Genomic DNA, 55,237 nt, shown 5'->3' on the forward strand with positions numbered 1-55,237 from the left:
ATGCCGATTCCTTTTCGCCGGGGCAGGAGCCCCGTCGAAAAGCCCGGAACCCGCACGCGTACCTGGAGGGCGAAGCCCGGAAGGCGCTTCATCCGGGGTGCCCTTTCTTTGGGTTACTTTTCTTTGGGCAAGCAAAGAAAAGTGACTCGGCCTCCGGCAGGAGGTCGAAACGCCCGCTGCGTAGGCGGCCAGATCGCGGTAAGGCATGAGGCGATAACCGTACCCACGGCTACTGGATCCCTGCCTCCGCAGGGATGACGGCATCAATGAAACGATGAGGCGAGCACCCACCCCTCACCCCAACCCTCTCCCCGAAAGGGAGAGGGAGCAACACCGCGCGCGACAAACCCCCATCGCGAATCCCGCGACAACCCCCCGTCAACCGCCATCCCCCCGTCACGCCCAATCTCCGACAGGCGTCAATAAAGCGCCGCCGCCCCGCGTCACCCCGCGAAAACCCAGTCACACCAACACCTCCCATTGATGGCACGCCGCTTGCTATCAACAGGCCATAGGGCGCCCGCGAGCGGGTAGCCAACGTCTGGACACTGATAGGGAAAGAGATTCGCATGGCTCAGAACGAGCAAGCAGAAAGCACGGCAGCGGCGCCGAAGAAAGGAACGAACAAGGTCGTCATCTTCATGGGCGTGGCCATGCTCGCCATGGCCGGCGTCACCGGTTATCTGGTGATGAATTCACGTAACGGCGGCCACGCCGCTGCGCAGGAAGAGCCCAAGGTGGTGCTGTCCAAGCAGGAGCAGTACCTCACGATGGATCCGCCGTTTGTCGTCAACTTCAAGGACGACCAGTCCATGCGCTTCCTGCAGGTGGGTGTGAGCCTGATGTCGCATGACGCTGCTGCGCTGGCCGCCGCCAAGGACGCCGATCCGGTCATTCGCAATGCGCTGGTCATGCTGTTCAGCAGCCAGGACTACACCATCCTCAGCGACGCGGCTGGCAAGCAGAAGTTGCAGGCGCAGGCGTTGGACGCGGTGCGCAAGATTCTCGAGAAGCGCCTGGGCCGTCCGGGCGTGGAAGCGTTGTACTTCACCAGCTTCGTGATGCAGTAACGGAACCACGCCGATGAGCGACCTGCTTTCACAAGAAGAAATCGATGCCTTGCTGGACGGCGTGGAAGGTGGTGCCGTCGAAACGGGTAACGACGAGCCGTTGCCTCCCGATGCGGTGATTACGTACGACTTCACGCAGCAGGATCGCATCGTTCGTGGTCGCCTGCCGACGCTGGAGATGGTCAATGACCGTTTCGCGCGTTTCTTCCGCAGTGCGCTGTTCGGCGTGTTGCGCAAGACCTGTGAGGTATCGGTGCTCGGCGTGAAGATGGTCAAGTTCGCCGAGTACGTGCACGCACTCACTGTGCCGAGCAACCTCAACCTGGTGCGCATCAAGCCGCTGCGCGGCACGGCGCTGGTGGTGATGGAGCCGCGTCTGGTCTTCACTGTTATCGATAATTTCTTTGGCGGCGATGGTCGCTTCCATGCGCGTATCGAAGGTCGTGATTTCACGCCGACCGAGAACCGCGTGATCCAGATCGTGCTGACCGAGCTGTTCGCTTCCATGGTGGAAGCCTGGGCGCCTGTGTTGCCGTTGAACTTCGAGTACCTCAATTCGGAGATCAACCCGCAGTTCGCCAACATCGTCAGCCCCACCGAAACGGTGGTGGTGTCGAAGTTCCATATCGAGTTGGACGGCGGTGGTGGCGAAATACACCTCACCCTGCCGTACGCGATGGTCGAGCCGATCCGTACGCTGCTCGATGCCGGCGTGCAGAGCGACCGCGTTGACCGTGATCACCGCTGGGCCGAAACGCTACAGGACGAAGTGATCGATGCCGAGGTGGAGCTGAGTTCGCTCCTGCTTGAAACCCGCTTGAGCATCGGCGAGTTCCTGCGCCTTCGTCCGGGCGATGTGATTCCCATCCAACTGCCGGAGTTCAGCACGGTCTTCGCCGAGGACGTGCCGATCTTCCGCGGCATCTATGGCCAGAACAACGGCCGCACTGCTGTTCGCTTCCATGCACAGACCGGCCGCCGCGAAGTGCGCCTGTCGACTGAAACCACCCTGGAGATTGACCCCGCATGATCCCGCCCAATGACGCCGTCTTGGCCACCCAGCGCGTCGAGTTCGACCAGCTCAACGCCCCCGTAGGCGATGGTGCCGAAGTCAATCTCGACATGATCCTCGATGTACCGGTCACGCTTGCCATGGAAGTGGGCCGTACGCGCATCAGCATTCGCAACCTGCTGCAGCTCAACCAGGGCTCGGTGGTGGAACTGGACCGTTCCGCCGGCGAACCGTTGGACGTGTTCGTCAACGGCACGCTGGTGGCACACGGTGAAGTGGTGGTGATCAACGAACGTTTCGGTATCCGCCTCACCGACGTGATCAGCCCGGCCGAACGCGTTCGCAAGCTGCGGTGAGCCTGATGTTCCTTGCCATGGTCGTTCCTGTCGCCGCACCGGAGATCAACGTCGGCGGTGAATTGGTACGCGTGCTGGTGAGCCTGGTCGGCATCATCGCGCTCATCTTTGTGGCCGGCTGGTTCAGTCGCCGGCTGCAGGCGCGCGCGACGCCGGGTGGTCGCCGCATGCGCTGCGTGGAAACCATGGCGGTGGGCGCACGCGATCGCCTGATGCTGGTCGAAGCGGACGGTAAGCGTTTGCTGATCGGCATGGGTCAGGGCGGCATGCGCACGTTGCACGTGTATGAGGGTGCGGCGCCTGCGCCGGAAGCCAATCCGCAACCGCCGATCACGCCGTTCGGCGATGTACTGGCCCGTTGGAAGCGCAAGTGATGAAGTCGTTCCGCTGGATTCTCGTGGCCATCCTGCTGATGAGCCCGCTGTTGGCCTGGGCTGCGCCGGCCATGCCCACCATGCCTTCCATGCCGCAGATGCCCGCATCGGGCGCCGGCATTCCGGTGTTGACGGTGCAGAACGCGCCGGGCGGCGCGCAGAACTGGACGCTGTCGCTGCAGCTGCTGGCGCTGATGACGGTGCTCACGTTCTTGCCGGCCGTGTTGCTGATGATGACGTCGTTCACGCGCATCATGATCGTGCTCAGCTTTCTGCGTCAGGCACTTGGCACGCAGTCCACGCCGTCGAACCAGATCCTGCTTGGCCTGTCGCTGTTCCTGACGTTGTTCGTGATGTCGCCGGTGCTTAACCACGCCTATGCCGACGGCGTGAAGCCTTACATGGATGGCCAGATGTCCGCCGAGCAGGCTGTGCCGGCTGCGGCCGCGCCGTTCAAGCGCTTCATGCTGGACCAGACGCGCGAGGCGGATCTGCAGTTGTTCACGCATCTAGCGAATGAACAGCCCTATGCCAGCAAGGACGACGTGCCATTCCGCGTGGCGATGCCCGCGTTCGTCACCAGTGAGCTGAAGACCGCGTTCCAGATGGGCTTTCTGCTGTTTATCCCGTTTCTGATCATCGACATGGTGGTGGCCAGCGTGCTGATGTCGATGGGCATGATGATGGTGTCGCCCACCATCATCTCGTTGCCGTTCAAGATCATGTTGTTTGTGCTGGTCGACGGCTGGACGTTGCTGTTGGGCACGTTGGCGGGGAGCTTCTACACATGACGCCTGAATCCGTCATCGAGTTCGGCCAGCACGCGCTTTACGTCGCCATGATGGTGGCTGCGCCGTTGCTGCTTACGGCATTGGCGGTGGGCTTGATCATTGGCGTGGTGCAGGCCGCCACGCAGATCAACGAAATGACGCTCAGCTTCATCCCGAAAGTGATCGCCATGGCGGCGGTCGCGCTGATCGCAGGTCCGTGGATGCTGCGCACGCTGGTGCAGTTCACCCGGCAGTTGATCGAAAGCCTGCCCGGGGCGGTGAAATGACCACGGTGCAACTCGCCGAAATACAGGGGTTGATCGGCTCGCTGCTGTGGGCGATGGCCCGCGTCAGTGGCCTGTTCTTGATGGCCCCCGTGTTTGGCGACGCGGTGCTGCCGCAGCGTATTCGTCTCGCGTTGATGGTGATGCTCGCGTTTGTGCTGGCACCGTTGGCGCCGACCAGCATCAACCCGATGACGGCGGATGGCATCGCCACCTTGGTGAGCCAACTGCTGATGGGTGCCGCCATCGGCTTTGTATTGAAACTCGCTTTCGAGGGCGTGTCGCTGGGCGGCCAGTTGGTGGGGCAGAGCATGAGCCTGGGTTTCGCTGAAACGGTGGACCCACGCGGCGGCGGCAGCTCGCCGGTGCTCAGCCAGTTCTACCTGCTGATGGTGACGCTGTTGTTCCTGGCCATGAATGGCCACCTGCAACTGATCTCGCTGTTGGCGGACAGCTTCCACACCTTGCCGCCGGGTCAGCCCGTGATCGGCACCAACGGCCTCTATGCCGTGGCGGCGTTCGCCACGCATCTGTTCGGTGGCGCCGTGCGCGTGGCCTTGCCGGCCATGACCGCGCTGCTGATGGTGAATATCGGTTTTGCCGCGATCAGTCGCGCGGCGCCGTCCATGAATCTGTTCGCGGTGGGCTTCCCCATCACGGTGACGCTGGGGTTCGTCGCGTTGTGGTTGTCGATGCACAGCGTTCCGGGCGCATTTGAGTCGTTGCAGAACAGCGCGTGGACGCTGATGCACGAGCTGGCCGGCGGTTGAGGACGACGCCATGGCCGAGAAGGACGACGATCAGGAACGCACTGAACAACCCTCCGAAAAACGCCTGAAGGAATCGCGGGAGAAGGGCGACGTTCCCCGATCGAGGGATCTGTCTGGCGCCGTGGTGGTGCTGGCGGGTGTGGCCGCGTTGATGAACGGCGGCGAGAGCTCGATGCTGCACGTGCGCCGCATCTACAGCCTAGGCCTTAGTTACGGGCGCGACGCGCTGTTCAGTGATCAATTGCCCAGCCGTGTTCTGTCGATGGCCATGCACGAAGCGCTCTCGCTGTTCGCGCCGATGGCGGTGGCGACAATGCTGGCCGCGCTGGCCGCGCCGCTGCTGCTGGGTGGCCTCAATTTCAGCGGTGAGGCATTGCAACCGAAGTTCGAGCGGCTTGACCCTATCGCCGGTCTTGGCCGCATTTTTGCCATGCGCGGCCTGGTGGAGCTGGCGAAATCATTGTTGAAGCTGCTGCTGATCGGGGCCGTGTTGGTGATGGTGCTCAAGGGTTGGCAGACCGACCTGATGTCCACCGGTCGCGGCGAAGTGGGCGCGGGCACGCTGAAGGCGATGAGCCTGCTTGGCCACGGTGCGCTGTTGTTCGGTTCCATCCTGGCGCTGATCGGCGGCGCAGATGCGCTGTACCAGAAGTTCGATCACACCAAGCGCTTGCGTATGACGCGCCAGGAGCTGAAGGACGAGTCGAAGGAAAGCGAGGGTAACCCCGAGCTCAAGGCCCGTGTTCGCCAGATGCAGTTCCAGATGGCGCGCAAGCGCATGATGCAGGAGCTCCCCAAGGCGGATGTGCTGGTGACTAACCCCAGCCACTTTGCCGTGGCGCTGCGCTATGACGACAGCCGCATGGGTGCGCCGCGCGTGATCGCCAAGGGCATGGACGAGCTGGCGCTGCAGATCCGCCTGGTCGCCGCCAGCCATCGCATTCCCGTGGTGGAGGCGCCGCCGTTGGCACGCGCTTTGTATGCCACCACTCAGCTCGACCGCGAGATTCCCTCCGTGCTCTACGTCGCCGTGGCGCAGGTGCTCGCGTACGTGTTCCAGCTCAAGCAGGCGATGTCGCGCGGTGAGCAGCCGCCGATGGCGCCGCAACCCGATGTCGATCCGGACCTGATGGGTCCCTACAAGCTCTGATGGACTAGTGATGGCAAACGCTACCGCCCTTGGCACTCTCAAGACGCTCGGACGCCGCGGCCTTGGCGCGCCGGTGATCATGCTCGCCGCGCTGGCGATGATGATGCTGCCGCTGCCGCCCTTCATCCTCGACATGCTTTTCAGCTTCAACATCGCGTTGTCGTTGGTGATCCTGCTGGCGGTGATCTACGTGATGCGTCCGTTGGAGTTCGCGGCGTTTCCGACCGTGGTGCTGATGGCGACGCTGTTGCGCCTGGCACTCAATATCGCCTCTACCCGTGTGGTGCTGCTGCATGGCCACGACGGCCCCGGCGCAGCGGGCAAGGTGATCGAGGCGTTTGGTGAGTTCGTGATCGGCGGTAATTTCGCGGTGGGCCTGGTGGTGTTCGCCATCCTCACCATCATCAACTTCGTGGTGGTGACCAAGGGTGCCACGCGTGTGTCCGAAGTGACCGCGCGCTTCACCTTGGATGCCATGCCCGGCAAGCAGATGGCCATCGACGCCGATCTCAATGCCGGTTTGCTCAACCAGGAGCAGGCACGCGAGCGTCGCCAGGAAGTGCGCGAGGAAGCGGATTTCTACGGCTCGATGGATGGCGCGTCGAAATTCGTGCGCGGCGATGCCACCGCCGGCATCCTGATCCTGATCATCAACATCGTGGGCGGTTTTTTCGTCGGCGTGCTGCAGCACGGGTTGTCGGCAGGCGAAGCGGCCAAGACGTACACGTTGCTCACCATCGGTGACGGTCTGGTGGCGCAGGTGCCGTCGCTGATGCTGTCGATCGCGACGGCTGTCATCGTGACGCGCGTATCCAAGTCCACCGACATGGGCAAGCAGCTCGTCGGCCAGTTGTTCGGCCAGCCGCGCGCGCTTGCTGTGGCCGGTGTGGTGCTGGGTGTGATGGGCATGATCCCGGGCATGCCCAACATCGCCTTTCTGTTGCTGGGTGGCACCTGCGGTGGTGCGGCCTGGTTGATGGTGAAGCGGGACCGTGAGGCGCAAGAGCGCGTGACCAAGGCCGCCACGGAAGTGGCTGCGCCGGCCGCCGCGCCGACCGAACGCCTCGAGCTGGGTTGGGAAGACGTGGCCAGCGTCGATCCGCTGGGCCTGGAAGTCGGCTACCGCCTGATTCCGCTGGTGGATACGCACCAGGGTGGCGAGCTGATGGGGCGCATCAAATCGGTGCGTCGCAAGCTGTCGCAGGAGCTTGGCTTTCTGGTGCCGGCGGTGCATATCCGCGACAACCTGGACCTGGGCCCCAACACGTATCGCATCACCCTGATGGGCGTGCCGATGGGTGAGTCGGAAGTGCACAACGATCGCCTGCTGGCGATCAACCCGGGCCGTGTGCAGGAAGGCCTGCAGGGCATCGCCACGCGCGATCCGGCATTTGGCCTGGAAGCCTTGTGGATCGAGTCCGGTCAGCGCGAGTTGGCGCAGAGCCTGGGCTACACCGTGGTTGATCCGGCGACGGTGATCGCCACGCATCTGTCGCACATCCTGCAGAGCCACGCGCACGAACTGCTCAGCCACCAGGACGTGCAGCAGTTGTTGGACCGTCTCGCCCAGACCGCGCCGAAGCTGGTGGAAGACCTGGTGCCCAAGCGCCTGTCGCTGGGCGTGGTGGTCAAGGTCATGCAGAACCTGCTGGCCGAGCGGGTGCCGATCCGCAACATGCGCTCCATTGTCGAATCCTTGGCGGAGCACGCGGGCCAGAGTCAGGATCCCGGCGCGCTCAGCGCAGCGGTACGCGTGGCGCTGGGTCGACAGATCGTGCAGGAGATCTCGGGCCTGGGCACGGAGATCCCGGTTATTACGCTGGCGCCGGAGCTGGAGCAGATCCTACTGGGGTCGCTCGCAAATGGCGGCGTGGCGGGCGCCGCGGTGGAACCGGGCCTTGCCGACCGCCTGCAACAGGGCGTTGCCGACGCCGCGCGCAAGCAGGAAATGAGCGGCGAACCGGCGGTTTTGCTGGTTGCGCCGCAGCTCCGTCCGTGGCTCGCGCGCTTCACCCGCCATGTGGCACAGAACCTGCACGTACTGGCCTACAACGAGGTGCCCGACAACCGCCGCGTGCGATTGGTGCAGGCACTGGGCCGTTAATTTCGAACAGATGAGCGAGGGACGAAGGATGCGTAGCGAGGGTGCAAAGACCGGGCTTTTGATGAGCGCAGCGAGCGTGACGCAAGGCTTGGCCATGCGGTCCCGTCATGCGCACCTCGCCCGCGTCTCGTGGAGCCAGAAGGCATGAAGATCAAGCGTTTCGTGGCCCCGGATATGCGTCAGGCCATGCGCGAAGTACGCGAAGACCAGGGCCCGGATGCGGTGATCCTGTCTACGCGCCGGATGGACGAGGGTATCGAGATCATCGCCGCCGTCGATTACGACGAGGCACTGGTACGCGAGGCCGCACGCCACGGCGCGCCGTTGGAAGTGGAGAACCGTGCGCCTGCCGTTGCGCCGGCGCCCGAAGCCCGTGCCGCTGCTACGCGACGTTCCGACGTCGCGCCGCCGCCGCTGCCGACGGCGAACCGTCGCGATGACGAAGGCGTGACGGTGTCGCTCTCTCGCCGTGCTGCTGCAGCGCGCGTGGAGCCGGTGCTGAGCAGCCGTGTCGCTGATGTTTCCGACTTGCCGGTAGTCAAAGCCGTCGCGGAGATGTCCGCGTCTGTGGACGCTGCCGTGCCCGCAGCGGCCACCGATGTGCCGGCCACGCTGCATCCACTGCTCGAACGCGCCATGCAGGACACCGCGCGCGTCCGCGCCGAGCTGGGCAGCCTGCGCGACCTGCTGGAGACGCAGTTGTCCAGCCTGATCTGGAACGATATGGAGCGCCGTCAGCCGATGCGCGCTCGCGTGTTGCGCGAAATGACCCGCCTCGGCATCGAGCCGGACGTGGCGCGCCAGTTGGTCGACGAACTGCCGGCGGATATCAATGCCGAACAGGCGCGTTACCTGCCGCTGGGCGTGTTGAGTCGCAGCTTGGCCATTGGTCCGCGGGACCATGCAGAGCGTCGCGGTGTCACCGCGCTGGTCGGCTCGACCGGCGTGGGCAAGACCACCACCATCGCCAAGCTAGCCGCACGCGCGGTGATGCGTCACGGCGCATCGCAAGTCGCGCTGGTCAGCACGGATCACTACCGCATCGGCGCGGCGGCGCAGTTGGAGCACTACGGCTGCCTGCTCGGCGTGCGTGTGTATCCCGCCTATGACGCCGACAGCCTACGCCACGTGCTGGAACTGTTGCGTGGCCATCACACCGTATTGGTGGATACCGCCGGCCTGGCCGGTGGCGATCCGCGACTGGCCGAACAACTGGACGTGCTGCGCAATGGCGGCGACCTGCGCGCCTGCCTGGTACTCGCGGCGAACGCGCATGCATCGTCACTGGACGAGGCCGTACGCGCCTACCTGCCGGTGCAGCCCAATGCCTGCATCCTGACCAAGCTCGATGAGGCGCCGAGCCTCGGCGGTGCGCTGTCGGTGCTGATCCGGCATCGGCTGGCGCTGGACTATGTAACGGATGGCCAGCGTGTGCCGGAGGACATCGCCACGGCCGACGCGCGCGTGCTGGTGTGCCGTGCCGCGCAAGCACTCAAGGGTAACGCCCCCGCGGATGACGCGGTGATGGCGGATCGTTTCGGACTGGCGGTGGCGAGCGCATGAACGGTGTTTTCGCAATGAATCAGGCGATGGGGCTGGAGAGCATGCTGCGTGCGCTGACCGAACGACAAGGACGACAGATGCCGGTGCAGGATCAGGCGTACGGACTCAGTGGCGCCGCGCCGCGCAAGCGCTGCCGCGCTATCGCAGTGGCCGGGGGCAAGGGTGGCGTGGGCAAGACCACGGTGTCAGTGAATCTGGGCATGGCGCTGGCGAAGGAGGGTCACAAGGTGATCCTGCTCGACGCGGACATGAGCCTGGCCAACATCGACGTGTTGCTGGGCCTTACGCCCACGCGCCACGTCGGCCACCTACTCGATGGCACGTGCAGCATCGAAGACCTGCTGATGAACGCGCCGCACGGCTTGAAGGTGGTGCCGGCCGGTTCGGGCACGCGCCGCCTTGCGCAGTTGGGCTCGGGCGAGCACGCCGCGGTGATCCGCGCCTTCGACGACCTCGTGTCGCCGCCGGACTATCTGCTGGTGGATACGGCCGCAGGGCTTTCCGACAACGTGGCGATGTTCGCCGCCGCGGCGGACGATGTGGTGGTGGTGGTATGCGACGAGCCGGCCTCACTGACCGACGCGTACGCCTTGCTCAAGGTACTGAGCCGGGACTTTGGCGTACGCCGCTTCCGTATGGTCGCGAACATGGTTCGCAACGTCGGCGAAGCCAAGCAGTTGCATCAGAAACTCGCAAGGGTTTGCGATCGCTTCCTCGACGTGGCGTTGGAGTTCATGGGCCATGTCCCGCACGACGAACGGCTCAAGCAGGCCATCAAGCGCCAGAGCGCGGTGGTGGATCTGTGGCCGTCGAGCCGCTCGGGGCTGGCATTCAAGCAATTGGCGGGTGCGGTCGATACATGGGGTGAACCCGAGCGACTGGGCCTGGATCGCATCGCCTTTTTCAGCAGGCAGGCCGCAGTAGCGACGGGGTGGTGACATGAGTGTGGCTTCCGAATATCTGCAACTGCAAAAGCAGAGTGCCGACGAACTGGTTCGCCAGCACGCTCCCCTGGTGCGAAGGATCGCCTATCACTTGATGGGCCGCCTGCCGCCCAGCGTGGACGTCAGCGACCTGATCCAGGCCGGCATGATCGGTTTGCTGGAGGCCGCGCGCAATTTCACCACCGGCAAAAATGCGAGCTTCGAAACGTTTGCGGGTATCCGCATCCGTGGCGCGATGCTCGATGAGTTGCGGCGTACCGACTGGACCCCACGGTCGGTGCATCGAAAAGTGCGCGAGATGGCGGAGGTCGTACGTCAGATTGAAATTGAAACCGGTGCGGATGCCGAGGACGTCGAAGTGATGCGGCGGCTGGGCATGGGTGCCGAGGAATATCACCAGGTGCTGGCGGACGCGGCGAGTGCGCGCTTGCTCAGCCTTTCCGCACCGGACGATGCGGATGGTGGCGCGGCGTTCGACGTGGCCGATGGCGACAGCCTGAGCCCCGCCGATAGCGTCGAGCACGAAGGTATGCGCGAGGCGTTGGTGGAGGCCATTGGCGGCCTGCCCGAACGCGAGCAGTTGGTGATGTCCCTGTATTACGAGGAAGAGCTGAACCTCAAGGAGATCGGCGCGGTGCTCGGGGTAACCGAGTCACGCGTCTGCCAGATCCACGGCCAGGCCATTGTGCGTCTAAGGGCGCGCATGACCGGCTGGCATGAGGGGCAGGAAAGACAGGCAGGAAAACGAAAAGGGGCGAAGGGCGGATAACGAGGACGCACATCCCAACGGTCGCTGCGCCGTGAAGGGTCGAGCAAACGCTCGGTTGTTGCGCCCTCGCAACTTGTCCCTCGTCCCTGTTTCAACTCAAGTCATACACACGCGCAGCGGAGAAAGCGTTTGGACAAGAATATGAAGATCCTCGTGGTGGACGACTTCTCCACCATGCGGCGCATCGTTCGCAACCTGCTGGTCGAGCTGGGTTTCAGCAACGGGCTGATCCAGGAAGCCGACGACGGCGAGAACGCGCTCACCATGTTGCGCAACAACGCCTTCGACATGGTGGTGACCGACTGGAACATGCCCAATATGACGGGCATCGACCTGCTGCGCGCCATTCGCGCCGAGCCCGCGCTGAAGGGCCTGCCGGTACTGATGGTGACCGCCGAGAACAACCGCGACCAGATCATCGCCGCCGCACAGGCAGGCGTGAACGGCTACATCGTCAAGCCGTTCACTGCCGTCACCCTGCAGGAAAAACTCGGCAAGATCTTCGAACGCCTGGCCGCCAGCGGAGCGAGCGCATGAACGCACAAGTCTCTCTGATGGCCGGCGAAGCGATGCCGCAAGAGCTTCACGACCTGCTGAACAGCCCGAATGGCGCCGCTTTCGAGCAGGCGCTCGATGTGCTGGTGCGTGAGCGCGAACAGCGTGTGTTCCGTGCGCTGGGCTTGCTTGCACGTGACCTGCACGATGCCGTGCGCCGCCTTGGCGGCGACTTGGCGCAGGAAGGCGTGCCGGGCAGCGTCGCCGATGCGCGCAAGCATCTGGAAGACGTGCTGGAAATGAGCTCGCAGGCCGCGCACCGCTCGCTCGATTTCGTCGAGCGCATGCGTCCGCAGGCTGAATCGCTGGCCGAAAACGCCGGCGCAGTGATCGACGGTACGTCTGAAGGCGACGTGGCGCATGTGCTGGCAAAGCAGTCGCAGTCGTTCGCGAATGCGTGCCGCGACGGTCTTGCCGACTTCGTGGTGGCGCAGTCGTGGCAGGATCTTTCGGGCCAGCGCATCAAGAAGGTCGTGAACTTCATCGGCAGCGTCGAGAACTCGCTGCTGGAACTGGTGAGCCTCACCGGCGCACTGGCGTCCGGCGAAGCGGCGGCGGGCCCGGTCAAGGTCACCAGCCAGGACGAAGCGGATCGCTTGTTGAGCGAATTTGGGTTCTGATCGATGGACCCTTCGTTTGACAGCGAGCTGCGCAACGATTTCCTGGTGGAAGCCGGGGAACTCGTGCAGCGCCTGGGTGAGCAGTTGATTGGGCTTGAAGCCGCGCCGCGCGATGCCGATCTGTTGAACGCCGTGTTCCGCGCGTTCCACACGGTAAAGGGTGGCGCGGGCTTTCTTGCCATCGAGCCGATGGTGCAGTTGTGCCATCACGCCGAAGACCTGCTCAATGTGGCGCGCAACGGGCAGTTGCTGCTCGACGCCAACCGTATGGACGCGCTGCTGGAAGCGCTGGACCTGCTCAACGACATGATGGCGGCACTGGCCGGCGGCAGCGCGATGACGATGCCGCCGCGAGCGCTGCTGCAACGCTTGATGCCTGGTCCGGCCGCTGCGCCGGCAGCACCGCCGCCGAAGCCTGTGGCGCCGCCGCCGGCCGATGGCAGCATCGACGATTCCGAATTTGAAGCGCTACTCGACAGCCTTTACGGCACGGGCGGTGCGCCAGGCGCGCCTGCGGCGTCGCCGACGGCGTCCGGCAGCATCAGTGACGACGAGTTTGAAGCCCTGCTGGACAACCTGCATGGCTCAGGCTCTGCACCGGGCGCAACAGCAGTCGCGTTGCCGGCTGCCGTATCCGGAGCGATTTCTGACGACGAGTTCGAGTCGTTGCTGGACAATCTTCACGGCAAGGGCGGTATTCCCGGGACGAACGTTTCCGTACCGGTCGCTGCGCCAGTAGCCGCGCCCGCGGCTCCGGCGGCAAAGCACGCGGCGCCCGCACCTGAAAACACCGTTCGTGTGGACACGGCGCGCCTTGATGCGCTGGTTCATCGCGCCGGCGAGTTGGTGTTGGTGCGCAACCGATTGTTGAGCCTGGCGGCAAAGACCGGCGACGAAACACTGGAGCTGGCTGCCAGCGAACTCGATCGCGTCGCCGATGCCTTGCAGAACGCCGTACTCGGCATGCGTATGCAGCCGGTGAGTCGACTGTTTCAGCGCTTTCCCCGCATCGTGCGCGACCTGTCGCGTCAGTTGGGCAAGGAAGTGGAACTGGTGCAGGAAGGTGAGGGCACCGACCTCGACCGCAGTCTGGTCGAAGCGTTGGCTGATCCCATGGTGCACTTGATCCGCAACGCGCTTGATCATGGCCTGGAAATGCCGGACGAGCGCGAGCGCGCCGGCAAGTCGCGCAAGGGTACGGTAACGCTGGGTGCGAGCCAGCGGGGCGAGCGCATCATCATCACCGTGTCTGACGACGGACGCGGCATGAACCCCGAGATCCTGCGCCGCAAGGCGGTGGAGAAGGGCGTGATCGATGAGGCGCAAGCATCACGCCTGTCCGAGAACGAATGCTATGAGCTGATCTTCCGCCCTGGCTTCAGCACGGCGGCCACGGTCTCCGACATCTCGGGGCGCGGCGTGGGCATGGACGTGGTGAAGACGCGCGTGGTCGAGCTGGGCGGCACGCTGTCGGTGCGCTCGCAGCTCGGCAAGGGCAGCGCGCTGGAACTGGCCGTGCCGCTGACGCTGGCGATCCAGCGCGTGCTGATGGTGCGCGTGGGCGCGCGCCTGCTGGCGCTGCCGTTGAGCAACGTGGACGAGGTGTTCGAACTCGCCGCGGGTCAGCAACAACAACTCGATGGCCGCGCCGTGGCCTCGCACCGTGGTCGCGCGCTGGCGCTGGCGGATCTCGGCGGCTGGATCGGTGTGGATGGGCCTGCGGGACGCCACGTGGTGGTGCTGCATATCGGCCATATGCGTCTGGGCTGCCTGGTGCATGAGGTGCTGGGCCGTGAAGACGTGATGGTGAAACCGCTTGGCCCCCTGTTTGAAGGCGTGCCTGCCGTAGCAGGCGCGACCGTTACCGGCGATGGCCGTCTGGCGCTGGTGATGGATCTTGCCGGTTTGTCCGGCAGCGACGGCCAACTCCTCCCCAATCTTCGTGTAGCGACCTGACATGGACCTGGTAAGTCTCATCGGTACGATCCTGGCCTTCGTGGTCGTGATCGTCGGCACCATCCTCAAGGGTTCCAGCGTGGAAGCGCTGTGGAATCCCGCCGCGTTCGTCATCGTGTTTCTCGGCACCATCGCGGCGTTGCTGGTGCAGAACTCCGGCAAGGTGCTCAAACACGCCATCGCGATGTTCCCGCTGGTGTACAAGCCACCGCAGCACCAGCCATCGGACCTGATCAGCCGCATTGTCGGCTGGAGCGAAATTTCACGCCGCCAAGGCTTGCTGGGCCTGGAGCCGCAGATCGATTCGGAAAACGACACCTTTACGCGCAAGGGCCTGCAGTTGCTGGTCGACGGCAGCGAGCCGGACGCCATCCGCGGTGTGCTGGAAGTGGAAGTGGGTGCGCGCGAACACCATGACCTTGTCGCCGCCAAGGTGTTCGAGAGCGCCGGCATCTTCTCGCCCACCATGGGCATCATCGGCGCCGTGATGGGCCTGATGGCGGTGATGCAGAACCTTGCCGACCCCAGCAAGCTCGGTCACGGCATCGCCGCCGCCTTCGTCGCCACCATCTACGGCGTGGCTCTGGCCAACTTGTGGATGTTGCCGATGGCTGCCCGCTTGAAGAGTTTGATCCACAAGCAGACGCAGATGCGCGAAATCCTGATCGAGGGCCTGGTGTCGATCGCCGAAGGCGCGAACCCGCGCCAGATCGAAGCCAAGCTTCAGGGTTACCTGGCGTAACCGGGGCGAGCATCGTGGCCAGGAAGAAAAAACATCACGAAGATCACGTCAATCACGAGGCATGGGCCATCCCCTATGCCGACCTGATGACGTTGCTGCTCGCCTTTTTCGTGGTGATGTACGCGGTGTCGGTGGTGAACGAAGGCAAGTACCGCGTGATGTCCAACTCCATCATCGAGGCGTTCAACGGCTCCAGCCACGTGATTGCTCCGATGCCGCAGACGCGCGCGCAGCCGCACAACGTCGATCCGGCTATCGCCTCGCCACAAACGCAGCCCGGCGCGGCGACCACGCCGGTGAGCGTGCCGATTCCTGCGCGCCCGCAGCTCGTCCGCGCGAGCGATATGCGTTCGGCGTCGCAGAGCGATGAAAGGCGCAACCTGGAAGTGATCCGCGATCAGGTGCAGCGCGCGTTGCAGCCGCTGATCGACAAGAAGATGGTAATCGTGCGCAAGACCACCTCGTGGTTGGAGATAGAGCTGCGCACTGACATCCTCTTCCAGAGCGGCGCCGCCAAGCTTTCACCGGAGGCGATGGATGCGCTGGACAACATGGCGTCCATCCTCAAGCCGTTTCCCAATCCCGTACGCGTAGAGGGTTACACGGACGATCGTCCGATCAACACCTCGCTGTATCCGTCGAACTGGGAGCTGTCCGCTGCGCGTGCAGCAAGCGTGGCGCGCCTGTTCTCGGAGCAGGGCGTGGAGCCTTCGCGCCTGGGCATCATGGGCTGGGGCGAATTCCGTCCTACTGCCGACAATGGAACCGAAGACGGCCGTAACCACAATCGACGCGTGCTTATCGTGGTGCTGAGCGAAGACAACGCGCCGAAGCGCTTCTACAACGATGCGCAGAACGCGGGTCAGTTGACGGTCGACAATGCCGCCGCACCGGCATCCGCCGCATCGGTTGCTGCGGCGGTGACGGCGCCTGTGCTGACGAGTGCGACGCCCGCCGCGAACGTCCCTGGGGCGGTGCCAACCATCGAAGTGGTCGCGCCTCGGCCGATCGATGCCGTGCCGGTGAACAAGGTGATCCTGGCCCGACCCACGCACACCGCCCAACAGGACGGCGACGCCAAACCGGAGCTGGCGCCGCAGGCTCCCATACCCGATATGGCGGCCGGCGCTATCACTGTCGGCGCCGCCCGCGTGACCTCGCCGGAGCATGGTCCATGAATTGCATGCTTGAAGTACCGACCGTCAAGGTCACCACAGGGGAGTCGCTGCCATGACCCGGAACACTCAAGACTGGCTGTCTTTCCGCATCGGTGGGCAGATGTATGCCGCACCCCTGACACAGGTAAGCGAAGTGCTCCGCGATGGCGAGCTGACGCCTGTGCCGGGCTCAGCTTCCGATCTGCTGGGTATCCGGCATCTGCGTGGCCGCATCGTGCCCGTGCTGGATGGCCGTCGCCGCCTTGGCTTGTCCGAGGAAGGGCGTGCCGATCCGTTCCAGGTGCGCCAGGTGATGCTTTCGTACGGCGTGCATCTGGTGGGCATCCGCGTGGACGCCATCGGTGACCTGTTGTCGGCTGCCGCCAATGACATCGCGCCGCCGCTGCCTGGCGGTTCAGCGCGCGATGACGATCCCGTGAACGGCGTATTGCCCTCGCAGGGCGGCTTTGTGGCACTTCTTGACGTACGCCGTCTATGTCGCCTGCCGCTGGAGCACGAAGCGGCCTGACCTTTCCGGCGCCGGTCGCGGCTATCCTTGCGACACCGGGGGCAACATGGTTGCCCCCGGTCCAGTCCATGGTGGAGAGGAGACCGGCCCATGTCGTCGCAAGACCCTGTATTGCCGGTTGCGTCGGCGAGTCAACGCGCGGTCGTCATCATCGCCGCGGCCTGCGTGCTGGCGCTGCTTTATTTCGGGCGAGAGGTATTGGTCCCGATCGTTCTCGCATTATTTCTCAGCCTGCTGATGGCGCCTTGGGTGCGCTTGTACCGGCGCGTCGGTTTGGGACACACCACGTCAGTGCTTATCGCCGTGGTGGCGTTGGTCGTCGTGGTCAGCGGCCTGGCCACGATGATGGGTACGCAGGTGGTCCACGTGGCACGCAGCCTGCCGCAGTACGAGGTGACTATCCGCACCAAGGTGCAATCGCTGCGCGAAGAAACGCTTGGCCGATTGGATCTGCTGCAGGGTGAGTTGGGCAAGGTGATGGACAACACGGGGCAGGGCACGGCGCCTGCGCAGGCTGGCACGACCGCGTCGCCTTTCGTTGCGCCGCCTTACCTCACCAATGCCCCAGCCGAATCAAAGGGTGCGCAGCCGTCTGTCAAGGTTCCATCCACGCCGATCGGACTCGTCACTCGTTTGCTGTCCACCGCGTGGGTGCCGGTGGAAACCGCGGGCATCGTGCTGGTGGTGCTGATTTTCGTGCTGCTGGAGCACGAATCCCTACGTGATCGCTTCATCCGTTTGGCGGGTGGCACCGATCTGCGCGCGACAACGGCCGCTATCAACGATGCGGGCGAGCGATTGTCGCGTTTCTTTATTTCTACTTTCTCGGTCAATTTCAGCGTCGGCGTGGCGATCTGGCTCGGCCTGACGGTGATCGGCGTTCCTAGTGCGCCGCTGTGGGGAGCGCTGACGGCAGCGTTGCGTTTCGTGCCTTACATCGGCGTGTGGATGGTGGCGGCGCTGGTCTGCCTGTTTGCGGCAGCGGTGTCGCCCGGCTGGTCGCTGCTGGTGATGACGGTGGTGCTCTATCTCGTGGTGGAGATCGTGGTATCCCAGCTCATCGAGCCGTTTCTCTACGGACACACGACGGGTCTTTCGCCGTTGGCGGTGGTAGTGGCGGCCATTTTCTGGAGCTGGCTGTGGGGTCCGGTGGGTCTGCTGATGTCCACGCCGCTCACGCTGTGCCTGGTAGTGGCGGGACGCCACGTGAAAGCGCTGGACCTGCTCAACATTCTGCTGGGCGACGCGCCGGCGCTCACCATGCCGCAGCGCGTGTACCAGCGCGCGTTGTCTGGCGACGCCGGGGAGATCATCAGCGAGGCACGCGAGTTCCTGAAACGCAAAAGCTTCGCCGCTTACTGCGATGCCGTGTTGCTGCCAGCGCTGCAGCTGGCCCGCGTCGACCTTACCGCTGGCGCCATCAACGCCGCGCAGCAGACATCGGTGAAGCGGACCATCGTGACGGTGGTGGAAGCACTCGATAGTCACGAGAGCAAATGGACGCGGTGGCGCCGACGCGCCTCCGTGCTCGACGGCACAAGCATCGGTCGCAGCTTGCGACAGCACCGCGAAGATGCCTTTGGTCGCTGGCAAGGGCCATTGACCGTTCCTGCTGGCTCCGTGGTGTTGTGCCTGGGCCTGGGCTCGGTTGCCGACGATCTCGCCACCGAGCTGCTGACGCGGATCCTGCGCGACCTGCATATCGACGCGCGCCATCTGTCCATCGAGGACTTCACGTCGTTCGATGACGAGCCGCATCCCGATGCCACGCCCGATGCCGTCTCGATGGTCTATCTGGTGAGCACCCTTCCCATCGTTGAACGGGGTGTCTTCGGCGACGCCGTCGGCACGGTGCGCAGCAGCATCCCAGAGGCATGTATCGTCGGTGTGTTGTTCTCGGAGCCGTTGGTGACGACCGAAGCGGAGTTGCCCGTCAACGCTGACGTCAATGAAGTGGTCCGGTCACTGGAGCAGGCTGCGCAACAGGCGATTGCACGTTTCCCCTCGGGAAGTGCCGCTGCAGCGTGAGCGCCAGGGCCTTTTAACGCTTGATCGGGAACTGCATGTTCAGACCGAAAAAGAGCTGGAAGTGCGGCACCGCGACACCTTCGCGCGCTACGGTGAACTGCGGTTCGGCAAAGAAGTTGTACGTGGTGCCGGCGCTGTCGCGCCACACCTTGCCGGTACCGATGCCGATGGGAAGGTAGTGGGTACCTGCGTGCAGATCCCAGTTCCATGTCGCCGTGCTTCGTAGATACCAGCCGCGCGGCAGGTTGTAGATGAAGAACGGCTGCGCTTGCAGGTTGTTCTGCGTGGGCCGGTTGCTTGAGCCGGCAAAGGAGTGTTGCCACGTCACCAGTCCGCCGACGAGCCCCCACGGCTGCGGTGATATGGCCAGCACCGCAAGTCCCCCCTGCCATTTACCCGTACCGGTGAGATCAGAGCCTGCGGTGGGCGCTGTCAATTGCGGACCTACACCCATCTCGAATGGCCCGGCCTTGAACAAGGCCACGTCGAAGACATTCAGGTCGCCCACGTTGGTGGTGCGGCCATTGGGTTGGATGCTCGGCGTGGTCGTCACCGGCAGGGTGGCGCGCAATAGTTGCGGCAAGCCGAACAGCTTGAGCGGCAGCGCGCCGCGCAGCAGGAACGCGTTGGCATCGGCTCCATTGGTGTTGTAGTAGCTGCCCGTGTAGTCGTCTTGCAGGTTCAGGGCTACGGAGGGCTGCAACGGGTTGTTGGCGGCGTTCATTTCGTCGCTGGACTGGGCATGTGCGAGCGGCGTGCTCAGCAGCATCGGCCATGCAAGGAAGGTCATGGTCTTTCTTGATATACGCATGGTCTCGACCCTTGGTATCCCACTCCATGATGGGTGCCTCGTCGAAGACATGTCATGCGTATTTCTACTTGCCTCTGCTGCGTAGATCTTCGCTTGTCCGTACGGGTACGGGAAGCCACGCTTTACCTCGCCAAAGCGCCCACGCGGCCGGCTTTAGCCCTTTCCCTCCGTCTTAGCAGCTATCTTATGAAACGACTTCTATCCACATTCCTTTTGTTGGCTGCCACGGCGGCGGTACCTGCCTTCGCCACCGAGGGTGGTGTGGGTAAAGCGATCACCGGGCTTCAGGCAACTTCCTATGCGGGTCTGGTGCCACCAACGCCCGGTTGGAACTGGGAGGTTGGCTACGGCTACTACAGCGGCAGCATCGGTGCGTCGAAGGAAGTGCCGATTGCGGGTGGTGGTTCGGCATTAGGCGTCAAGGCCGAATTCCAGCTGGCGTCGTTCGTTGGCATGTACATCTGGAATACCAAGCCGTCATCGTGGAATTTCGCCTCGATGGTGGACGTGCCTTTCGCTTATGTGAACGTCAACGCCAACGCGCGCTTCGGGCCGTTTTCCGCCAGCAAGACAGACAGCGCGACAGGCCTTTACGACGCAAGCTTCGCTCCGGTGATTGCCAGCCACCATTTCAGTCAGACGCAGCACATGTCGCTGGCGCTGTACATCGAAGCGCCCACGGGAAGCTACACCAAGGGTGCGCTCGCCAATGACAGCCTCAACGTTTGGGTGTTCTCCCCCACGATCGGCTATACGCAGTTGTTCGATAAGGGCTCGTTGGAGTGGAGCACGACCAGTGCGGTGGACTTCTACACGAGGGACAACGCGACGAACTATCAGAACGGCCCGGTCTTCCGCATCGACTCACTGTTGGTGAAGCGTTTTCCAACGGGCTGGGGTGTCGGCGCCGTGGGTGGATGGATCTACCAGTTGGAGAAGGATTCCGGCCCGCTGGCCGACCGCTTGGATGGCTTCAAGGGGCATTCACTGGCCATTGGCCCCATGGTGAATTATCTGAAGAAGTGGCAGGGCGGCCAGGTCGAGTTCTCTCTGCGCTGGCTGCATGAGTTCGACGTCCAGAATCGTACTCAGGGCAATCCGGCGATGCTCACGGCAACCATTTCACTCTAACGTGCCGGATAGGAAAGTTAAGGAAGGCCGCCTTGGGGCGGCCTTCGTCGTTTTCGGCTCAGGCATGGCCGCCGACGTAGCGTCGGCAATGATCCAGATAGTCGCGCTCGTGCATCGAGAGTAGACCGGTGACGGCTTGCCACAACCATGATGGGGCATCGAGCGTGCGTGAATGATTGCGCTTTAGCTCCTGGCACCACGATTTGCGCGCGGCCGCATCCATTTGCCGTGCATGCGCGCGACCGACGACATGCGCGAGAAATGCCGCCACGCGCCGCGCCTGCTTCTGTCGCAAGCGCGCGATGTCGATCTTCAGATCCTGCGGTAGCAGCTCACGGACGAATACGGGCTTGTCGAGCAGGCGCGCCGGCCGCATCCGATTTCCCAGTGCAGGAGAGAGGTGTTGCGCGGCGAGCACGACGCGCTCGGCGGGATCGCGCGGCATGCGCACATTCTTTGCGCGCGGCGCGATGGATGCCGTCGCCTCCTTGATGTCGATCAGGCAGAGGTCGTCGCCTTCCACCACATTGCCGTCCACATCAAGTAATACGGCGTAGCGTAGTTTTCCGAGCGAGCTGCAGCCTTTACGCCAGTAGGCGGCGTCGAGCACGTTCACCTTGCCCTGGGGTTCGCGGTGGCGAAGTTGCGTGGCGAGTTCGTCGAGCTGTTGTTCGCGGAAGATCGACTGAATCGCTTTGCGTTCTTTGAGCGTGAGGGGCCAGAACTCCTTGCCCAACGGAAGCTCGAGTTGCATGCCGGCCAGGCGTTCGCGCGCCAGCGATTTCCAGTTGCGCTGCACGGCCTGCTTCATCACCAGCTTGATCACGCCGGGCATCGTTGGTTCGTCATCATCCGTTTCCGGGAAGGCTGCCTCATAGCCGTCGAGCATGGCTTCCATCATGTTGGCGGTGATGATGCCCGGCAGGTCCGAGCCGCGTGCAGACATGGCGAGTGAAAGCGCAAGACGCACAAGGTCGTGCGCGGGATTGCCGATCACGCTTTGGTCGAAGTCGCGAATCTGGATCTTCACCTTGCCGCGATCGTCAGCGACGGGGCCGATATTGCCGATATGGCAGTCGCCGCAGATCCAGATGGCGGGTCCTGCGGGAAGATGGGGCGCCGCGCGCGAATCAAGCCATTCGTAGAACTGCGCCGTGTTGCCGCGCACATAGGCGTGGGCGGACCGCGCCATCTTGGTGTTGCGGCGCTCGATCAGCGCGTCTTGTCGTTTCGAGGGCGATACAGCGGCATTCTTTGGACGGGCCATAAGCAGCTCCGTAGGGACGAAAACCACTCTCGCGGATCAAGGATGAAGGACATGTCATGTTCTTCGCATGGGTAGTACCGCGAAAAACGGGCGTTCAGCGTCGGTGCTCGATCGCAGGCTGCGCGACGATGCGTTATCCGTGCAGGGATGCCAGGCCGATCAGTGCGGGTCCGCCGCATCGTAGATGCAAGAGAGGACGGCAGCGGCAGCGGCGTAGAGCGTGGCAGGCACCTCCTGCTTTAGTCGCAGCGAGGCCAGCAGCGCGGCCATCTGTGGATCCTGGTGCAACGGGATGCCAAGTGCGCGTGCACGTGCGAGGAGTGTTTCCAGCGACTCGGGCGGAAGGGTCACCGGCGTGGCCGGCGCATCGTTCGGGCCGCCGGAAAGGCGCAGTGTGACGCGTCGCCGTGCGGGAGGCAGGGTGTTGCTCATGCCGTGGTCCTCAGCAGGATCGCACTGTGTTGGCCGCTCAATTGCGGCATGCCTTGCTGGCAGGTGAGCTGGTCAAGGGTCAGGCCACTCGACGACAGCGTCTGACGCAGCGTGCCGAACTGCTGCTCCAGTCGCTGCACGGTGTCGGCGCGTTCGGCCCACAGGCGCACCGACAGGCGAAGTGCCCGCAGTTGCAGCTCGCCTTGGATCGGACCTAGCGACGGCAAGTCGATAGCGAAGCCGAGCGTCCACGATGACCCGCTGTCGGCATCGCCCTGCTGCAGGTGTACCTGCAGGATGTCGTGCCCATCCTCACCCTGCAGCGGAATCTCGATCATCCAGGCGGATGTCGTGGTCGCTTCCAACTGCGCGACTTCCACGCGTGCGAGCGCCGCATGCACTTCGCCATGCAGGCGGCTGAGCAGGGCGTCGACGTCGTCGTCCAGCAATGACAGCGGCAGGGGCGCGCGAGGCTGCGCCTGCACACCGCGTTGCTGCAGGGGCGGCGGCGTTTCGCTGGACGTGGGTGCGGGGCGGCGCGCGGGCAGGTAGTCGTCGAGCAGGCTGGCCAGGCGAAGCAGCGCACCCTTCCAGTCTTCCTGGCTCAGCCCAGCCATGTCGAGGTGCGGTTCCGCCAACTCGGATTCCAGGAACAGGCCGCTGCGCTTGATAGCCTCCTCCAGGCCTTCGCCACGGGTGATCTCGGCCGGCGTGCGTACGCCGTGTTCCAGCATGGCCAGCGCCGGCCGCAGATAGGCGGGCAACTGGCGCAGCGCGGGACGCTGGGACAAGGCGTCGAGCGTGGCGAGCAGTGGGGCGTAGCCGTTCTGCTGGGGCAGGCGCTCGCGCATGGCCTGTTGCGTGGCGGGCTCGGGCGTCTGCGCGCTGATCACCTCCAGCATCGGCTGCGCGCCCAAAGTGAGTACACGCACCTGGAACTGGGAGGGCAGCTGGCCTTTGGGCGCCTCGGTCTCGACGGCGAGGGCGCCAATCTGCAGCACCATCATCCCGTCGGGATTGATCCCCAGCGGGCGCGCAGAAAGCACGGTACCGATGCGCCAGCTCTCGGCGGCGCTGCCTGAGGCGGCGCCGGCCCAGGCAAGGGCTGCGAGGCTGGTGGGTTGAATGATCAATCGTGGCTCCTTGCGCGCATGGCGTCGTGCGCGCGCCCTTCCGTGCCATGAAGATCGGCCGGCCTCGGAAAAACTTGAGGACCATTTTGCCCAGGGCCTGTTAGCGCCATTGGCGTGGCCCGCGCTGGGATCTTTTTCTTTTTGCCCGCCAGACAAGGAAGAACGAGGGAGTGTACGTCCGTACACGACTGAGTGATGACGCGGTATGGCGGGCAAAAAGACCCAGCCCGAAGGGTTGCTTGTCCGTAGCCACTCGGCGGCAGCGCGCGGCTTGACCTGGCAGCCAGCCAGGCCTGCGCCACGCCCCACCGCCCAGCGGCTACGGACAAGCAACGCGGGCTACGCCAATGGCGTTAACAGGCCCTAGCCCAAATCGGGCGGTATGGGGCCGGGATCGCTAAAGCGGATAGGCGTATGGCCGATAAACCACCCGTAGACGCCCGCAGGGTGGGCGAAAGGACCAGCACGATGGGCAGCAAGACGACGGGTGGGGGCAAGGGCGGGGTGCGCGTGATCGCGTTGCCTGCCGACTTCCGGCTCGGCAGCGTGGCCGACGTCAAGGCAGCGCTGATCGAGGCGTTCGACGCGCCCGGCGCGCAGTTGGACGGTGCCGCCGTGGAACGCGTGGACACCGCCGCACTGCAGTTGCTGGTGGCGTTCCGTCGCGAGGCGACGGCACGCGGCCAGTCGCCCGCGTGGCTGGGAGTGAGCGATGTCATGCGCGAGGCAGCCGGTGTGCTCGGCCTGGCGCAGGTTCTGGAATTGCCGGCGGCGATGTCGGCCTGAAACTGAGGTGGAAGATGGCAAAGATTCTTGCGGTGGACGATTCGGCTTCGATGCGCGGCATGGTGGCCTTCACCTTGCGCAATGCGGGTCACGATGTGAGCGAGGCCGAGAACGGCCAGCTGGCGCTCGATGCGGCCAAGGGTGGCAGCTTTGACCTGGTGCTGGCCGACGTGAACATGCCGGTGATGGACGGCATCAGCATGGTGCGCGAATTGCGCACGCTGCCGGCCTACAAGGGCGTACCCATCCTGATGCTGACCACCGAGTCGCATACGGATAAGAAGATGGAAGGCAAGGCTGCCGGCGCTACCGGTTGGCTGGTGAAGCCGTTCGACCCTGAGCAGTTGCTTGCAACCGTCAAGCGCGTCCTAGGTTAAAGGTCACCAACAGAACTACTGCGCGATCGCGAAGCGGGCGCGGTCGGTGCTCGGAATCCTCATGTACCCACGTACATTCCGGTTCCTGCGCGCCGCCCACGCCCACCTCGCGACCGCTCGCTACGTTCTGTTGGCGACTTTGGATAATCGCATTCAGCTAGAGAAGTGACCCCATGAGCAATGCCGGTCTGGCGCAGTTCCAACAGGTATTCATCGAAGAGAGCCTGGAAGGGCTTGATACGATGGAGTCGTCGCTGCTCGCGCTGGATGAAGGCGGCGATGGGGAGCTGGTGCACACCATCTTCCGTGCCGCGCACTCGATCAAAGGTGGTGCGGCTACCTTCGGATTCCCCGAGATGTCCTCGTTCACCCACGAGGCCGAGTCGCTGCTCGATGAAGTGCGCAGCGGCAAGCGTGCGATCGACGGCACCATCATCGAATTGCTGTTGCGCACGGTGGATTGCCTGCGCGGCATGTTCGCCCGCGCCCAGGCTGGCGAACCGCTCAACGACGCCGTGGCCGAAGGGCTGCGCAACGAACTGGCGGCCGCCATGGGTCGCGGTGTTCCCGCGGCAGCTGTACAGGCGCGTCGCAATGCGGACCAGGCCGACGCCTGGACCATCCAATTCCGTCCGCACGCCAGCATGCTGGCGGGTGGCAACGAGCCGCTGCGCCTCATCCGCGAACTGGCGGGGCTGGGCGAGCTGGAGGTGACGGCATCGTTCGATGGCCTGCCGCCGTTCGCTGCGCTGGAACCCACCGAGTGCCATCTCGGCTGGACCATCGAACTGAAGGGGCCGGTCAAGCGAGCCGATATCGCGAGTGTGTTCGATTGGGTGGAAGGCGAGTGCGATCTGGAGATCGAGGCGAAGCATGTCGTGGCGGACGTTGCACCGGCGCCCGTCGTTGCTCCGGTTGCAGCGTCCGCGCCGAACGTCGCGGACGCCGGCGCCGCACGCTCCCAGCGCGAAGCAAGCGCCGAATCCAGTTCGGTGCGCGTGTCGATCGACAAGATCGACGGACTGATCAATCTGGTGGGCGAGCTGGTGATTACCCAGTCCATGCTCGACACCTTCCGCGAAGGCGATATCGATGCCTCGCGGCTGGCCATCCTGGAACAGGGGCTGGCCCAGCTGGCGCGACATACGCGCGAGCTGCAGGAAAGCGTCATGGGCATCCGCATGTTGCCCATTGCTTCCGTGTTCAATCGTTTTCCGCGCATGGTGCGCGACATCAGCCAGAAGCTCGGCAAGCAGGTGAAGCTGGAGCTGATCGGTGAACAGACCGAGCTCGACAAGACGGTGCTCGAGAAGATCGGCGACCCGATGGTGCACCTGGTGCGCAACGCCATCGACCACGGTCTGGAAACGCCAGACAAGCGTCGTGCCTCGGGCAAGGGGGATACCGGCACGCTCACGCTGCAGGCGTCGCATCGCGGCGGCAGCATCGTGGTGGAAGTATCGGATGACGGCGCGGGCCTGAATCGCGACGCGATTGTCGCCAAGGCGGTTCAGCGTGGCCTGATCGCCAGCGGTGAGGGTATGAGCGATGAGGCCGTGGCGGACCTGATTTTCCAGCCGGGTTTCTCCACGGCGGCGGTCACCACTGATCTGTCCGGCCGTGGCGTGGGCATGGACGTGGTCCGTCGCAACGTGGGCGACCTTGGTGGCACCGTCACCATCCGCAGCACGCAGGGCAAGGGCAGTGTGTTCACCATCACCTTGCCGCTGACGCTGGCGATCATCGATGGCCTTACCGCTGCCGTGGGCGACGAGCGCTACATCGTGCCGCTGGTCTCCATCGTGGAATCCGTGCAGCTGAAGGCGGATGCGGTGCGCAGTGTCGCGGGTGGCGGCGAGCTGTTCCGCTTCCGTGGGGAATACCTGCCGGTGATTCGTCTGCATGAAGCCTTCCACTGCGAGAACGCTATCCATGCCATCGACGAAGGTTTGATGGTGGTGGTGGAGGGTGATGGCGCGCGCGTGGGCCTGTTCGTCGACGGCCTGATCGGACAGCAGCAGGCCGTGGTGAAGTCGTTGGAAGCCAATTACCGACGGGTGCAGGGCGTATCTGGCGCAACCATCCTTGCGGATGGCTCTGTTGCGCTGATCGTCGACATTGCTGGGCTGGTGCGTATGCAGGGACGTCGCAAGGCGGCGTGAGGTCGCGGCAACGGTGCCGCGGAGTAAGTAAACAACGGTCAGACGATGTGCGGGAAGGCGCATCGTTGTCCGAATCATCGCCGGTTCCCGGCACAGCGACTCGGTAGCCCTGTTCTCGGGCGGTCGGCGTCGTCCCTCTGAATGTTGTCGAACAACCGCGACAGGAAGCCGCGGTGCGTTGGCCTGCGGCCCGCGTAAGAGCAGTGCAGGGAATGAATCACGGCTATCGCAACCCGCCTATTTTCATTCTGAAGGTTCCTTTTATGAAGTCTCCCCTGACCACCATCGATCGCCTGAGCCTTTCGGCCAAGGTATGGCTCGTCATTGCTTTCGTCGTGGCCGGTCTATTTGCGCTCACCATCATCTCTGCCGTGGACAGTCGACGCTTGCAAATGCAGGCGCGCGTGCATGCGTTGTCGGATGAGGTGAATACCGCGATCTCTATCCTCGATGCGTTCCATGCGCGTGCCGCAGCGGGTGAGCTCAGCGATGAGGAGGCCCGCAAGCAGGCGCTGGCGGCGCTGACTGCGTTGCGCTGGGGTGATGGAAAGGGCTACGTGTTCGGCTTCGACTCGAACTATGTGCTGCATCTGCACGGTGTCATGCATGACCGTGTGGGTTCGAACATCAAAGAGGATAAAGACGCCAACGGTAAGCGCTTCTATCAGGACATGATGGCCGCCGACCAGCGTGATGGACACGGCGAGACCGAGTACACCTGGCCCATGCCGGGCTCGAAAGAGCTCAAGCCCAAGATCAGCTACACGGCCTGGTACAAGCCATGGGATCTGCATATCGGCGCCGGTGCCTACTTCGTCGACATCGATGCCCAGTTCCGCCAGATGCTCGAAGGCAGTCTGCTGCGTGCGTTCCTGGTTGGCTTGCTGGTGATCGTGGTGGTGTGGCGCTCCATGCGCAGCATTCGGCAGAGCATCGGCGGTGAGCCGTCCTTTGCCTTGGCCATGGCGGCCCGCATTGCCGACGGTGATCTTTCCGGCGGCGACGCCAAGCAGACCTTCACGCCTGGCAGCATGCTCGATGCGCTGCAGCGCATGCGCGCCAAGTTGGTGGAGATCGTGCGTGAAGTGCAGCAAGGCTCGCAGGTGGTATCCACCGCCTCCCAGCAGATCTCGCGGGGCAACGACGACCTTTCGCATCGCACGCAGGAACAGGCATCCAGCCTGGAGGAAACCGCTGCATCGATGGAAGAAATGACCTCCATCGTGCGCCAGAGCGCCGACAACGCCAGCCACGCCGACCAGCTCGCCCGTACGGCGCGCACCCAGGCGGAGCGTGGTGGCGAGGTGGCCGTGCGCACCAGCGGTGCGATGCGTGAGATCGAAGCGGCCAGCCGCCAGATCACCGACATTGTGCAGTTGATCGATGAGATCGCCTTCCAGACCAACCTGCTGGCGCTCAACGCCGCCGTCGAAGCCGCGCGTGCCGGTGAGCAGGGTCGAGGATTCGCAGTGGTGGCTGGCGAGGTACGCAATCTCGCCCAGCGCAGCGCAAGCGCCGCCAAGGAGATCAAGGCCCTGATCGGCGACACGGTGGACAAAGTGCAGGCCGGTTCCGCCCTGGTGGAGGAATCCGGCGCGGTCCTGGCTGGCATCGTCGATAGCGTCAAGCGCGTCACCGACATAGTGGCTGAGATGTCGGCTGCGGCGCAGGAACAGTCGTCCGGTATCGATCAGGTCAACCGCGCCGTGATGCAGATGGACGAAGTCACCCAGCAGAACGCTGCCTTGGTGGAAGAGGCGGCCGCTGCCGCCCGCGCCATGCAGGAGCAGGCGGACGAGTTGGCCGTGCAGGTGCGGTTCTTCCGCCTGGATCAGGTGGCCGCGAAGCCCGCGCCGAAAGCTGCGCCAGCTGTCAGGCCCCCAGTCGCCAAGCGGCCGGAGCCCGCCATGGCGGGCGGGTGGAGCGAGTTCTGACCTGTCTCGGGGCCTCCCTGCACGGGTGGCACCGAAAACCCGCGTTTCCCTCAAGTTTCCCGGCCTTCCGCCGATCCAGAACCCGATAGGGAGCCTTGCATGCGGCTCCGACCACGAGGCGAACATGTCCGATAACACCCGGAGCGAGGCGCTCCAGTCGCAGTACCTCACCGTCAACCTTGCCCACGAGGAATACGGCATCGACATTCTGGCGGTCCGCGAGATTCGCGGCTGGACGCCAGTGACGCGCATTCCCCAGGCGCCGCACTACGTACTTGGCGTGCTCAATCTGCGCGGCGCGATTGTGCCGGTGATCGACATGCGCTTGCGCTTCGGCCTGGAGCGCGAGGCCTACGGCGTTACCACCGTCACCGTGATCATCACCGTGGCGGGCCGCAACTTCGGCGTGGTGGTTGATGCGGTGTCCGACGTGCTCGACGTGACAGCGGATGCCATCCGCCCGGTGCCGGACATGGGCACCACCGTGGATACCGAATACCTCAAGGGGCTGACGTCCGCTGGCGAGCGCATGGTGCTGCTGCTGGATGTGGACAAGCTGCTGCAGCCCCAGGACGCACAAATGCTTGAGGCGGCGCTGCCAGCCGTCTCCGATGTGAAAGCCGTGGCCTGAACGACATACGCAGGAAGTGTAATCATCATGAAGAAGTTCGCACTGAAAGCCCCGGAACTGAACGTCCGCAACCGTATGCGTGTGGTGTTGGGCCTGCTCGGCCTGATGCTGATCGCCGGTGCGGTGATCGGTATCGGTGGCATGCAACAGCAGAACGATGGCATGGGCAAGATCTATGAAGAGGAGATCGTCCCCACGCAGCTCGCCTCGCAGATCACCGCTCACCAGCTGATGTCCTTCATCCTGCTGGGTGAGTCGGGCTCGCTGGTTGGCAAGCCCGACCAGGTCAAGGCCAAGTTGACGGAGTACGCCAAGCTGCAGGCTGAGATGGAAGAGCTCAAGAAGCAGCTTGCTGCCATCCCGATGGGTCCTTCCGTCAAGAAGTACTACGACGAATGGCGTTCGACGGACGCTGATTACACCGACGCCAAGGCATCGATGGTCGACGCCCTCAATCAGGGCGACAACGGCGCGTCCGATCTGTTGGAAATGCAGGTGCGCCCGCTGCTGATGCAGCGCCAGGATGCGCTGGGCAAGATGGTCGACGCGCAGCGTGCCGACGCCAAGGTGATCTACGACGCGCAGGTGGCTCGCTATCACTTCGTGCGGACCATCAGCATCATCTCGCTGCTGGTGGGTCTGGTGATCGCCGCCATCATGGCCATGCTGCTGATGCGCTCGATCCTCAGCACGCTCGGCGTTGCGGTGAAGGTCGCCAACGCCATCGCCGATGGCAAGCTCGGCCACAAGATCGAAACCCGTCGCAAGGACGAACTGGGCGAGCTGCTCGAGGCGCTGCGCACGATGGACGAGCGTCTTGGCGCCATCGTTGGCGAAGTGCGCCACGGTGCGGGTTCGGTCAGTTCGGCTGCACAGCAGATTGCGCGCGGCAACGACGACCTGAGCCAGCGCACGCAGGAGCAGGCGTCCAGCCTTGAGGAAACAGCATCCTCGATGGAGGAAATGACCTCCACCGTGAAGCAGAACGCCGAGAACGCCAGCCATGCCAATCAGCTCGCCAGCGCCACGCGTCGCCAGGCCGAGCACGGCGGCGAAGTGGCTGCACAGGCCAGCTCTGCGATGCGTGAGATCAACGATTCCAGCCGCAAGATCTCCGACATCGTCAGCTTGATCGACGAAATCGCCTTCCAGACCAACCTGCTGGCGCTCAATGCAGCGGTGGAAGCTGCCCGCGCCGGTGAACAGGGCCGTGGCTTTGCCGTGGTGGCAACTGAAGTACGTAACCTGGCTCAGCGCAGCGCGGGTGCCGCCAAGGAGATCAAGGGCCTCATCAACGACAGCGCGGAGAAAGTGCGCGTGGGTTCGTCGCTGGTGGACCAGTCCGGCAAGGCGCTGGCAGACATTGTCGAGAGCGTAAAAAAGGTCACCGATATCGTGGCCGAGATCGCTGCGGCGTCGCAGGAACAGTCGGCGGGTATCGACCAGGTCAATCATGCCGTGTTGCAGATGGATGAGATGACCCAGCAGAACGCGGCGCTGGTGGAAGAAGCTGCTGCCGCCGCTCGTGCCATGCAAGAGCAGGCCGGTGAGCTGGCGCGTCAGGTCGGCTTCTTCCAGATGATGGAAGGTGGCGAAGTGGCGACTGAGAAGGCCCGTTCGCAGTCGGTGATGGCCGAGGCGGAAGCCGTGTTCGCCGCCGTGCGCAGCTCCAACGCGCCGGCGCAGCGTGCGCCGCGCACCGAGGCCGCTGACGCCGGCTCCTGGAAGGAGTTCTGAGCATGACCCTGGCTGCCACGATGGACAACAGTGCTGGCGTGGCGGCCATGGGCGGCCCGTTCCTGGGCAATGCCGAGTTCGAGTTCCTGCGCGCCTTCGTTTACGAGCAGTGCGGTATCTCGCTGGGCGAGCACAAACGGCAACTCGTGCAAGGGCGTCTGGTGCGCCGCCTGCGCGCGCTGAAACTGCCGGACTTTCAGGCTTACTGCGATCTATTGCGGCGCGATCCGCAACAGGAGCTCGGTGAACTGGCGAGCGCCATCAGCACTAACGTCACCGCGTTCTTCCGTGAGTCGCATCACTTCGATCAGCTCGCTGACGAACTGTTTCCGCGTTGGATCAACGAAAAGAAAAACGGCGGTCGCCTGCGCATTTGGTCAGCCGGCTGCGCCACAGGCGAAGAGCCTTACACCTTGGCGATGGTGCTGGCGGAAGCGCTGGAGAAGCATGGCGCGACCCAGCTCGACGCAAAGATCCTGGCCACGGATCTTTCACCGCAGGCGCTGGAAACCGCGCGCAAAGGTGTTTACGCACTCGAACGCCTCGAAGGCGTGAGTGCGGAACGTCGCCGCCGCTGGTTCCTGCGCGGCGAAGGCGAGTACGCGGACTATGCCTGCGTCAACCCGCGTTTGCGCGAGCTGGTGAGCATCTTGCCGCTCAACCTGCTGCACGACTGGCCCATGCAGGGGCCGTTCGACGCCATCTTCTGCCGCAACGTCGTCATCTATTTCGACAAGCCCACCAAGCAGCGATTGTTCCAACGCTATGCCGGCCTGTTGCCGGATGGCGGCTACCTGTTCCTTGGCCATTCTGAGTCCATGTACGGACTCAACGACAGCTTTGACCTGATCGGACGGACGGTCTACCGGAAACGCAGTGCATGAACGTCGCCGCAGTCAACGTCCCCGCGGGTGCGAGCTACGACCCCGCACGCATCGTGCCGGGCTTCGAGCACCTGCGCCGGTTCTGGGATCCTGCGCACGCCTGCATGACCGTGAAGGTGTTGCCCGGCGAGTACTACGTGAGCACGCAGCAGGAAATGATCTCGACCGTGCTCGGCTCCTGCGTATCGGCCTGCGTGTTCGATCGCGTGCGCGCTATTGGCGGCATGAACCACTTCATGTTGCCCGAGCCACTGGGTGGTGAGCGCGGCAGCTGGGCCGATACCGTGGGCCGCGCGGCGCGCTATGGCAACGATGCGATGGAGCAGCTGATCAACGCCATCCTCAAGGCAGGCGGACAGCGCGCCAACCTGATGGTGAAGGTGTTCGGCGGCGGGCGTGTGCTGGCCACCATGACCGACATCGGGCAACGCAATATCGCGTTCGTACGGCGCTACCTGGAGGCCGAACGGCTGGAGGTGGCGGCGGAAGACCTGGGCGACGTGCATCCTCGCCACGTGCAGTTTTTCCCGGCCACTGGCAAGGCCCGCGTGCGTCAGCTGCGCGGCCGTACGGACACCGTGCTGGTGGATGGCGAGCGCCAATATCTCAAGCGTTTGGCAAACGATCCGATAAAGGGAGAGGTGGAACTGTTCTGACGCTGCACGCGTCGCGACGGTTTTATCTAGGCATCTGGCGCCGACACGGGCCGGCGGACGTAGACGCAAGTACTACGCCGCACCACGAAGGCGAGACGAATTCACGATGGAAAGAGTACGTGTCCTGGTGGTCGATGATTCCGCACTCGTGCGGAAGCTGCTGTCGACCATGCTTTCGTGCGATCCGGGCATCGAGGTGGTGGGAACCGCCGCCGATCCGTTGGTCGCGCGTGAAAAGATCAAGCAGCTCAATCCCGACGTGCTCACCCTCGATGTGGAAATGCCGCGTATGGACGGCATCACGTTCCTCGAGAACCTGATGCGCCTGCGGCCGATGCCGGTGGTGATGGTGTCCTCGCTGACTCAGGAAGGCGCCGAAGTCACCTTGCGGGCGCTGGAACTGGGCGCTGTCGACTTCTTCACCAAGCCGAGCAACGACCTGGCCAGCACATTTGCCGAAGGCGCGCAGGAGATCTGCGCCAAGGTGAAGCTGGCTGCGCTAGCGCGGCCGCGCCAGCGCACCGCCGTGCGCAAGCTCGACGTGCCGCCGCGCCTTACGGCTGATGCCGTGCTGCCACGCGCGCAAAGCATCGGCACCCGCGGCGGCATGCCGATCATCGCGATTGGCGCGTCGACAGGCGGTACGGAAGCCATTCGCGTTGTGCTGGAGGCGATGCCGCCGGATGCGCCGCCGATCGTCATCACCCAACATATTCCCGCCGCCTTCAGTGGTCCGTTCGCGGCACGCATGGATACCTGCTCGGCCATGCGCGTATGTGAAGCGCGCGATGGTCAGCCGATCCAGCCGGGTCATGCGTACATCGCGCCGGGTGGCGAACACCTGCTGGTGATGTGGGACGGCGCCAAGTATGTGTGCCGCCTGCACAACGGCCCGCCGGTCAACCGTCACAAGCCGAGCGTGGACGTGCTGTTCCGCTCCATGGCGGCCAGTGTCGGCAAGTCCGCCATTGCCGCGTTGCTCACCGGCATGGGTGACGACGGCGCGCGCGGGCTGCTGGAGCTGCAGCAGACCGGTGCCCACACGCTGGTGCAGGACGAAGAATCCTCGGTCGTGTGGGGCATGCCCGGCGCGGCCTGGAAGCTCGGCGCTGCCGGCGAGAAGCTTCCGCTTGACCATATAGCAGCGCGCTTGCTCGCGCTGGCGCATCAACCCGTTTCCCGCGCCGCCGTGTCGGCCTCCTGATCTGCGGACATCTCTATGAATGCTTTTCTCTCCTTCATGCGCGTACGCCCCGTGATCGGGCTGATCGCCAGCGCGGTGGCGCTGGTGCTCACTATGGTGTGGCCATCGGCGTGGTTGGGTCCGGTGCTGATCGTGCTGCTGACGGCAGCGTGGATCGTCGAAACGCGCCGCCACATGCCTGTCGCCGCGCCGGTCATCCAGGCATCGCTGGAACACCACGAGCCCGTGCGCGAAGCGCTGGAGGAAGTGCGTAGCTCGCTGGTCGATGAATTGGGTCACGCGACGCGAGAACTGCATCAAGCGATGGACCTGTTGCGTGATGCGGTGACGGAGCTCGGCGGCGGCTTCGACGGCCTGTCGCGCAAGACCGGCATGCAGCAGTCGTTGCTTCGTCAGATCATCGACGGGCAGGGCGAGGGTGTTTCCGTGCAGGATTTCGCCGCGCGTACAGGCGACCTGCTGGAGCACTTTGTCGACATGGTGGTGCAGATGTCGCGCGAAAGCCTGCGCATCGTCTACCGCATCGACGGCATGGCCAAGGAAATGGACGCGGTGTTCGGCCTGTTGAAGAACGTCAACACCATCGCCGAGGAAACCAACCTGCTGGCGCTCAATGCCGCCATTGAAGCTGCACGTGCCGGCGAATCCGGTCGTGGCTTTGCCGTGGTGGCAGGCGAGATCCGCAACCTGGCCAGCCACTCCAACCAGTTCAACGAACAGATCGGCAGCCATGTCGAGCGCGCCCGCGCCGCCATGGGTGAACTGCGCGGCCTGGTCGGCACGATGGCGTCGCAGGACCTCAACGTGGCGCTGTCGGCCAAGGGCGGCATCGACGCGATGATGGCGCATGTGACCGAAAGCGACGCGCGCACCAGCAAGGTCGCCGATCAGGTGGTGGAGATCAACCGCGGCCTGGGCACCGATGTGGCGACCACTGTGCGTTCGCTGCAGTTCGAGGACATCCTGAGCCAGTTGATCAACCAGACGCGTCAGCGCTTGGTGGAACTGCAGGAAGTCACCACCGAATGTACGCGCGACATCCAAGAGCTGGCGTGCAACCCGATCGATGCCGAACTGCTGGCGCAGCGTGCTGAACGCGTGCGCAGCCGCTTGGCCATCCAGCGTGAGAAGGCCCGCCTCCGTTCGCGTGGCCCGGCGCTGCAGAACTCGATGGACGCCGGCGAGATCGAACTCTTCTAAGGAATGCAGCCATGAGCCTGACTGTTCACCACGACCCCGACCTCGACTGCGTGACCCTGCAACTGGGCGAGCGCTTCGACTTCAGCGTGCACCGCGCCTTCCACGATGCCTGCCTCGGCGAGCGCGCCGCACGCAGCTACGTCATCGACCTGGGTGAAGTGTCCAGCATGGATAGCTCCGCGCTGGGCATGCTGCTCCTGCTGCGCGAACACGCGGGTGCAGACCGCGCAGAAATCCGCATCGTCAATGCCGGCTCTAGCCTGCGTGGCACGCTGCGCGTGGCGGGTTTCGACAAGCTGTTCGTGCTGCACTGAGTACGCCTTTCCCGCCATGTGCGGATGGTGGTTGGCGGTATTTTTGAGTCAGCGTTGGCCTGATGGGCTTGGCTGACGCATGTCGGACGAGGAAGCCCTTGATGGCACGATTTGGGAAGCTTCGTGTATTGAGGCTAAGCCCACGATGCTCATGCTTGCGTTATATCGTGTACTGACATGGCATGGACGCAACCCTATGTTCCCGAAGTCGCTCGTCTTGATGGCTGCTGTTACCGTGCTCATCACGCTACCTTCCATAGCGCGATCTGATCAGTCTCCCGTCATCGTGAACGCCCAACAGGCCGGGAAGCTGGCGCGCAAGGCCATTGCCCAGTACGGCAACAGCACCCCTGTATCCCCTGATGATTGCTATTCCCTGGCCGTAGACAAGAAAAAGGACGGCAACTACGCCGTGCGTGTGTCAGAGCGTCCCGGCAAGACCTGCGAGATCATCGACTACGACCGGCCATTTCGTCCTTTCACCATCGAGATTGACGCTATTCGTGGCTCGGCCGTTGTTGTTGGTTACCCTGGACAGCGAGCGGCGCCTAGGGAGGTCAAGCTGTTTCCGCTGGAGAGTGTGCCGGGTTTCCCGATTGCTGGGCCGTTGGATCCGATGAAGTGGACGCTGGAGGGCGATGCCAGCCACCTTGCCCATGTTCACCAGTGCAGTCTGTCCATGAGCATGCCTGCATTTGAACGTTGGAATGCCTATTCGTTCGGCCTGATGGCCACTCGGGAAAGTCGAACGTTGACGATGTCGTACTACGTCAACGCCGTGTCTCGTTTGACGCTGGCGACGGATGCGCGTGTCGACTTGGTGTTTGGAACAGGGCGTGCCACGCTTGCCACCTATCCCGTGACATTCAAGCCGATCTATCCCTTTGGCGAGGGACGGCCGGTGTCGACCAATGACGTGTCGTTTCAGGCGGTACTCGATGAAAAAGCGGCGCGTGCCTTCGTCGGTGTTCTCGGTCGCACCTCGCAGATGGAGCTCAGTATCGACGGGAAGTCGCAGAACGACCTGGGTCTCCTCGGGCAGGATTTTGAGCGTGCGGGTGGTGGCCGCAACGCTAACGATACCGCTGCTGCTGCGCTCGGGCGTTGTCTCGATGTCATATGGAAGTAGCACGGAGCAGCCAGGGACGGCCTCGCAAAACTAGCGATACCCATCGCAGCCATATTCGATGATTCATCGGTATGGGGGCGAGACCAAGGATGTGCCGCGTGATCGTCAGCGCATCAGCAGCGCGTATCACCAGCCTCGGCCAGGCGCTCGTCGTCCTCCTCGGCAAAGCTGACGCCGTTGCGGCCGTCGAACTTGGTGCGGTACATGGCCTGATCGGCTTGGCGGACCAAGTGTTCGAAGCGCGTTCCCGGCCGCGCGATGGCGACGCCGATGCTGGCGGTGACGGGAATGCTCTGGCTGCCCACTTTCGCGTGGGAATGTGCAAGCGTGTGGCGCAGGCGTTCGGCGGCGGCCAGCCCTTGTTCCAAGGTGGCGCCCGGCAGGGCGACCACGAATTCCTCGCCTCCGTAGCGGCTGGCCAGATGGCCTTTCCACTGGATTGTTTCGAGCAGCCGCTGCGTGACATGGCGTAATACCGTGTCGCCCGCGTCATGGCCCCAGCGGTCGTTGATCTGCTTGAAGTAGTCGAGATCGAAAATCAGCAACGCGAAGGGTTGCCCGCGTTCCAGGCAGCGCTCTAACGCGGCACGGCCCTCGGCAACGATGGCGCTGCGATTGAGCAGGCCGGTTAGGCCATCGGTACGCGCGGCCTTGCGCAGGTCTACGACCAGCCGCTCGGTAATCAGCTGCAGCAGCGCGAAGTACGAAGCGAGTGTGGTGAGGATGCCGATGGTGTAGGTGGCGGCGACGGGCATGCCTCCCTTCAACAGGTTCTGGCCCGAACCGGGGGCAAGAGGCATGAAGGCGCGCGCCAGGTAGAACAAGCCGCAGGCGATCAATACCGCGGCGGCAATGCGGCAGCTTTTGCGAATGTCGGGTTCGCCATAGCGCAGCAATAGATAGGCGTAGACGAAGTTGAACGACATGGCCTGCAGGCTGCCAGCCAGCAACCTTGCGCTTAGATTGGGCGCGACATACGCGAACCATGCGATGGCTGCGGTGTAGACCACCGCGAGGCTGCATGGCCAGCGCCAACGCATGGTCAGGCCCAGATGCTGGGCAATGCCCTTGAGCGTGAGGATGTTGCCGGTGACCAGCAGTCCGTTGCCGACGACGATAGAAATGACGTCGGGGATGGTGTTGCGTAGCCCGATCAGGCAAATGCCCAGCGTGTTGATCCAGATGCTGGCAACCCAGATGCGCAGGACCTTCTGGGTGTTCAGAATCGCCATCAATGACGTGAAGCCAACCGACGCGCCGATACCCATCAGAAGACTGACGAGGGTCAGGGTGGGTATGTCTAGATGCATGGCGCTCCCTGATACCAGCGCACCCTCCTGGCCGGGAGGACGCCCTGGGCCTCCGATGAGGCGGTGGCTGGGTCACACAAGCATATCGGACAAAGTCTCTGAAACTTGAACTGCGTCACATTATGTCGTGGCAGCCATTTGCGGGCGAAAAAAAAAGGCCCCGGGAGGGGCCTCAAAAAACGCAAAACAGAGATGCGTGACTTACCAGGTGCGCACGTCGGCAACGCCGACGGTGTACTGCTGCATTTCCGGATCGAAGCGGAACAGGCGGCCCAGATCGAATTCGACCGACTGGCCCGGGGCAATGTTGGTGGTACCTGCCGGCCAGCCCTTCTTGGCGGCCAGGACCTTGCCGGAACCGTCCTTCGCTTCGATGCTCACCTGGGCGGCGGCAGCTTCGGCACAGTGGTTCACCAGCTGACCGCTGAGGCTCAGGCGGGCGGCGGCGCCGGCGCCGACGAGCTTCATCTTGAAGTCTTGCACGGCGAAATCGGTGGGGGCACAGGCGGCGTGGGCGGCGAGCGGTGCCGACAGGAACAGTGCCGCGGCGATCAGGGTCTTCTTCATGGAGGGGGTCCGTGATGTGGTCAGGTCAGAAGTGTTCGACATGACTCACATCGGCGGGGCCACCGGAATCTTTAATAGCTGTGCGGAGAAGCGTTCAGCTTTGGGCTTTCAGTTCCGTGTGTTCGATGAACCACAGGCCTGCGAACAGTTTGGGGTCGATCGAGTAGCCTTCTGCGGCCCGGGCAAACAGCCACTGGCCGGCCTGTGCACGGGGCACTTCGTGCACGACGATGTTTTCGGATTCGTCACCGCCACCGGGCCCGACTTTTTCCAGGTCCCAGGCGCGTACGAAAGCGATCATCTCCGTGCTCATGCCCGATGAGGACGGCCCTTCGTGCACGAACTCCAGCCGGCCGCAGCGATAACCGGTTTCCTCTTCCAGTTCGCGACCGGCGGCGAGCAGGGCGTCTTCATCGCCGTGTTCGTGCAAATCGCCCACCAGGCCCGCCGGCATTTCGATGGTGTTCTTGAGGATGGAGACGCGGTACTGCTCCACGAACAGCACCTTGTCCTCCGGCGTGACCGCCAGAATGATCACCGCACCACCCGGGTTGTTGCGCTCGGCGTACTCCCAGCGCCCGCGCTTGCGCAGGCTCAGCCATTTGCCGACGTAGAGGGTTTCCACCGGCGCGTTGGCGTCGTGGGGAATGCGGCTGTCTGGATGATTCATCGGTGTGATCGCACTGCAGAGTCGAAACCCTGCATGTTGCCGTGCCGATATGTCAGCGACAACCGTCGTGCTTACTCATTCCACCGCCAGCTCGACCGGGCGTGGCTTGATCCGCACGGCCCAGGCTACGCCGGCCACCAGCAATGCCACTCCCGTGAGCGTCAGTGCGCCGGGCGGGTGACCGCGCAGCACGAAGGCATAGGTAAGCGCGGCGAGCGTTTCGAACACGATCAGTTGCCCCGCGAGTGCGGTCGGCAGGCGCTGGCTGGCTGCGTTCCAGCACACGCTACCAAGCCACGAGGCGAACAGGCCGATCGCGGCCATCAGACCCACGAAGCGCCACGGATTCGGGCCGAACGGCATCGCGAACGGCTGGCCGCTGGCCTTCATGACTGACCACAGCAGCGCATAGCCGCAGAACGCGAGCGGCAGCGTGGCGAGCCCTTGCGCTGTCGCCCACGTGCGCGGGCTGCGTTCTGGATGACGTCGCAACCAGTCCGCGTTGCGCAACGGATACCACGTCCAGCACACCACCGCGCAGCTGGCGAGCAGCGCACCGCGCGCGTAGCGCCACAGATCGACGCCTGACGGATGATCCAGCGCGGACAACTCTGCCCGGTTCACGCAGGCGATGCCCATCGCGATCAGTGCCAGTGACGGCACCAGCGACAGCCATGGCAGCCGGCCGTCGCGGTGGGCATCGCGCAGGTTGGCCGTAATGGCGATGACTACCGGCAGTGTGCCGATGATCATCGTCGGCAACGGCGCCCCTGCGAGCTGTATCGCGCTGGCGAGGCACAGGTAATAGAGCAGGCCGCCCACGGCGGCGAGCTTGAGCGCTTCTAGCCAATCGGCGCGGGCGAGTACGCGAAGGGCGCGCCGGTCCATCCATGCCAGCGGCAGGGCGATCATGCCGAAGGCGAGATAACGACCGACCGACTGCAATGCAGCGGGATAACCCGGCAGCAACAGCGGGCTGATAAACACCAGACCCCACATGAGGCCGGCAGCGAGTGCGTAGAGAATTCCTGTCCACATGACCACAGCGTGCCGGAATGATGTGACGTGGTCTTGTACCAGATTGCGGCGAGGCGCTAAGAGCCTATTCAAAATCTCGCTTGAGCACTCATATTCCCCGCCGTCATTCCGGCGTAGGCCGGAATCCAGTAGCGAGTACGTTGAATGGTCGCGATATTCGAGTAGGTTCTGGCGATAGATTCGCGAAAACCTCATACAGCGGCCGCTGGATTCCGGCCTACGCCGGAATGACGGCGGAAATGAGTTGCGTGGGGATCGTGAAGAAGCGCTAAGAACGTAATGCCCGCTGGTATCGCGCCGGCGTCACGCCATAGCGTCGCGCGAACGCCTTGGTGAGATGCGCCTGATCCGTCAGACCCACCACGGCCGCTACCTGCGCCGACGCCTCGCCGCGTGACAGCAACCGCTTCGCTTCAGCCAGCCGGAACGCCATCAGCATCTGCTGCGGCGTGGCGTGATGCTGCGCCTGGAATTGGCGCAGGAAATGGAACGGGCTCAGGCCCGCGACGGACGCCAGTTCATCGAGTGTCAGTCGTTGCGAGAGATGGGCATGCAGATAATCGATAACTGGAGCGAACCGTGCCGGTGCGCCATCCGCCGCTTTGCGCGGCACCTGTGCATGGCGGCGAAACATATTCAGCAGTGCGTGCAGCAGGCTGTCGAAGGCCAGCGGTTCGCGTGCCTGCCACAGGGCATCGAGCAGCACGGTAATCTGTCGTGCGCAGGGCAGATCCTCGCGTACCACGTCGGTGAACCACCAACCCGGTTCGCCGGTGACATCAGCGACGACGTCGGGCTCGATGTATGCCATGCGGTAGTGCCAGCCACCCTCTGTCTCAGCGCGGCCGGTATGCAATTCGTCGGGATTCATCATCACCACCGAATCGGCGGGCGCGAGATAGTCGGCACCGCGATAGCGGAAGCGCTCCACGCCCGATTCGATAGCGCCCAAGCCGAAGCCATCGTGCGTATGAGGCTCGAAGGCGTGGCGCACGATGTGTGCGCGATACAGCTCCACGCCTGGCCGGTGACTCGCCAGGCGGAATTCGGCGGCATCGCGTTGCGACGGGAACGTGGAGGGGACGCCTTGCATGGGCTCATGCTACCGCGATGCGCATTCTTGCTGTAGGAGAGGTCGCTGCACGCGACCCGGCGTCAGCTCAACAATGCTTTCAGACGCGTGCGCGTCAACGGACCGAAACGCAGGCGTTCGCACAGCGCATCCATCACGTCGGCCTCGCCGCGCACGCGGCGCAATGCATCGACGTCCGTCGGCACGGGGGCATCCAGCGCAATGCGCGTGAGGCGCCGGTAGAGTCGTGCAGCATCTGCATGCTCGCGTAGTTTTACCGCGCAACTGGCGGCGCCGCGCAGACGCAGGAAGGGCACTTCATCCACGCGTTCGAGCAAGGCATCCAGGTTGCCGAAGTGGGCGAGCAGGGCAGAGGCTGTCTTTGCGCCGACGCCGGGTACGCCCGGGATGTTGTCCACGGCGTCGCCGCAGAGGGCGAGATAGTCCGCAACCTGGTGGGGATGCACGCCCAGCTTTTCGTGCACACCGGCCGGGCCCCAGCGCAGGCTGCGCGCGTAGTCCCATTGTTCGTCGTGCTCGCCCAGCAATTGGCCGAAATCCTTGTCTGCTGAGACGATCACGCTACGGAACCCGTGGCCCCGAAAAGTCCACAACGCACTGCCGATAAGATCGTCGGCTTCGTACGTATGGTCGATCAGCATCGGTATGCCCAGCGCCTGCGTTACTTCGCGACAGAGCACGAACTGGCGCTCCAGATCCGGTGGCGGCAGTTCGCGATTGGCTTTGTAGGCAGGATAGATCGCGTTGCGAAAGGACGTGGTCAGCGATGCGTCGAACGCCACGGCCAGGTGCTCAGGTTTCACGCGTTCCAGCAGTTCGCACAGGAAGCGTGTGAAGCCGTGCACCGCGTTGACCGGGTGCCCATCCGCATCCTGGAATTCATCCGGCATGGAATGCCACGCACGGAACACATAGAGGCTTCCATCAATCAGATGGACGGCTGGAAGGCTCATGGTGTCCACGCGCTGACAAGGTCGGCGAGCACAGGACGCTCGCGATCGGGTACATCGATCTGCGGTGTGCCGATATGCACGAAGCCGATCACCTGCTCGTTGTCCTTCAAGCCGAGGATGGCCGCCGCCTCGCGGTTGTACGCCGCCCAGCCGGTGAGCCACTGCGCGCCGAAGCCTAACGCTTCCGCGCCCAACAGCAGGTTGTAGGCCACACAGCCTGCGCTCAGTTGCTGTTCGATGACCGGAACCGTGCTGCTCGCGTCGATACGCGCGATCACGACGACCACCAGTGGTGGGTAGTCGTAGCGCGTGCGGTCTTTCTCGCGCTTGGCGTCGGCCATGTGCGGGTTCACACGCACCGAAAGCTCGGCGAGGCGTGCACCGAAGGCAAGCTTGGCCTCGCCTTGCAGAAGCATAAGGCGAAAGGGTTCGAGCTTGCCGTGGTCGGGCACGCGAATGGCGGCTTCCAGCAGCGCTGTCAGCGTGGTCGCGTCGGGCCCGGGTTCACCGAGTTGGCGCGACGGGACCGAGTGGCGCTGTTGCAGCAGGGAAAGAGGATGCGACATGGGGTGGTCCGGGGAGGGCAAAGCCACGATGCTAAACCCGATAAAAGGCGGGAGTGAATAGAAGTGAGGCGCGGAGGGGCGGATTCCAACCACCCGTCCACTTGCTCGACTTAGCTGGCCAGGCGGAACGACCCCGGCAGCAACGCCTGCACGGTGGTTTCCTGCACGGCGCCGGTCAGGTTGCCAAGCCATACGGGCATGGCGTCATCGCACAGTTCCGACATGACCTGTCGGCAGGCGCCGCAGGGACTGATCGGGCCGGGTGTGTCGCCGATCACGGCGATTGCCGCGATGTCACCGGGGCGGCAACCCGCCGCTACCGCGGAGAACAGGGCGGTGCGCTCGGCGCAGTTGCACAGGCCGTACGAGGCGTTTTCCACATTGCAGCCGGTGAAATGGCGACCGTCGCGCGTGACCAGCGCGGCACCGACGAGGAAGCGAGAGTAGGGTGCATAGGCGCGTTCGCGCGCCTGGCGCGCCAGGTTCAGCAGGACATCGGGAACAGTGACAGCAGTCATTGGGATCTCCATAGGGATCCCCTCCCATACGGTCGCCATCAGAGCCTGTTCACGATCTCCGCATAGCCCGCGTTGTTCTTGAGTGGTCGCCCGGCGGCGGCGCGTGGCGCAGTGCCTGCCTGGTGGGCAGGTCAAGCCGCGCGCTGTCGTTGGGTGGCCACTCAAGAACAACCCTCCGGGCCGGGTCTGTTTGCCCACAGGCCGGCGTCATCACTCAGTCGTGTACGGACGTACACTCCTTCGTTCTTCCTTGGCCTGCGCGCAAACAGCTTCCGGCGCGGGCCATGCGGAGATCGTGAACAGGCTCTAATCAGTTTCCGTACCGGTGGCGCGCCAGTTAACTCCCTTGGGGGAATGAGTGCAAGTGGCCGGTGGTTTGCGCAGCGGACCTTCAGCTACGATGCCAGAACCTTTCCGCAGGGGATGCACGATGCCGATCACCGTGGCTGCATTGCGTGAAACCGCCGACGGTGAACGCCGCGTGGCGATCACACCCGAGGTGGCGAAGAAATTGCGCGGCAAGGATGTCCGCGTGTTGCTGGAGCGTGGCGCCGGAGCGGCGGCGGGCTTTCCTGACAACAGTTATGCCGATGTGGAATTCGCCGACGCGGACAGCGTGCTGGCGCAAGCGGATGTGTTCACCTGTGTGCTGCCTCCCGACGACAGCGTGTGGGCGCGCTTGCGCGAAGGTGCGGTAGTGGTCGGCCAGTTGCGTCCCTACGGCGCCACCGCGCGCATCGAGGCGATGGGCAGGCGCCGGCTTACCGCATTTGCGCTGGAGCTGTTGCCGCGCACGACGCGCGCGCAAGCGATGGACGTGCTTAGTTCGCAGGCTGCCGTGGCTGGGTATCGCGCGATGTTGATCGCTGCGGAGGCCTCGCCGAAATTCTTCCCCATGCTTACCACTGCAGCGGGCACGATTCGCCCGTCGCGCGTACTGGTGATCGGCGCGGGCGTGGCCGGTCTGCAGGCCATCGCTACGGCGCGCCGGCTGGGTGCGCAAACGGAAGGCTACGACGTGCGTCCCGAGACGCGCGAACAAATCGAATCGCTGGGCGCGAAGTTCATCGACCTTGGCGTGAGCGCAGCGGGTAGCGGCGGCTATGCGCGCGAGCTCACCGCTGAGGAGCGCGCGGCACAGCAGCAGGCGCTGGCCGAACATCTGAAGAGCGTGGACGTGGTGGTGACTACCGCGGCCGTTCCTGGTCGCCCTTCACCCAAGATCCTGACCCGCGCCATGGTGGACGGCATGAAGCCGGGGGCGCTGATCGTGGACCTCGCCGCCGAAGGTGGCGGTAACAGCGAGCTGACCCAGCCGGGACAGCGCGTGGAACACCAGGGCGTGGTAATCCTTGGTCCGCTCAACCTCCCGGCGGGGGCGCCACTGCACGCGTCGGAGATGATTGCGCGCAACGTCTACAATTTTCTTGAGCTGCTGATTCAAGGCGGGACGCTTACGCCTGACTTCAACGACGAACTGGTCGCCAAGAGCTGCGTGACGCGTAATGGCGAATCGAGCTTTCAGGGTTGAGATAGCGGTTCGCTGTCTCTTCCATTAAACGAAAAGCCCCGCGAGTGCGGGGCTTTTCGTTTAATGCCTGGGCGGCGGACCGACAGGGCCACTGCGCATGTCGTGATGCCACTGGCGCCTCAGCTGCTCCTGCTGATCGGGCGGCAACTGCTGGAAACGCTGGAAGGCGTTATGCAATTGCGCGCGTTCCTGCGGCGACAGCTCCTGAAAACGCTTGCTGTTCTCGCGGACCTCTTCGCGCTGCTGTGGCGACATCTTTTGCCACTGTTCGAAGTTCTGGCGGGCTTTCTCGCGCTGCGCAGGCGGCAGACTTTCCCACTCCTGCGCGTGCTGCAGCAGACGTGCCTGCTTTTGCGGTGGAAATGTATTCCACTTGTCCGCGACAGGAGACAGCATGTCGCGATCCTGTGCCGATAGGCTCTGCCACGGACGGGGTGAGGGCGGCGGTCCTGGCGGCATACCCGATGGCGGAGGGGGAAATGCCCCTAACGGTCCATGCGGAACGCCCCCCGGCGGTCCCGGCGGGGGATTCTGCTGAGCCATGGCGCTGGTAACGATGCCGCTGAGTCCGAAGACAAAAAGCAGCGACGCGAAAACACGGCATCGACGCATGGTTACCTGCTCGCCTCGCTGTCGCCGTTCTTGGCCAACCATCCGTAGAAGTCCATGTTTTGATACAGCCTTGGGTCGGCGGCGGCCGCATCCGGCGGAAGTTCGCCGTCCACATCCACAGCCTGGGCGGAGTTCGGCGCGATCGAGGTCGGGCGCTGCACTGGCGAAGACATGAACAGAGCGACGAAGGCGATCGCGGCAAACGCACCTGCCGGCAGCAACAGCTGCAGCAAACGGTGCGCCCACGATGATTCGTTGGCGCTGGCCAGCGCTTCGTTACGGGCTGCGCGCAAACGCGCGGCCATGGCCGGGTCGATCTGGCGCGCGGCCTCGCGATAGAGCGCGCGGGCGCGGAGTTCGAGGTGGTTGTCAGGCGCGTTCATCGCCATTCCTCCAGTTGGTCGCGCAAACGTTGCAACGCGCGCGACAGATGTGTTTTTACACTCCCTTCCGAACAACCCATGGCCTGCGCGGTCTCCGCCACGTCCAGGCCTTCCAGCACCCGCAACATGAAAGCTTCGCGTTGGCGCTGGGGCAGCAGCTTTACGGCCGCGGCCATGTCTGCGTACGACTGTGAATCGGTCAAGCGTTCCAGGGGCCCCGGACCGGTGTCGGCGGGTTCCCAGGCAGGGAGGTCCTCACCGTCATCGTCCCGCCCGCCCAGCCAACCCACCATGATCGAGCGCACCTTGCGGCGGCGCTGCAGATCCACGATGCGCCGGCGCAGGATGCCCCAGAACAGGGGCGTCCATTCCTGCGGCGGCTTGTCGCTGTAATGCTTGACGAGCCGGAGCATGGCGTCCTGGACGGCATCCAGTGCGTCTTCGCGGTGACCCAGGTTCAACTCGGCCATGCGGAAGGCGCGACGCTCCACCTGGGCCAGGAACGTATTCATGGACCTGGGGACCGCCCGGACGTCTTCGAGCAGCAGATCGCCTTCTAGGGTGGAGACAGCGGCGTTCATGCCGTCATCATCCGGTTCGTCGGATCGGCCATCCTGAGACTCCATCGGTACGTCCTTGCTTATCAACGTCCGAGGCTCGCACGCGTTGACCCGCAACCGTATGATGCGGTGGCATCTGTGTGCTGGCGGGGAGGGGTCATGATCGACGGTTTCCTAGCGCTTTACATCTTTATGTTGGCCGCGTTCACGGGGTACGAGATCATCGCCCGGGTACCGGTGATACTCCATACGCCGTTGATGTCTGGCTCGAACTTCATCCACGGCATTGTGCTGGTCGGCGCCATGATAGCGCTAGGGCATGCACAGACTCCTTTCGAGATGGTTATCGGGTTCATCGGCGTACTGCTGGGTGCGGGCAATGCCGCCGGCGGCTACGTGGTGACTGAGCGGATGCTGGAGATGTTCAAGGCCAGCAAGCCCAATCCTGGCAAGGAGCTCAAGTAATGGCCTGGCTGCCGGATGTGATCAAGGCCTGTTACTTCCTCGCTGCCCTTCTGTTCATTCTCGGTCTCAAGCGCATGAGCTCTCCGCGTTCCGCGCGGGGCGGCATCGTATGGGCGGGCGTGGGCATGCTGGTGGCGGTGCTGGCCACCTTTGCCCTGCCGGACATGCACAACCGGGGGTTGATCCTGGCGGCGGTGCTGATCGGCGTGACCGCCGCCTGGTGGTCCGGTCGACGGGTCGCCATGACGGCGATGCCCCAGATGGTGGCGCTCTACAACGGCATGGGCGGCGGCGCGGCGGCGGCCATCGGTGCGGCGGAGCTGTTCAGCTACGCGGGCAAGACGGTCACCTTGCTGGATGGAGGCCAGTTCACCGCCAATGGCGTTGATACCCCCGGCACGGCGCAATTGGCGCTGGCTGTGCTGGGCGCGCTGATTGGCTCGGTCAGCTTCTCCGGCTCACTGATCGCCTTTGCCAAGCTGCAGGGCTGGTTGGACAAGCGTTTCGTGTTCCCCGGCCAGCGGGTGGTGAACCTGCTGGTACTGGCTGGCGCGGTGGTGCTGGGCGCGATGATCGCCAGCGGGCAACTGACCATGCCCCTGATCATCACCTTCTTCGTGCTGGCTCTGCTGTTCGGCCTGATGATGACCTTGCCCATCGGCGGCGCGGATATGCCGGTGGTGATTTCCCTCTACAACGCTTTTACGGGTTTGGCGGTGGCGTTCGAGGGCTTCGTGCTGCAGAACGAGGCGATGATCATCGCCGGTACCGTGGTGGGCGCGGCCGGCACCCTGCTCACGCAACTGATGGCCAAGGCGATGAATCGCTCGATCGGCAATGTGTTGTTCGGTAGTTTCGGCGCCAGTGGCGCGGCTGCGCAGGACATTGCGGGCGCCCAAAAGCCGATCGAAGCCAGCGATGCGGCTGTGATGATGGCCTACGCCGAACGCGTGGTGATCGTGCCCGGCTACGGCATGGCCGTGGCGCAGGCGCAGCACAAGGTGTGGGAGTTCGCCAAGCTATTGATCGAGCGCGGGGTGAAGGTGAAGTTCGCCATCCACCCGGTAGCGGGGCGTATGCCAGGGCACATGAACGTGTTGCTGGCAGAGGCGGGCGTGCCCTACGACCTGATCGCCGACATGGACGACATCAACCCCGAGTTCCCCAATACGGACGTCGTGTTGGTGATCGGTGCCAACGATGTGGTCAATCCGCTGGCCAAGACCGATCCCGCGTCGCCCATTTACGGCATGCCCATTCTCGATGTGTCGGCCGCCAGGCAGGTGATCGTCGTCAAGCGCGGCAAAGGCACGGGTTTCGCCGGCATCGAAAACGCCCTGTTCTACGCCGATAACGCGCGCATGCTGTACGGCGACGGCCAAGCAGCGGCCGGCCAACTGGTGGCCGAGCTCAAGACGGTGGAGAGTTAGTGGATTGATGCCGACGTGAAAGTCCTTGCGCGGCTGGACGGTCGCAGGCTCGGAACGCCTCAGCCTGCGTCGACCACAAACATGCGTGCTTCCTGCGCCGCGTCGCGCTCAACCTTGATAGGCGCGTACTCCGGCGACTGATAAAACGCCAGCGCGTCGGCCAGGGTCGCGAACTCGAAGATGCCAGCCATGGGCAATGGCGCCACATCGCCTTCCAGAATCTGGGCCACCGGCCCGAAATGCAGGATACGGCCGCCCGCTGCCTGTAGCGCCGCCTGAAAGAGCGGCGCCAATGCGGCTTGCCTGGCTGGGTCTTTTATACGCAGATTGACGTGGACATAGGCCGGCATGGTGCTACTCCCCAATAATGATGCATATACATTATTATGCGAGTTGGAGTTAGTCGAGACCTGCAAATGACAGAGGCTTCCGATCTCTATCGCCGCGTTGAAACGGAGTGCCCAGCCTTCCAGGCCCGGGTTACCGCGCGGGCGCTCACGCGCTACTACAACGCCTGCTTTCGACCCGTGGGCATCACCGCAGAGCAATTCAGTCTTCTCGTGGGGATTGGCGGCAGCCATGAGCCAACGCTCACTGAGCTGGCGGCTCGGGCTGGGGTAGACGCCACCACGCTTAGCCGCAGCGTGAAGGGTCTTGAGCAGAGAAATCTCGTGCGCAGCCACGGAGGGCAGGGCCGCGCCGGCAAACGCCTGATACTTACGGACGAAGGGCGCCGGCTGATGGACGAGTCCATGGGCATCTGGGAGCGCGCCCGGGGCCAGTTGGCTGAGGCGCTCGGCGAGGAGGCTTCGCGTGTGGCGGGGAGTGTCATGTCCCAGCTTGCAGTTGCTGCGCAGGCTGCGGCCTCGGCTATCTCACCAACCGATTCCTCAGATGCCTAGCTCGGGATCCCGGCTATCCGTCTTAGTGCAGCGGAGTACCGCGCATGGGTACCGCTCGTTCGATTTAATCCGCTAGCAGGGGATCAGCCGCCAGCTTTCGGTCGGCGGCCCGTGCGCAGGGCAGCGATGGCCGCGAAGCTCATGCCGACGATGAACCAGACCTCGTCCATGGGCGAGAGGCTCAGCTTGGCGAGTTGAAGCAGCAGCGGCAACCCGGCGGTGCGTATGGAGTCGACCAGCCCCAGGCCCATCAAACCGGCAATGCGCGCGGCGGCCATCAGCAGGTTGACGTAAAGCACCGCAGTTAACGTCGCGATGACGGCGAGAGCGGCGGCCTGGCGGTCTGCCGAGCGCACCCAGTTCCGTACCGCCTTGCCTAGCAACCAACCCACCGGCAACGCGAGCCAGGGCAGGGCATGCTGGGAATAGAGCGTGGGAACCATCCACACCGCGCCAGCGGCCAGTCCCAGCATCAAGGTGCTCACCAGGGCGAACAGCAGCGAGAAGATGGCCCGGATCTTCATGAATGGCGAGCGGTGGACTGGATGAAGGACACGGTTGTTCCCGAGCGTAAAACTCTGATGATACCGCGCCGGACGGGCTCGCTGCCCCGGGCCTGAAGCGGCAGGAAGGTGGGATATCCCTTGAGATTGGCCGTGTCCGACCTGATGTGAACGGGCAAGACCGGTCGTCAACCGGCATAATAGTTAGCTTGGCGTGGCGGCTTGCCGCGCACATCGACGAGATTCAGCAGGATCGGCATGAGCGGTTTCAGTCTTAGCAGCGAACCTTTCACTCTGGAGCGTGACTGTCAGGCAGTCATGGTGCCGCAGGGCGAAGTGGTGAGCCTGCCCGCCGGCCAGATCGGCTACATCACCCAGGCGCTGGGCGGCAGCTTCACCGTATATGTGGAAGGCAACCTGTTCCGCATTGCCGGCAACGATGCCGACGCGCTGGGCAAGGAACCGCCGCCGGCCATCGAACTGGCCAGTGATGCCACGGATGCCGACGTCGAAGCCTTGGTGTGGCAGCAACTGCGCACGGTGTTCGATCCGGAAATCCCGATCAACGTGGTCGAGCTGGGCTTGGTCTACGACGTGAGCATCGAGCATCCCGCACCGGACCAGCGCAAGGTCTACGTGAAGATGACGCTGACTGCGCCCGGCTGCGGCATGGGCGACATCCTCGTGGATGACGTGCGTACCAAGCTCGAGCTCATTCCCACCGTGACCGAGGCGGACGTGGACCTGGTGTTCGATCCGCCGTGGAACCACTCCATGATGTCGGACGCGGCCAAGCTCGAAACCGGCATGCTTTGAGATCGCCGGACGTATCGCCGCACGCCTACACGGCTGATTCAGATCAATACTTCCCGTTCGCTTGAACGTCAGGCTGCATACGCAGCCTGTTTCGTCTCAAGGAGCCAAGGAATGTTTCCCGAACATCGTGATCTCATCACCGCCCTCAAGGGGCGCGATCCGCATTTTTCCCGCCTGTTCCAGCGTCACAACGAGCTGGATCAGGAGATCAAGAACATGGAAACCGGGTTCGCGCCGGCCGGTGACATGGCGATCGAGCAGATGAAGAAAGAGAAGCTGCTCCTGAAGGATCAGATCTACGTGATCCTGCGCAAAGCTTCCGTAGCTTGACGCCGCGCCTGCCGCGCCTGCCGCGCCTGCCGCGCCTGCCGCGCCTGCCGCGCTGATCAGCGCGGTTATCCATGAACAATGGGAACTAGATCGCATGGCGACGCAACGAGCCGGGCGTGCACTTCTGTCGCCGCGTGGTACGGGAGCGAGCGCACTCTACGGGTGAGGTCGTAGATGTTCTCCCGTCCGACGATGCCTGCGTCGGGCGACGCACGCTTCGGTCCTGGCTGGCGCGAGCCAATTTGGATGTGTCTCTGGTCGCCCGTATTTGGGCAAGTTATTGTGTCCCTACCGCTTCCATAGACGCATCACATGAATGTTCGAATGTTCTGTTTGTTGATGGCTATAGCGCCTATAGGCCTATCCGAAGTCATGGCTGCGGGTGCATCGCCGACCACTGTGAAAGAGGCGTCGGGATTGCTGGTGGATGGCGGTGGTATTGACGACATGTTTGTCATCGTGCGCACGCTCGATGGTCGAGAGATACGGGCCTATTGCGTGGCCCGATGTGGTGATTGGTTTGCCGACACCGATCCAGACAGAACGGTTCTGAAAAAAGAGCTCGTCGGTCGTAAAGTGAATTTGCGCTACACCCAGGAAGCTTCGGCTGGGCGTATCGCGGGTCCTGCCGACGACGAGATGCTCGATTTCGTGCAGGAAGTTCGCTTTCTCCCGAAGTAGGTCGCAGCTATTTGCTTGTGCAGTCATGGACTGATCACAGGAGAGCGGCCGACGCTTGGTCGCGTCCTTGCCGTGCGCGGATTTCGCGGCGCAACGCGTAGGAAATTCAACTGAAGTTCATCTTTGTGCAGCTTCCGTAAGCCAGCGTTTCGGAAGCGTGCGCAATATCTTTCGCGTGTTTCCTCGCGATCCGGTTACACGTGCCGTTGCAGGTTGCGTCGTTGAGATCGAGATAACTCGCGCTACGGCGTGGTTGGCGAGGCAACTTTCAATACTGCGATGAGCATCACCACTTTCAGCAACATGCTGAAAGTTAGCAAGTATTCGATTGACCTCATTGAGCGTAGGCCTCGTGAAAGCAGGCGTAAGAATTGACGTTTTTGCCTGTATTTCGCATGTATTTGCTGCTTTCGAGGCGTTTCATACGCCGCGCTGATTTCATTGACGCTTCGAATTTTCTTGATTAGCGTCAATTAATCCGTGAGCGGGAGGGTTGACGGATGGTCCTTTGGCGACGCGGGCACCGACATTCGTCCGGTGTGCGTCGTTTAGCGAGTCTGTGTTCGGGCATGCCGTTCCATGGAGTGGCAGGGGGAAAGCAAGTCCGGACGCCTATCGGATCGCAACACAGTCACTAGACCTGATGCCGCGCGAGCGGCGCATTTTTTATGTGGTGCTACGCACCGCATCGGGTCGATTCGTCCTCAAAAAACGTCAAGGAGAAAAGAATGACTGTTCGTATCGATTTGCGGGGAAAAGCGTTTCGCAAGGCACTGCTGCCGCTGGCGATGTCGTTCGCCATGGCAGGTTCGCTGCACGCGACCACCAATGACGGTTGGGTCGGCGTGCGTACGCAGGCAGCCATGACGCGCAATGCAGCGCCTGGCACGGCAGCAACTGCAGCCGTCGCGACCAACAACAGCTGGACGCTGAGCATGCACGGCTCGCCGAAGGTTGATGCCGCCACGGTGTCGCCGCTGGAGGCAAGCAAGCCGATGCACGTGGCGCTCAGCCTCAACATGCGCAACGTGAATGAGCTGGAAACTTTTCTGCATGCGGTGAACGATCCTGCCAGCCCGCAGTTCCACCATTTCCTCACGCCGGCGCAGTTCAAAGCACGCTTTGCGCCGAGCGACGCCCAAGTGGCACAGGTGGTTGCGCACCTGAGCCAGTCCGGTTTCAGCAACGTGCGTGTATCGCCCAACAACATGCTGGTCGAAGCGGACGGCAACGCGAACTCGGTGAACGCGGCATTCCGCACCACCATGCGCACGTTCAAGTTCGGTGGTAAGCAGCGCATCGCGAACGATGCGGCGGTACAAGTGCCGCAGGCGCTGGGCGGCATCGTCGATTCGGTACTCGGCCTGCAGAACCTCAACGTGCCGCACACCATGCACCACATCGTGGGACCGGTGCATGCGGGTACGAACAGCGTGGGCATTCAGGCCACGGGTACGCAGACCTCGCACAGCCCGACGGATTTCCCCAAGGTCTATGACGCAGGCAGCACGCCGACGGCATCCAATACCAAGGTCGGCATCATCACCTGGGGTGACCTGACCCAGACCATCACCGACCTCAACACCTTCACCAGCGGCGCCGGCATGAGCACGGTGAACACGCAGGTGGTGAAGACTGGCACCAGTGCTTACGCAGACGATCCGAACGGTGACGGCGAATGGAACCTGGACAGCCAGACCATCACCGGCACCTCGGGTGGTGTGAACACGCTGATCTTCTACACGGCACCCAACTGCGACGCGAACGACAGCTGCCTGACCGACGCTGCTATCACCGCCTCGTACAATCGCGCGGTGACCGACAACATCGCCAAGGTCATCAACGTCTCGCTGGGTGAGGACGAGTCCGCGGCCAACAGTTCCGGTACACAGGCGGCCGACGACAAGATCTTCGCGCAGGCCGTGGCGCAGGGTCAGACGTTCTCCATCGCTTCGGGCGATGCGGGCGTGTACCAGTGGTCCAGCGATCCGACCGAAGGTGCGCCGGGCTATGTGGCCAACTCGTCGGGCACGGTGGAAATCTCCCTGAGCCACTACTCGGTCAGCGAGCCGGCCAGTTCGCCGAACGTGGTGGCGGTGGGCGGCACCACGCTCAGCACCAGCGGCACCACCTGGGCGGGAGAAACGGTGTGGAACGAAGGCCTGGCGGCTGTCGATTCCACCAATGGCGACAACAACGAGCGCCTGTGGGCGACCGGCGGCGGCGTGAGCCTGTTCGAGTCGGCGCCGGCCTGGCAGACCACGGCACTGGGTTCCTCGGTGACCATGCGTCAGGTGCCCGACCTTGCATTCGACGCCGCACAGTCGACCGGTGCGAACATCGTGATTCAAGGGCAGACCTACCAGATCGGCGGCACCAGCCTGGCTTCGCCGATCTTCGTCGGCATCTGGGCGCGCATTCTCTCGGCCAACAACAACACGTTGGGCCTGCCGACGCAGAACATGTACGCGCACTTCCCGAGCGACGCCTCGCCGCTGCATGACGTCACCTCGGGCAACAACGGCTACAACGGTTACGGCTACACCGCCAAAGCTGGCTTCGACAACACCACCGGCTGGGGTTCGCTCGACATCGCGAAGTTCAGCAGCTACGTGACGCAGTATTGGGGCGGCACGACCGGTGGTGGCACGGGTGGCACGCCGACGGCTAACTTCAGCGTCGTCACCAGCGGCCTGACCGCCAACTTCACCGACAGCTCGACGGATTCGGGTGGCAGCATCACCGGTTATTCGTGGACCTTCGGCGACAACGGCACCGCGACAACGGCCAGCCCGAGCCACACCTATGCAGCGGCCGGCACGTACAACGTGACCGAAACGGTGACGGACGGTGCAAGCGGCAAGACCTCGAGCAAGACCTCGTCCGTGACGGTGTCGGGCGGTAGCACGCCCTCGCAGATCATCGTGAACCCGGGCTTCGAGACCGGCACCGCCAGTCCGTGGTCGATGAGCTCCGGCACGCTATGCAGCAACAGCACCTGCAGTGGCGAGACGGCGCACAGCGGCACCTGGTTCGCATGGCTGGACGGCTACGGCAGCACGCACACCGATACGGTGTCGCAGAAGGTGGCCATTCCCAGCGGCAAGACTTCGGCCAAGCTGACCTTCTACCTGCACGTCGATACTGCCGAGACCAGCACCACCACGGCGTACGACAAGTTGAGCGTACAGGTGCTCAACAGCAGCGGCACCGTGCTGAAGACGCTGGCGACGTACTCGAACCTCAACGCGGCCTCGGGCTACTCGCAGGCCAGCTTCGACCTGAGCGCGTACATCGGCCAGACCGTGACGCTGAAGTTCACGGGTTCCGAGGATGCATCGTTGCAGACCTCGTTCGTGCTCGACGACGTCAACCTGACCGTGCAGTAATCGCCATTCGCGTGGCATGAAAAGCAAAGGGCCCGGTCAGTGATGACCGGGCCCTTTGTCTTTGTCGGAAGAGAACGGGATCAGCCGTTGCTTTCCTCGAAGCGGTTGGCGTCGCGGTTCTTGCGCACTTTCGACGGATCCCACACGCGGCCGTTCATGGTGATGTACACGCCATCCGGCAGTGTCTGCACGGCGGCAACGGCGCAGCCAATGTTGAACACGGCGTCCGAGCCCTGGAAGCGCGCGGGGTTCAGCGCGCCGGTGAGCACGATCACCTTGCCCTTGATGTTGGCCAGTTCGCGCGCGGTCTCCACCATGGTGTCGGTGCCGTGGGTTACCAGCACGTGGCGATGCGGCTGCGCCTCGATGGTGGAGCGCA

The 55,237-nt window shown here is 63.6% G+C and carries 58 protein-coding genes and 1 other RNA gene (1 of these 59 cut by a window edge); 41 read left to right on the forward strand and 18 right to left on the reverse strand.

Annotated features, from left to right (window positions below; genetic code table 11):
- Nucleotides 1-569: 569 nt before the first annotated feature.
- The 19 genes from DyAD56_RS16115 to DyAD56_RS16205 all read left to right on the forward strand — a co-directional run bounded on the left by DyAD56_RS16115 (nt 570) and on the right by DyAD56_RS16205 (nt 18,753).
- On the forward strand, nt 570-1,070 hold the full coding sequence (locus tag DyAD56_RS16115; RefSeq protein WP_102303799.1) for a flagellar basal body-associated FliL family protein: 501 nt from the start codon (nt 570-572) through the stop codon (nt 1,068-1,070).
- A gap of 13 nt (nt 1,071-1,083) precedes the next feature.
- Nucleotides 1,084-2,100 (forward strand): flagellar motor switch protein FliM, encoded by a 1,017-nt coding sequence (gene fliM / locus DyAD56_RS16120; protein WP_102303800.1) that lies wholly within the window; start codon nt 1,084-1,086, stop codon nt 2,098-2,100.
- A complete protein-coding gene (gene fliN / locus DyAD56_RS16125; RefSeq protein ID WP_102303801.1) occupies nt 2,097-2,438 on the forward strand; it encodes a flagellar motor switch protein FliN in 342 nt (113 codons plus the stop codon). Before fliM ends, fliN begins: the two co-directional genes overlap by 4 nt.
- Before the next feature lie 5 nt (nt 2,439-2,443).
- Complete coding sequence (gene fliO / locus DyAD56_RS16130; protein ID WP_102304006.1) at nt 2,444-2,812, forward strand: flagellar biosynthetic protein FliO; 369 nt, start codon at nt 2,444-2,446, stop codon at nt 2,810-2,812.
- Nucleotides 2,812-3,603 (forward strand): flagellar type III secretion system pore protein FliP, encoded by a 792-nt coding sequence (gene fliP, locus DyAD56_RS16135; protein ID WP_102303802.1) that lies wholly within the window; start codon nt 2,812-2,814, stop codon nt 3,601-3,603. The genes fliO and fliP overlap by 1 nt, the downstream gene beginning before the upstream one ends.
- Complete coding sequence (gene fliQ, locus DyAD56_RS16140) at nt 3,600-3,869, forward strand: flagellar biosynthesis protein FliQ (protein ID WP_019466569.1); 270 nt, start codon at nt 3,600-3,602, stop codon at nt 3,867-3,869. Before fliP ends, fliQ begins: the two co-directional genes overlap by 4 nt.
- Nucleotides 3,866-4,636 carry a flagellar biosynthetic protein FliR gene (gene fliR / locus DyAD56_RS16145; protein WP_102303803.1) on the forward strand — a complete coding sequence of 257 codons (771 nt, stop codon included), beginning with the start codon at nt 3,866-3,868 and terminating at the stop codon, nt 4,634-4,636. The genes fliQ and fliR overlap by 4 nt, the downstream gene beginning before the upstream one ends.
- 10 nt (nt 4,637-4,646) lie before the next feature.
- Nucleotides 4,647-5,786 carry a flagellar biosynthesis protein FlhB gene (gene flhB / locus DyAD56_RS16150; RefSeq protein WP_102303804.1) on the forward strand — a complete coding sequence of 380 codons (1,140 nt, stop codon included), beginning with the start codon at nt 4,647-4,649 and terminating at the stop codon, nt 5,784-5,786.
- A gap of 10 nt (nt 5,787-5,796) precedes the next feature.
- Nucleotides 5,797-7,890, forward strand: a complete 2,094-nt coding sequence (gene flhA / locus DyAD56_RS16155; protein ID WP_102303805.1) for a flagellar biosynthesis protein FlhA — start codon at nt 5,797-5,799, stop codon at nt 7,888-7,890.
- A gap of 144 nt (nt 7,891-8,034) precedes the next feature.
- A complete protein-coding gene (gene flhF, locus DyAD56_RS16160) occupies nt 8,035-9,453 on the forward strand; it encodes a flagellar biosynthesis protein FlhF (RefSeq protein WP_102303806.1) in 1,419 nt (472 codons plus the stop codon).
- A gap of 14 nt (nt 9,454-9,467) precedes the next feature.
- Nucleotides 9,468-10,391, forward strand: a complete 924-nt coding sequence (locus DyAD56_RS16165; protein ID WP_102303807.1) for a P-loop NTPase — start codon at nt 9,468-9,470, stop codon at nt 10,389-10,391.
- 1 nt (nt 10,392) lies between these two features.
- Nucleotides 10,393-11,166, forward strand: a complete 774-nt coding sequence (locus tag DyAD56_RS16170; protein ID WP_102303808.1) for an RNA polymerase sigma factor FliA — start codon at nt 10,393-10,395, stop codon at nt 11,164-11,166.
- Nucleotides 11,167-11,295: 129 nt separating this feature from the next.
- On the forward strand, nt 11,296-11,703 hold the full coding sequence (gene cheY, locus DyAD56_RS16175; protein ID WP_102303809.1) for a chemotaxis response regulator CheY: 408 nt from the start codon (nt 11,296-11,298) through the stop codon (nt 11,701-11,703).
- A complete protein-coding gene (locus tag DyAD56_RS16180; protein WP_102303810.1) occupies nt 11,700-12,341 on the forward strand; it encodes a protein phosphatase CheZ in 642 nt (213 codons plus the stop codon). Before cheY ends, DyAD56_RS16180 begins: the two co-directional genes overlap by 4 nt.
- A gap of 3 nt (nt 12,342-12,344) precedes the next feature.
- Entirely contained in the window at nt 12,345-14,297 is a 1,953-nt protein-coding gene (locus DyAD56_RS16185; RefSeq protein WP_102303811.1) for a chemotaxis protein CheA, read from the forward strand.
- 1 nt (nt 14,298) lies between these two features.
- Nucleotides 14,299-15,039, forward strand: a complete 741-nt coding sequence (locus DyAD56_RS16190) for a flagellar motor protein (protein WP_102303812.1) — start codon at nt 14,299-14,301, stop codon at nt 15,037-15,039.
- A gap of 14 nt (nt 15,040-15,053) precedes the next feature.
- Nucleotides 15,054-16,217 (forward strand): flagellar motor protein MotD, encoded by a 1,164-nt coding sequence (gene motD, locus DyAD56_RS16195; RefSeq protein ID WP_102303813.1) that lies wholly within the window; start codon nt 15,054-15,056, stop codon nt 16,215-16,217.
- A 52-nt stretch (nt 16,218-16,269) separates the two neighbouring features.
- On the forward strand, nt 16,270-16,725 hold the full coding sequence (locus DyAD56_RS16200) for a chemotaxis protein CheW (protein ID WP_102303814.1): 456 nt from the start codon (nt 16,270-16,272) through the stop codon (nt 16,723-16,725).
- A 90-nt stretch (nt 16,726-16,815) separates the two neighbouring features.
- A complete protein-coding gene (locus DyAD56_RS16205; protein ID WP_102303815.1) occupies nt 16,816-18,753 on the forward strand; it encodes an AI-2E family transporter in 1,938 nt (645 codons plus the stop codon).
- Between the two features lie 13 nt (nt 18,754-18,766).
- Here the strand turns inward: DyAD56_RS16205 and DyAD56_RS16210 are convergent, their stop codons facing one another.
- A complete protein-coding gene (locus tag DyAD56_RS16210) occupies nt 18,767-19,543 on the reverse strand; it encodes a hypothetical protein (RefSeq protein ID WP_102303816.1) in 777 nt (258 codons plus the stop codon).
- Nucleotides 19,544-19,750: 207 nt separating this feature from the next.
- Between DyAD56_RS16210 and DyAD56_RS16215 the strand changes: the two genes are divergently transcribed.
- Complete coding sequence (locus DyAD56_RS16215) at nt 19,751-20,695, forward strand: transporter (protein ID WP_158241368.1); 945 nt, start codon at nt 19,751-19,753, stop codon at nt 20,693-20,695.
- Nucleotides 20,696-20,753: 58 nt separating this feature from the next.
- Here the strand turns inward: DyAD56_RS16215 and DyAD56_RS16220 are convergent, their stop codons facing one another.
- The 3 genes from DyAD56_RS16220 to DyAD56_RS16230 all read right to left on the reverse strand — a co-directional run bounded on the left by DyAD56_RS16220 (nt 20,754) and on the right by DyAD56_RS16230 (nt 23,527).
- Nucleotides 20,754-21,962, reverse strand: a complete 1,209-nt coding sequence (locus DyAD56_RS16220; protein WP_102303818.1) for a DUF2252 family protein — start codon at nt 21,960-21,962, stop codon at nt 20,754-20,756.
- Between the two features lie 159 nt (nt 21,963-22,121).
- On the reverse strand, nt 22,122-22,394 hold the full coding sequence (locus tag DyAD56_RS16225) for a flagellar biosynthesis protein (protein WP_102303819.1): 273 nt from the start codon (nt 22,392-22,394) through the stop codon (nt 22,122-22,124).
- Nucleotides 22,391-23,527 (reverse strand): flagellar hook-length control protein FliK, encoded by a 1,137-nt coding sequence (locus DyAD56_RS16230; protein WP_102303820.1) that lies wholly within the window; start codon nt 23,525-23,527, stop codon nt 22,391-22,393. Before DyAD56_RS16230 ends, DyAD56_RS16225 begins: the two co-directional genes overlap by 4 nt.
- A gap of 468 nt (nt 23,528-23,995) precedes the next feature.
- Here DyAD56_RS16230 and DyAD56_RS16235 point away from each other — a divergent pair, with 468 nt between their 5' ends.
- The 13 genes from DyAD56_RS16235 (at nt 23,996) to DyAD56_RS16295 (ending at nt 36,541) form a co-directional block, all read left to right on the forward strand.
- Nucleotides 23,996-24,313: an STAS domain-containing protein gene (locus DyAD56_RS16235; protein ID WP_102303821.1), complete on the forward strand. Its 318-nt coding sequence runs from the start codon at nt 23,996-23,998 to the stop codon at nt 24,311-24,313.
- 14 nt (nt 24,314-24,327) lie between these two features.
- Nucleotides 24,328-24,690: a response regulator gene (locus tag DyAD56_RS16240; RefSeq protein ID WP_019466590.1), complete on the forward strand. Its 363-nt coding sequence runs from the start codon at nt 24,328-24,330 to the stop codon at nt 24,688-24,690.
- A gap of 61 nt (nt 24,691-24,751) precedes the next feature.
- A non-coding RNA gene (locus tag DyAD56_RS16245) (sX9 sRNA) lies at nt 24,752-24,826 on the forward strand.
- A 37-nt stretch (nt 24,827-24,863) separates the two neighbouring features.
- A complete protein-coding gene (locus tag DyAD56_RS16250) occupies nt 24,864-26,852 on the forward strand; it encodes a chemotaxis protein CheA (protein WP_102303822.1) in 1,989 nt (662 codons plus the stop codon).
- 263 nt (nt 26,853-27,115) lie between these two features.
- A complete protein-coding gene (locus DyAD56_RS16255) occupies nt 27,116-28,786 on the forward strand; it encodes a methyl-accepting chemotaxis protein (protein ID WP_146010550.1) in 1,671 nt (556 codons plus the stop codon).
- 124 nt (nt 28,787-28,910) lie between these two features.
- The gene (locus DyAD56_RS16260) at nt 28,911-29,417 is read left to right on the forward strand and encodes a chemotaxis protein CheW (protein WP_102303823.1); all 507 of its coding nucleotides are present in this window, start codon (nt 28,911-28,913) and stop codon (nt 29,415-29,417) included.
- A 27-nt stretch (nt 29,418-29,444) separates the two neighbouring features.
- Nucleotides 29,445-31,154, forward strand: a complete 1,710-nt coding sequence (locus tag DyAD56_RS16265; RefSeq protein WP_102303824.1) for a methyl-accepting chemotaxis protein — start codon at nt 29,445-29,447, stop codon at nt 31,152-31,154.
- A gap of 2 nt (nt 31,155-31,156) precedes the next feature.
- Nucleotides 31,157-32,038, forward strand: coding sequence for a protein-glutamate O-methyltransferase CheR (locus DyAD56_RS16270; RefSeq protein ID WP_102303825.1), 882 nt, complete (start codon nt 31,157-31,159; stop codon nt 32,036-32,038).
- Nucleotides 32,035-32,694, forward strand: a complete 660-nt coding sequence (gene cheD / locus DyAD56_RS16275) for a chemoreceptor glutamine deamidase CheD (RefSeq protein ID WP_102303826.1) — start codon at nt 32,035-32,037, stop codon at nt 32,692-32,694. Before DyAD56_RS16270 ends, cheD begins: the two co-directional genes overlap by 4 nt.
- A 106-nt stretch (nt 32,695-32,800) precedes the next feature.
- Nucleotides 32,801-33,898 (forward strand): chemotaxis response regulator protein-glutamate methylesterase, encoded by a 1,098-nt coding sequence (locus DyAD56_RS16280; protein ID WP_102303827.1) that lies wholly within the window; start codon nt 32,801-32,803, stop codon nt 33,896-33,898.
- Nucleotides 33,899-33,913: 15 nt separating this feature from the next.
- On the forward strand, nt 33,914-35,098 hold the full coding sequence (locus DyAD56_RS16285; RefSeq protein ID WP_102303828.1) for a methyl-accepting chemotaxis protein: 1,185 nt from the start codon (nt 33,914-33,916) through the stop codon (nt 35,096-35,098).
- Between the two features lie 11 nt (nt 35,099-35,109).
- Nucleotides 35,110-35,412 carry an STAS domain-containing protein gene (locus DyAD56_RS16290; protein ID WP_199179008.1) on the forward strand — a complete coding sequence of 101 codons (303 nt, stop codon included), beginning with the start codon at nt 35,110-35,112 and terminating at the stop codon, nt 35,410-35,412.
- A gap of 79 nt (nt 35,413-35,491) precedes the next feature.
- The gene (locus DyAD56_RS16295) at nt 35,492-36,541 is read left to right on the forward strand and encodes a hypothetical protein (RefSeq protein ID WP_146010551.1); all 1,050 of its coding nucleotides are present in this window, start codon (nt 35,492-35,494) and stop codon (nt 36,539-36,541) included.
- A 113-nt stretch (nt 36,542-36,654) separates the two neighbouring features.
- Here the strand turns inward: DyAD56_RS16295 and DyAD56_RS16300 are convergent, their stop codons facing one another.
- From DyAD56_RS16300 to cdd, 8 genes are all read right to left on the reverse strand, one after another.
- Nucleotides 36,655-37,851, reverse strand: coding sequence for a GGDEF domain-containing protein (locus DyAD56_RS16300; protein ID WP_102303830.1), 1,197 nt, complete (start codon nt 37,849-37,851; stop codon nt 36,655-36,657).
- Nucleotides 37,852-38,052: 201 nt separating this feature from the next.
- Complete coding sequence (locus DyAD56_RS16305) at nt 38,053-38,418, reverse strand: hypothetical protein (protein ID WP_102303831.1); 366 nt, start codon at nt 38,416-38,418, stop codon at nt 38,053-38,055.
- A gap of 94 nt (nt 38,419-38,512) precedes the next feature.
- Nucleotides 38,513-39,088 carry an NUDIX hydrolase gene (locus DyAD56_RS16310; protein WP_102303832.1) on the reverse strand — a complete coding sequence of 192 codons (576 nt, stop codon included), beginning with the start codon at nt 39,086-39,088 and terminating at the stop codon, nt 38,513-38,515.
- A 75-nt stretch (nt 39,089-39,163) separates the two neighbouring features.
- A complete protein-coding gene (locus tag DyAD56_RS16315; protein ID WP_102303833.1) occupies nt 39,164-40,126 on the reverse strand; it encodes a DMT family transporter in 963 nt (320 codons plus the stop codon).
- Nucleotides 40,127-40,394: 268 nt separating this feature from the next.
- Nucleotides 40,395-41,219, reverse strand: a complete 825-nt coding sequence (locus tag DyAD56_RS16320; RefSeq protein WP_102303834.1) for an AraC family transcriptional regulator — start codon at nt 41,217-41,219, stop codon at nt 40,395-40,397.
- Between the two features lie 62 nt (nt 41,220-41,281).
- Nucleotides 41,282-42,172: a 5'-3' exonuclease H3TH domain-containing protein gene (locus DyAD56_RS16325; RefSeq protein WP_102303835.1), complete on the reverse strand. Its 891-nt coding sequence runs from the start codon at nt 42,170-42,172 to the stop codon at nt 41,282-41,284.
- Nucleotides 42,169-42,738, reverse strand: a complete 570-nt coding sequence (locus DyAD56_RS16330) for a nitroreductase (RefSeq protein WP_102303836.1) — start codon at nt 42,736-42,738, stop codon at nt 42,169-42,171. The genes DyAD56_RS16325 and DyAD56_RS16330 overlap by 4 nt, the downstream gene beginning before the upstream one ends.
- A 110-nt stretch (nt 42,739-42,848) precedes the next feature.
- Entirely contained in the window at nt 42,849-43,256 is a 408-nt protein-coding gene (gene cdd / locus DyAD56_RS16335) for a cytidine deaminase (protein WP_102303837.1), read from the reverse strand.
- Nucleotides 43,257-43,686: 430 nt separating this feature from the next.
- On the opposite strand from cdd, the gene DyAD56_RS16340 reads away from it, so the two are divergent.
- A complete protein-coding gene (locus DyAD56_RS16340) occupies nt 43,687-44,787 on the forward strand; it encodes an NAD(P) transhydrogenase subunit alpha (RefSeq protein WP_102303838.1) in 1,101 nt (366 codons plus the stop codon).
- Between the two features lie 60 nt (nt 44,788-44,847).
- Here DyAD56_RS16340 and DyAD56_RS24325 read toward each other — a convergent pair whose 3' ends face one another.
- Genes DyAD56_RS24325 through DyAD56_RS16355 form a run of 3 tightly spaced genes read right to left on the reverse strand, consistent with a single transcriptional unit; the run spans nt 44,848 to nt 46,363 of the window.
- Nucleotides 44,848-45,441 carry a DUF3106 domain-containing protein gene (locus DyAD56_RS24325; protein WP_309445231.1) on the reverse strand — a complete coding sequence of 198 codons (594 nt, stop codon included), beginning with the start codon at nt 45,439-45,441 and terminating at the stop codon, nt 44,848-44,850.
- Nucleotides 45,402-45,782 carry a hypothetical protein gene (locus tag DyAD56_RS16350; RefSeq protein ID WP_102303840.1) on the reverse strand — a complete coding sequence of 127 codons (381 nt, stop codon included), beginning with the start codon at nt 45,780-45,782 and terminating at the stop codon, nt 45,402-45,404. Before DyAD56_RS16350 ends, DyAD56_RS24325 begins: the two co-directional genes overlap by 40 nt.
- Nucleotides 45,779-46,363: an RNA polymerase sigma factor gene (locus DyAD56_RS16355; RefSeq protein WP_102304009.1), complete on the reverse strand. Its 585-nt coding sequence runs from the start codon at nt 46,361-46,363 to the stop codon at nt 45,779-45,781. The genes DyAD56_RS16350 and DyAD56_RS16355 overlap by 4 nt, the downstream gene beginning before the upstream one ends.
- A 138-nt stretch (nt 46,364-46,501) precedes the next feature.
- On the opposite strand from DyAD56_RS16355, the gene DyAD56_RS16360 reads away from it, so the two are divergent.
- Both DyAD56_RS16360 and DyAD56_RS16365 read left to right on the forward strand, forming a co-directional pair.
- The gene (locus DyAD56_RS16360) at nt 46,502-46,807 is read left to right on the forward strand and encodes an NAD(P) transhydrogenase subunit alpha (RefSeq protein WP_102303841.1); all 306 of its coding nucleotides are present in this window, start codon (nt 46,502-46,504) and stop codon (nt 46,805-46,807) included.
- Entirely contained in the window at nt 46,807-48,237 is a 1,431-nt protein-coding gene (locus tag DyAD56_RS16365) for an NAD(P)(+) transhydrogenase (Re/Si-specific) subunit beta (protein WP_102303842.1), read from the forward strand. The genes DyAD56_RS16360 and DyAD56_RS16365 overlap by 1 nt, the downstream gene beginning before the upstream one ends.
- A gap of 59 nt (nt 48,238-48,296) precedes the next feature.
- On the opposite strand, the gene DyAD56_RS16370 is transcribed toward DyAD56_RS16365, so the two are convergent.
- Nucleotides 48,297-48,587 carry a DUF1330 domain-containing protein gene (locus DyAD56_RS16370; protein WP_102303843.1) on the reverse strand — a complete coding sequence of 97 codons (291 nt, stop codon included), beginning with the start codon at nt 48,585-48,587 and terminating at the stop codon, nt 48,297-48,299.
- A gap of 66 nt (nt 48,588-48,653) precedes the next feature.
- Between DyAD56_RS16370 and DyAD56_RS16375 the strand changes: the two genes are divergently transcribed.
- Nucleotides 48,654-49,139, forward strand: a complete 486-nt coding sequence (locus DyAD56_RS16375) for a MarR family winged helix-turn-helix transcriptional regulator (protein WP_102303844.1) — start codon at nt 48,654-48,656, stop codon at nt 49,137-49,139.
- A gap of 83 nt (nt 49,140-49,222) precedes the next feature.
- Here DyAD56_RS16375 and DyAD56_RS16380 read toward each other — a convergent pair whose 3' ends face one another.
- Nucleotides 49,223-49,663 (reverse strand): hypothetical protein, encoded by a 441-nt coding sequence (locus tag DyAD56_RS16380; protein WP_102303845.1) that lies wholly within the window; start codon nt 49,661-49,663, stop codon nt 49,223-49,225.
- Nucleotides 49,664-49,900: 237 nt separating this feature from the next.
- Between DyAD56_RS16380 and sufT the strand changes: the two genes are divergently transcribed.
- The 4 genes from sufT to DyAD56_RS16400 all read left to right on the forward strand — a co-directional run bounded on the left by sufT (nt 49,901) and on the right by DyAD56_RS16400 (nt 54,858).
- Entirely contained in the window at nt 49,901-50,458 is a 558-nt protein-coding gene (gene sufT, locus DyAD56_RS16385; protein WP_102303846.1) for a putative Fe-S cluster assembly protein SufT, read from the forward strand.
- A gap of 111 nt (nt 50,459-50,569) precedes the next feature.
- Entirely contained in the window at nt 50,570-50,788 is a 219-nt protein-coding gene (locus DyAD56_RS16390; RefSeq protein ID WP_102303847.1) for a YdcH family protein, read from the forward strand.
- A gap of 372 nt (nt 50,789-51,160) precedes the next feature.
- Nucleotides 51,161-51,469 carry a hypothetical protein gene (locus tag DyAD56_RS16395; RefSeq protein WP_233202525.1) on the forward strand — a complete coding sequence of 103 codons (309 nt, stop codon included), beginning with the start codon at nt 51,161-51,163 and terminating at the stop codon, nt 51,467-51,469.
- A 728-nt stretch (nt 51,470-52,197) separates the two neighbouring features.
- On the forward strand, nt 52,198-54,858 hold the full coding sequence (locus DyAD56_RS16400) for a protease pro-enzyme activation domain-containing protein (RefSeq protein ID WP_233202527.1): 2,661 nt from the start codon (nt 52,198-52,200) through the stop codon (nt 54,856-54,858).
- An 80-nt stretch (nt 54,859-54,938) separates the two neighbouring features.
- Here the strand turns inward: DyAD56_RS16400 and DyAD56_RS16405 are convergent, their stop codons facing one another.
- A protein-coding gene (locus DyAD56_RS16405) for an asparaginase domain-containing protein (protein WP_102303849.1) crosses the window boundary here: on the reverse strand, nt 54,939-55,237 show its 3' portion. 193 nt of this gene lie beyond the right edge of the window; 299 of the gene's 492 nt are visible here — the last part of the coding sequence; its start codon lies beyond the right edge, outside the window; it ends in the stop codon at nt 54,939-54,941.

It is taken from the genome of Dyella sp. AD56 (genome assembly GCF_002878475.1).
Lineage (GTDB): Bacteria > Pseudomonadota > Gammaproteobacteria > Xanthomonadales > Rhodanobacteraceae > Dyella.

Coding starts and splice junctions, on each gene's coding strand:
- DyAD56_RS16115 (WP_102303799.1), top strand. CDS start 570: ATGGCTCAGAACGAGCAAGCAGAAAGCACGGCAGCGGCGCCGAAGAAA.
- fliM (WP_102303800.1), top strand. CDS start 1,084: ATGAGCGACCTGCTTTCACAAGAAGAAATCGATGCCTTGCTGGACGGC.
- fliN (WP_102303801.1), top strand. CDS start 2,097: ATGATCCCGCCCAATGACGCCGTCTTGGCCACCCAGCGCGTCGAGTTC.
- fliO (WP_102304006.1), top strand. CDS start 2,444: ATGTTCCTTGCCATGGTCGTTCCTGTCGCCGCACCGGAGATCAACGTC.
- fliP (WP_102303802.1), top strand. CDS start 2,812: ATGAAGTCGTTCCGCTGGATTCTCGTGGCCATCCTGCTGATGAGCCCG.
- fliQ (WP_019466569.1), top strand. CDS start 3,600: ATGACGCCTGAATCCGTCATCGAGTTCGGCCAGCACGCGCTTTACGTC.
- fliR (WP_102303803.1), top strand. CDS start 3,866: ATGACCACGGTGCAACTCGCCGAAATACAGGGGTTGATCGGCTCGCTG.
- flhB (WP_102303804.1), top strand. CDS start 4,647: ATGGCCGAGAAGGACGACGATCAGGAACGCACTGAACAACCCTCCGAA.
- flhA (WP_102303805.1), top strand. CDS start 5,797: ATGGCAAACGCTACCGCCCTTGGCACTCTCAAGACGCTCGGACGCCGC.
- flhF (WP_102303806.1), top strand. CDS start 8,035: ATGAAGATCAAGCGTTTCGTGGCCCCGGATATGCGTCAGGCCATGCGC.
- DyAD56_RS16165 (WP_102303807.1), top strand. CDS start 9,468: ATGAATCAGGCGATGGGGCTGGAGAGCATGCTGCGTGCGCTGACCGAA.
- DyAD56_RS16170 (WP_102303808.1), top strand. CDS start 10,393: ATGAGTGTGGCTTCCGAATATCTGCAACTGCAAAAGCAGAGTGCCGAC.
- DyAD56_RS16180 (WP_102303810.1), top strand. CDS start 11,700: ATGAACGCACAAGTCTCTCTGATGGCCGGCGAAGCGATGCCGCAAGAG.
- DyAD56_RS16185 (WP_102303811.1), top strand. CDS start 12,345: ATGGACCCTTCGTTTGACAGCGAGCTGCGCAACGATTTCCTGGTGGAA.
- DyAD56_RS16190 (WP_102303812.1), top strand. CDS start 14,299: ATGGACCTGGTAAGTCTCATCGGTACGATCCTGGCCTTCGTGGTCGTG.
- DyAD56_RS16200 (WP_102303814.1), top strand. CDS start 16,270: ATGACCCGGAACACTCAAGACTGGCTGTCTTTCCGCATCGGTGGGCAG.
- DyAD56_RS16205 (WP_102303815.1), top strand. CDS start 16,816: ATGTCGTCGCAAGACCCTGTATTGCCGGTTGCGTCGGCGAGTCAACGC.
- DyAD56_RS16210 (WP_102303816.1), bottom strand. CDS start 19,543: ATGACCTTCCTTGCATGGCCGATGCTGCTGAGCACGCCGCTCGCACAT.
- DyAD56_RS16215 (WP_158241368.1), top strand. CDS start 19,751: ATGAAACGACTTCTATCCACATTCCTTTTGTTGGCTGCCACGGCGGCG.
- DyAD56_RS16220 (WP_102303818.1), bottom strand. CDS start 21,962: ATGGCCCGTCCAAAGAATGCCGCTGTATCGCCCTCGAAACGACAAGAC.
- DyAD56_RS16225 (WP_102303819.1), bottom strand. CDS start 22,394: ATGAGCAACACCCTGCCTCCCGCACGGCGACGCGTCACACTGCGCCTT.
- DyAD56_RS16235 (WP_102303821.1), top strand. CDS start 23,996: ATGGGCAGCAAGACGACGGGTGGGGGCAAGGGCGGGGTGCGCGTGATC.
- DyAD56_RS16240 (WP_019466590.1), top strand. CDS start 24,328: ATGGCAAAGATTCTTGCGGTGGACGATTCGGCTTCGATGCGCGGCATG.
- DyAD56_RS16250 (WP_102303822.1), top strand. CDS start 24,864: ATGAGCAATGCCGGTCTGGCGCAGTTCCAACAGGTATTCATCGAAGAG.
- DyAD56_RS16255 (WP_146010550.1), top strand. CDS start 27,116: ATGAAGTCTCCCCTGACCACCATCGATCGCCTGAGCCTTTCGGCCAAG.
- DyAD56_RS16260 (WP_102303823.1), top strand. CDS start 28,911: ATGTCCGATAACACCCGGAGCGAGGCGCTCCAGTCGCAGTACCTCACC.
- DyAD56_RS16265 (WP_102303824.1), top strand. CDS start 29,445: ATGAAGAAGTTCGCACTGAAAGCCCCGGAACTGAACGTCCGCAACCGT.
- DyAD56_RS16270 (WP_102303825.1), top strand. CDS start 31,157: ATGACCCTGGCTGCCACGATGGACAACAGTGCTGGCGTGGCGGCCATG.
- cheD (WP_102303826.1), top strand. CDS start 32,035: ATGAACGTCGCCGCAGTCAACGTCCCCGCGGGTGCGAGCTACGACCCC.
- DyAD56_RS16280 (WP_102303827.1), top strand. CDS start 32,801: ATGGAAAGAGTACGTGTCCTGGTGGTCGATGATTCCGCACTCGTGCGG.
- DyAD56_RS16285 (WP_102303828.1), top strand. CDS start 33,914: ATGAATGCTTTTCTCTCCTTCATGCGCGTACGCCCCGTGATCGGGCTG.
- DyAD56_RS16290 (WP_199179008.1), top strand. CDS start 35,110: ATGAGCCTGACTGTTCACCACGACCCCGACCTCGACTGCGTGACCCTG.
- DyAD56_RS16295 (WP_146010551.1), top strand. CDS start 35,492: ATGTCGGACGAGGAAGCCCTTGATGGCACGATTTGGGAAGCTTCGTGT.
- DyAD56_RS16300 (WP_102303830.1), bottom strand. CDS start 37,851: ATGCATCTAGACATACCCACCCTGACCCTCGTCAGTCTTCTGATGGGT.
- DyAD56_RS16305 (WP_102303831.1), bottom strand. CDS start 38,418: ATGAAGAAGACCCTGATCGCCGCGGCACTGTTCCTGTCGGCACCGCTC.
- DyAD56_RS16310 (WP_102303832.1), bottom strand. CDS start 39,088: ATGAATCATCCAGACAGCCGCATTCCCCACGACGCCAACGCGCCGGTG.
- DyAD56_RS16315 (WP_102303833.1), bottom strand. CDS start 40,126: ATGTGGACAGGAATTCTCTACGCACTCGCTGCCGGCCTCATGTGGGGT.
- DyAD56_RS16320 (WP_102303834.1), bottom strand. CDS start 41,219: ATGCAAGGCGTCCCCTCCACGTTCCCGTCGCAACGCGATGCCGCCGAA.
- DyAD56_RS16325 (WP_102303835.1), bottom strand. CDS start 42,172: ATGAGCCTTCCAGCCGTCCATCTGATTGATGGAAGCCTCTATGTGTTC.
- DyAD56_RS16330 (WP_102303836.1), bottom strand. CDS start 42,738: ATGTCGCATCCTCTTTCCCTGCTGCAACAGCGCCACTCGGTCCCGTCG.
- cdd (WP_102303837.1), bottom strand. CDS start 43,256: ATGACTGCTGTCACTGTTCCCGATGTCCTGCTGAACCTGGCGCGCCAG.
- DyAD56_RS16340 (WP_102303838.1), top strand. CDS start 43,687: ATGCCGATCACCGTGGCTGCATTGCGTGAAACCGCCGACGGTGAACGC.
- DyAD56_RS24325 (WP_309445231.1), bottom strand. CDS start 45,441: ATGGTTGGCCAAGAACGGCGACAGCGAGGCGAGCAGGTAACCATGCGT.
- DyAD56_RS16350 (WP_102303840.1), bottom strand. CDS start 45,782: ATGAACGCGCCTGACAACCACCTCGAACTCCGCGCCCGCGCGCTCTAT.
- DyAD56_RS16355 (WP_102304009.1), bottom strand. CDS start 46,363: ATGAACGCCGCTGTCTCCACCCTAGAAGGCGATCTGCTGCTCGAAGAC.
- DyAD56_RS16360 (WP_102303841.1), top strand. CDS start 46,502: ATGATCGACGGTTTCCTAGCGCTTTACATCTTTATGTTGGCCGCGTTC.
- DyAD56_RS16365 (WP_102303842.1), top strand. CDS start 46,807: ATGGCCTGGCTGCCGGATGTGATCAAGGCCTGTTACTTCCTCGCTGCC.
- DyAD56_RS16370 (WP_102303843.1), bottom strand. CDS start 48,587: ATGCCGGCCTATGTCCACGTCAATCTGCGTATAAAAGACCCAGCCAGG.
- DyAD56_RS16375 (WP_102303844.1), top strand. CDS start 48,654: ATGACAGAGGCTTCCGATCTCTATCGCCGCGTTGAAACGGAGTGCCCA.
- DyAD56_RS16380 (WP_102303845.1), bottom strand. CDS start 49,663: ATGAAGATCCGGGCCATCTTCTCGCTGCTGTTCGCCCTGGTGAGCACC.
- sufT (WP_102303846.1), top strand. CDS start 49,901: ATGAGCGGTTTCAGTCTTAGCAGCGAACCTTTCACTCTGGAGCGTGAC.
- DyAD56_RS16390 (WP_102303847.1), top strand. CDS start 50,570: ATGTTTCCCGAACATCGTGATCTCATCACCGCCCTCAAGGGGCGCGAT.
- DyAD56_RS16395 (WP_233202525.1), top strand. CDS start 51,161: ATGGCTGCGGGTGCATCGCCGACCACTGTGAAAGAGGCGTCGGGATTG.
- DyAD56_RS16400 (WP_233202527.1), top strand. CDS start 52,198: ATGACTGTTCGTATCGATTTGCGGGGAAAAGCGTTTCGCAAGGCACTG.